This is a genomic window from Streptomyces sp. NPDC030021, from assembly GCF_055574035.1.
The window spans coordinates 1-56,181 of record NZ_JBVIAH010000022.1 but is presented as its reverse complement, the minus strand read 5'-3'; the positions used below and the strand labels follow the sequence as shown (position 1 = coordinate 56,181).

General features: G+C 69.5%; 49 protein-coding genes and 4 pseudogenes. 27 read left to right on the top strand and 26 right to left on the bottom strand.

The annotated features are described in order from the left end of the window. Nucleotides 1-33 precede the first annotated feature (33 nt). Nucleotides 34-1,464, top strand: coding sequence for a DUF2252 domain-containing protein (locus ACZ4YL_RS33340; protein WP_468121538.1), 1,431 nt, complete (start codon nt 34-36; stop codon nt 1,462-1,464). Nucleotides 1,465-1,605: 141 nt separating this feature from the next. On the opposite strand, the gene ACZ4YL_RS33335 is transcribed toward ACZ4YL_RS33340, so the two are convergent. Both ACZ4YL_RS33335 and ACZ4YL_RS33330 read right to left on the bottom strand, forming a co-directional pair. Beyond that, nucleotides 1,606-2,889 (bottom strand): cation:proton antiporter, encoded by a 1,284-nt coding sequence (locus tag ACZ4YL_RS33335; protein ID WP_468121537.1) that lies wholly within the window; start codon nt 2,887-2,889, stop codon nt 1,606-1,608. Between the two features lie 117 nt (nt 2,890-3,006). Beyond that, on the bottom strand, nt 3,007-3,282 hold the full coding sequence (locus ACZ4YL_RS33330; RefSeq protein ID WP_468121536.1) for an isoamylase early set domain-containing protein: 276 nt from the start codon (nt 3,280-3,282) through the stop codon (nt 3,007-3,009). Between the two features lie 278 nt (nt 3,283-3,560). Here ACZ4YL_RS33330 and ACZ4YL_RS33325 point away from each other — a divergent pair, with 278 nt between their 5' ends. Together ACZ4YL_RS33325 and ACZ4YL_RS33320 are read left to right on the top strand one after the other, a co-directional pair. After that, nucleotides 3,561-4,655, top strand: coding sequence for a carboxylate-amine ligase (locus ACZ4YL_RS33325; RefSeq protein WP_468121535.1), 1,095 nt, complete (start codon nt 3,561-3,563; stop codon nt 4,653-4,655). 358 nt (nt 4,656-5,013) lie between these two features. Further along, nucleotides 5,014-5,850 (top strand): class II glutamine amidotransferase, encoded by an 837-nt coding sequence (locus ACZ4YL_RS33320; RefSeq protein ID WP_468121534.1) that lies wholly within the window; start codon nt 5,014-5,016, stop codon nt 5,848-5,850. 66 nt (nt 5,851-5,916) lie between these two features. Here ACZ4YL_RS33320 and ACZ4YL_RS33315 read toward each other — a convergent pair whose 3' ends face one another. Beyond that, the gene (locus ACZ4YL_RS33315; protein ID WP_468121533.1) at nt 5,917-6,810 is read right to left on the bottom strand and encodes a hypothetical protein; all 894 of its coding nucleotides are present in this window, start codon (nt 6,808-6,810) and stop codon (nt 5,917-5,919) included. A 519-nt stretch (nt 6,811-7,329) separates the two neighbouring features. Here ACZ4YL_RS33315 and ACZ4YL_RS33310 point away from each other — a divergent pair. Next, complete coding sequence (locus tag ACZ4YL_RS33310) at nt 7,330-7,809, top strand: ricin-type beta-trefoil lectin domain protein (RefSeq protein ID WP_468121532.1); 480 nt, start codon at nt 7,330-7,332, stop codon at nt 7,807-7,809. A gap of 127 nt (nt 7,810-7,936) precedes the next feature. Here ACZ4YL_RS33310 and ACZ4YL_RS33305 read toward each other — a convergent pair whose 3' ends face one another. The 3 genes from ACZ4YL_RS33305 to ACZ4YL_RS33295 form a co-directional block, all read right to left on the bottom strand. Then, nucleotides 7,937-10,303 (bottom strand): bifunctional polysaccharide deacetylase/glycosyltransferase family 2 protein, encoded by a 2,367-nt coding sequence (locus tag ACZ4YL_RS33305; RefSeq protein WP_468121531.1) that lies wholly within the window; start codon nt 10,301-10,303, stop codon nt 7,937-7,939. Between the two features lie 39 nt (nt 10,304-10,342). Continuing rightward, nucleotides 10,343-10,879: a hypothetical protein gene (locus ACZ4YL_RS33300; RefSeq protein WP_468121530.1), complete on the bottom strand. Its 537-nt coding sequence runs from the start codon at nt 10,877-10,879 to the stop codon at nt 10,343-10,345. A gap of 462 nt (nt 10,880-11,341) precedes the next feature. Continuing rightward, nucleotides 11,342-12,835, bottom strand: coding sequence for a long-chain-fatty-acid--CoA ligase (locus ACZ4YL_RS33295; RefSeq protein ID WP_468121529.1), 1,494 nt, complete (start codon nt 12,833-12,835; stop codon nt 11,342-11,344). A 429-nt stretch (nt 12,836-13,264) separates the two neighbouring features. Here ACZ4YL_RS33295 and ACZ4YL_RS33290 point away from each other — a divergent pair, with 429 nt between their 5' ends. The 6 genes from ACZ4YL_RS33290 (at nt 13,265) to ACZ4YL_RS33265 (ending at nt 19,707) form a co-directional block, all read left to right on the top strand. Beyond that, nucleotides 13,265-14,287 carry an AraC family transcriptional regulator gene (locus tag ACZ4YL_RS33290; protein ID WP_468121528.1) on the top strand — a complete coding sequence of 341 codons (1,023 nt, stop codon included), beginning with the start codon at nt 13,265-13,267 and terminating at the stop codon, nt 14,285-14,287. Between the two features lie 333 nt (nt 14,288-14,620). Then, nucleotides 14,621-15,673 carry a beta-keto acid cleavage family enzyme gene (locus ACZ4YL_RS33285; RefSeq protein ID WP_468121527.1) on the top strand — a complete coding sequence of 351 codons (1,053 nt, stop codon included), beginning with the start codon at nt 14,621-14,623 and terminating at the stop codon, nt 15,671-15,673. 126 nt (nt 15,674-15,799) lie between these two features. After that, on the top strand, nt 15,800-16,774 hold the full coding sequence (locus ACZ4YL_RS33280) for a quinone oxidoreductase family protein (protein WP_468121526.1): 975 nt from the start codon (nt 15,800-15,802) through the stop codon (nt 16,772-16,774). Between the two features lie 48 nt (nt 16,775-16,822). Further along, complete coding sequence (locus ACZ4YL_RS33275; RefSeq protein ID WP_468121525.1) at nt 16,823-17,737, top strand: TauD/TfdA dioxygenase family protein; 915 nt, start codon at nt 16,823-16,825, stop codon at nt 17,735-17,737. Nucleotides 17,738-17,842: 105 nt separating this feature from the next. Next, the gene (locus ACZ4YL_RS33270) at nt 17,843-19,126 is read left to right on the top strand and encodes an MFS transporter (protein WP_468121524.1); all 1,284 of its coding nucleotides are present in this window, start codon (nt 17,843-17,845) and stop codon (nt 19,124-19,126) included. Beyond that, nucleotides 19,123-19,707: an RBBP9/YdeN family alpha/beta hydrolase gene (locus tag ACZ4YL_RS33265; protein WP_468121523.1), complete on the top strand. Its 585-nt coding sequence runs from the start codon at nt 19,123-19,125 to the stop codon at nt 19,705-19,707. The genes ACZ4YL_RS33270 and ACZ4YL_RS33265 overlap by 4 nt, the downstream gene beginning before the upstream one ends. 38 nt (nt 19,708-19,745) lie before the next feature. Here ACZ4YL_RS33265 and ACZ4YL_RS33260 read toward each other — a convergent pair whose 3' ends face one another. Then, nucleotides 19,746-22,589, bottom strand: a complete 2,844-nt coding sequence (locus ACZ4YL_RS33260) for an ATP-binding protein (protein ID WP_468121522.1) — start codon at nt 22,587-22,589, stop codon at nt 19,746-19,748. Between the two features lie 598 nt (nt 22,590-23,187). Here ACZ4YL_RS33260 and ACZ4YL_RS33255 point away from each other — a divergent pair. Together ACZ4YL_RS33255 and ACZ4YL_RS33250 are read left to right on the top strand one after the other, a co-directional pair. Further along, nucleotides 23,188-25,038: a ricin-type beta-trefoil lectin domain protein gene (locus ACZ4YL_RS33255; protein WP_468121521.1), complete on the top strand. Its 1,851-nt coding sequence runs from the start codon at nt 23,188-23,190 to the stop codon at nt 25,036-25,038. A 199-nt stretch (nt 25,039-25,237) separates the two neighbouring features. Continuing rightward, nucleotides 25,238-26,557, top strand: a complete 1,320-nt coding sequence (locus ACZ4YL_RS33250) for a polysaccharide deacetylase family protein (protein WP_468121520.1) — start codon at nt 25,238-25,240, stop codon at nt 26,555-26,557. Nucleotides 26,558-26,627: 70 nt separating this feature from the next. Here ACZ4YL_RS33250 and ACZ4YL_RS33245 read toward each other — a convergent pair whose 3' ends face one another. Both ACZ4YL_RS33245 and ACZ4YL_RS33240 read right to left on the bottom strand, forming a co-directional pair. Next, complete coding sequence (locus ACZ4YL_RS33245; RefSeq protein WP_468121519.1) at nt 26,628-28,472, bottom strand: transglycosylase domain-containing protein; 1,845 nt, start codon at nt 28,470-28,472, stop codon at nt 26,628-26,630. A 394-nt stretch (nt 28,473-28,866) separates the two neighbouring features. After that, complete coding sequence (locus tag ACZ4YL_RS33240) at nt 28,867-29,184, bottom strand: immunity 53 family protein (RefSeq protein ID WP_362814654.1); 318 nt, start codon at nt 29,182-29,184, stop codon at nt 28,867-28,869. Between the two features lie 72 nt (nt 29,185-29,256). Here ACZ4YL_RS33240 and ACZ4YL_RS33235 point away from each other — a divergent pair, with 72 nt between their 5' ends. Together ACZ4YL_RS33235 and ACZ4YL_RS33230 are read left to right on the top strand one after the other, a co-directional pair. Beyond that, a complete protein-coding gene (locus ACZ4YL_RS33235; RefSeq protein WP_468121518.1) occupies nt 29,257-30,378 on the top strand; it encodes an IS630 family transposase in 1,122 nt (373 codons plus the stop codon). A 316-nt stretch (nt 30,379-30,694) separates the two neighbouring features. After that, nucleotides 30,695-31,768: an amidase domain-containing protein gene (locus ACZ4YL_RS33230; protein WP_468121517.1), complete on the top strand. Its 1,074-nt coding sequence runs from the start codon at nt 30,695-30,697 to the stop codon at nt 31,766-31,768. Here the strand turns inward: ACZ4YL_RS33230 and ACZ4YL_RS33225 are convergent. The 5 genes and pseudogenes from ACZ4YL_RS33225 to ACZ4YL_RS33205 all read right to left on the bottom strand — a co-directional run bounded on the left by ACZ4YL_RS33225 (nt 31,750) and on the right by ACZ4YL_RS33205 (nt 36,102). Then, the gene (locus ACZ4YL_RS33225) at nt 31,750-32,475 is read right to left on the bottom strand and encodes a molybdopterin cofactor-binding domain-containing protein (RefSeq protein WP_468121516.1); all 726 of its coding nucleotides are present in this window, start codon (nt 32,473-32,475) and stop codon (nt 31,750-31,752) included. The genes ACZ4YL_RS33230 and ACZ4YL_RS33225 overlap by 19 nt on opposite strands. A gap of 94 nt (nt 32,476-32,569) precedes the next feature. After that, a pseudogene (locus ACZ4YL_RS33220) lies at nt 32,570-32,878 on the bottom strand (nitroreductase family deazaflavin-dependent oxidoreductase); the annotation flags it as partial. A gap of 493 nt (nt 32,879-33,371) precedes the next feature. Beyond that, nucleotides 33,372-35,204 carry a glycoside hydrolase family 15 protein gene (locus ACZ4YL_RS33215; RefSeq protein ID WP_468121515.1) on the bottom strand — a complete coding sequence of 611 codons (1,833 nt, stop codon included), beginning with the start codon at nt 35,202-35,204 and terminating at the stop codon, nt 33,372-33,374. Between the two features lie 188 nt (nt 35,205-35,392). After that, nucleotides 35,393-35,575, bottom strand: coding sequence for a hypothetical protein (locus ACZ4YL_RS33210; protein ID WP_468121514.1), 183 nt, complete (start codon nt 35,573-35,575; stop codon nt 35,393-35,395). Between the two features lie 101 nt (nt 35,576-35,676). After that, on the bottom strand, nt 35,677-36,102 hold the full coding sequence (locus ACZ4YL_RS33205; protein ID WP_468121513.1) for an ester cyclase: 426 nt from the start codon (nt 36,100-36,102) through the stop codon (nt 35,677-35,679). A gap of 405 nt (nt 36,103-36,507) precedes the next feature. Between ACZ4YL_RS33205 and ACZ4YL_RS33200 the strand changes: the two genes are divergently transcribed. The 4 genes from ACZ4YL_RS33200 to ACZ4YL_RS33185 all read left to right on the top strand — a co-directional run bounded on the left by ACZ4YL_RS33200 (nt 36,508) and on the right by ACZ4YL_RS33185 (nt 38,811). After that, nucleotides 36,508-37,131, top strand: coding sequence for a TetR/AcrR family transcriptional regulator (locus ACZ4YL_RS33200; protein ID WP_468121512.1), 624 nt, complete (start codon nt 36,508-36,510; stop codon nt 37,129-37,131). A gap of 135 nt (nt 37,132-37,266) precedes the next feature. After that, complete coding sequence (locus tag ACZ4YL_RS33195) at nt 37,267-37,734, top strand: ester cyclase (protein ID WP_468121511.1); 468 nt, start codon at nt 37,267-37,269, stop codon at nt 37,732-37,734. A 57-nt stretch (nt 37,735-37,791) separates the two neighbouring features. Next, nucleotides 37,792-38,367, top strand: a complete 576-nt coding sequence (locus tag ACZ4YL_RS33190) for an NADPH-dependent FMN reductase (protein ID WP_468121510.1) — start codon at nt 37,792-37,794, stop codon at nt 38,365-38,367. 69 nt (nt 38,368-38,436) lie between these two features. Continuing rightward, nucleotides 38,437-38,811 (top strand): nuclear transport factor 2 family protein, encoded by a 375-nt coding sequence (locus tag ACZ4YL_RS33185; RefSeq protein ID WP_468121509.1) that lies wholly within the window; start codon nt 38,437-38,439, stop codon nt 38,809-38,811. Between the two features lie 353 nt (nt 38,812-39,164). Here the strand turns inward: ACZ4YL_RS33185 and ACZ4YL_RS33180 are convergent, their stop codons facing one another. After that, nucleotides 39,165-39,710 (bottom strand): LysR family transcriptional regulator substrate-binding protein, encoded by a 546-nt coding sequence (locus tag ACZ4YL_RS33180; protein ID WP_468121508.1) that lies wholly within the window; start codon nt 39,708-39,710, stop codon nt 39,165-39,167. Here ACZ4YL_RS33180 and ACZ4YL_RS33175 point away from each other — a divergent pair. Beyond that, nucleotides 39,709-39,909, top strand: a pseudogene (locus ACZ4YL_RS33175) (helix-turn-helix domain-containing protein); the annotation flags it as partial. The gene ACZ4YL_RS33180 and the pseudogene ACZ4YL_RS33175 sit on opposite strands and share 2 nt — an antisense overlap. Nucleotides 39,910-40,185: 276 nt before the next feature. On the opposite strand, the pseudogene ACZ4YL_RS33170 reads toward ACZ4YL_RS33175, so the two are convergent. Then, nucleotides 40,186-40,467: pseudogene (locus ACZ4YL_RS33170) on the bottom strand (RidA family protein); the annotation flags it as partial. A 124-nt stretch (nt 40,468-40,591) separates the two neighbouring features. Between ACZ4YL_RS33170 and ACZ4YL_RS33165 the strand changes: the two are divergent. Both ACZ4YL_RS33165 and ACZ4YL_RS33160 read left to right on the top strand, forming a co-directional pair. Beyond that, nucleotides 40,592-40,972 (top strand): winged helix-turn-helix transcriptional regulator, encoded by a 381-nt coding sequence (locus ACZ4YL_RS33165; protein ID WP_468121507.1) that lies wholly within the window; start codon nt 40,592-40,594, stop codon nt 40,970-40,972. Nucleotides 40,973-41,096: 124 nt separating this feature from the next. Then, nucleotides 41,097-41,312 carry a three-helix bundle dimerization domain-containing protein gene (locus ACZ4YL_RS33160; RefSeq protein ID WP_468121606.1) on the top strand — a complete coding sequence of 72 codons (216 nt, stop codon included), beginning with the start codon at nt 41,097-41,099 and terminating at the stop codon, nt 41,310-41,312. Between the two features lie 236 nt (nt 41,313-41,548). Here ACZ4YL_RS33160 and ACZ4YL_RS33155 read toward each other — a convergent pair whose 3' ends face one another. Both ACZ4YL_RS33155 and ACZ4YL_RS33150 read right to left on the bottom strand, forming a co-directional pair. After that, nucleotides 41,549-41,791: a LysR family transcriptional regulator gene (locus ACZ4YL_RS33155; RefSeq protein WP_468121506.1), complete on the bottom strand. Its 243-nt coding sequence runs from the start codon at nt 41,789-41,791 to the stop codon at nt 41,549-41,551. A gap of 53 nt (nt 41,792-41,844) precedes the next feature. Then, on the bottom strand, nt 41,845-42,792 hold the full coding sequence (locus ACZ4YL_RS33150) for a helix-turn-helix transcriptional regulator (RefSeq protein ID WP_468121505.1): 948 nt from the start codon (nt 42,790-42,792) through the stop codon (nt 41,845-41,847). A gap of 139 nt (nt 42,793-42,931) precedes the next feature. Here ACZ4YL_RS33150 and ACZ4YL_RS33145 point away from each other — a divergent pair, with 139 nt between their 5' ends. Next, entirely contained in the window at nt 42,932-43,531 is a 600-nt protein-coding gene (locus tag ACZ4YL_RS33145) for a YbhB/YbcL family Raf kinase inhibitor-like protein (RefSeq protein ID WP_468121504.1), read from the top strand. 463 nt (nt 43,532-43,994) lie between these two features. Continuing rightward, complete coding sequence (locus tag ACZ4YL_RS33140; RefSeq protein WP_468121503.1) at nt 43,995-45,473, top strand: sialidase family protein; 1,479 nt, start codon at nt 43,995-43,997, stop codon at nt 45,471-45,473. A gap of 57 nt (nt 45,474-45,530) precedes the next feature. Here the strand turns inward: ACZ4YL_RS33140 and ACZ4YL_RS33135 are convergent, their stop codons facing one another. Beyond that, entirely contained in the window at nt 45,531-47,039 is a 1,509-nt protein-coding gene (locus tag ACZ4YL_RS33135) for a DUF4246 domain-containing protein (protein ID WP_468121502.1), read from the bottom strand. Nucleotides 47,040-47,129: 90 nt separating this feature from the next. After that, nucleotides 47,130-47,582 (bottom strand): MerR family transcriptional regulator, encoded by a 453-nt coding sequence (locus ACZ4YL_RS33130; protein WP_468121501.1) that lies wholly within the window; start codon nt 47,580-47,582, stop codon nt 47,130-47,132. Between the two features lie 90 nt (nt 47,583-47,672). On the opposite strand from ACZ4YL_RS33130, the gene ACZ4YL_RS33125 reads away from it, so the two are divergent. Then, complete coding sequence (locus ACZ4YL_RS33125) at nt 47,673-48,500, top strand: oxidoreductase (protein WP_468121500.1); 828 nt, start codon at nt 47,673-47,675, stop codon at nt 48,498-48,500. Between the two features lie 670 nt (nt 48,501-49,170). Here the strand turns inward: ACZ4YL_RS33125 and ACZ4YL_RS33120 are convergent. From ACZ4YL_RS33120 to ACZ4YL_RS33110, 3 genes are all read right to left on the bottom strand, one after another. Further along, entirely contained in the window at nt 49,171-49,443 is a 273-nt protein-coding gene (locus ACZ4YL_RS33120) for a hypothetical protein (protein WP_468121499.1), read from the bottom strand. Continuing rightward, nucleotides 49,440-49,796 carry an alpha/beta fold hydrolase gene (locus ACZ4YL_RS33115; RefSeq protein ID WP_468121498.1) on the bottom strand — a complete coding sequence of 119 codons (357 nt, stop codon included), beginning with the start codon at nt 49,794-49,796 and terminating at the stop codon, nt 49,440-49,442. Before ACZ4YL_RS33115 ends, ACZ4YL_RS33120 begins: the two co-directional genes overlap by 4 nt. Before the next feature lie 245 nt (nt 49,797-50,041). After that, nucleotides 50,042-50,692 (bottom strand): HD domain-containing protein, encoded by a 651-nt coding sequence (locus ACZ4YL_RS33110; protein ID WP_468121497.1) that lies wholly within the window; start codon nt 50,690-50,692, stop codon nt 50,042-50,044. 71 nt (nt 50,693-50,763) lie between these two features. Between ACZ4YL_RS33110 and ACZ4YL_RS33105 the strand changes: the two genes are divergently transcribed. From ACZ4YL_RS33105 to ACZ4YL_RS33095, 3 genes are all read left to right on the top strand, one after another. Further along, a complete protein-coding gene (locus ACZ4YL_RS33105; protein ID WP_468121496.1) occupies nt 50,764-51,729 on the top strand; it encodes a GlxA family transcriptional regulator in 966 nt (321 codons plus the stop codon). Nucleotides 51,730-51,939: 210 nt separating this feature from the next. Continuing rightward, the gene (locus tag ACZ4YL_RS33100; protein ID WP_468121495.1) at nt 51,940-52,515 is read left to right on the top strand and encodes a hypothetical protein; all 576 of its coding nucleotides are present in this window, start codon (nt 51,940-51,942) and stop codon (nt 52,513-52,515) included. 249 nt (nt 52,516-52,764) lie between these two features. Beyond that, on the top strand, nt 52,765-53,580 hold the full coding sequence (locus ACZ4YL_RS33095; protein WP_468121494.1) for a hypothetical protein: 816 nt from the start codon (nt 52,765-52,767) through the stop codon (nt 53,578-53,580). 42 nt (nt 53,581-53,622) lie between these two features. Here ACZ4YL_RS33095 and ACZ4YL_RS33090 read toward each other — a convergent pair. From ACZ4YL_RS33090 to ACZ4YL_RS33080, 3 genes and pseudogenes are all read right to left on the bottom strand, one after another. Beyond that, nucleotides 53,623-54,186 (bottom strand): annotated as a pseudogene (locus tag ACZ4YL_RS33090) (NF041680 family putative transposase); the annotation flags it as partial. 237 nt (nt 54,187-54,423) lie between these two features. Further along, nucleotides 54,424-55,260, bottom strand: a complete 837-nt coding sequence (locus tag ACZ4YL_RS33085) for an alpha/beta fold hydrolase (protein WP_468121493.1) — start codon at nt 55,258-55,260, stop codon at nt 54,424-54,426. Further along, a complete protein-coding gene (locus ACZ4YL_RS33080) occupies nt 55,257-55,850 on the bottom strand; it encodes a TetR/AcrR family transcriptional regulator (protein WP_468121492.1) in 594 nt (197 codons plus the stop codon). The genes ACZ4YL_RS33085 and ACZ4YL_RS33080 overlap by 4 nt, the downstream gene beginning before the upstream one ends. Between the last annotated feature and the right edge of the window lie 331 nt (nt 55,851-56,181).

Below are 56,181 nucleotides of genomic sequence, written 5' to 3'. Positions count from 1 at the left end.
CCACGGACAGAGGACCAGACAGGAGGGCCTCGGATGCCCCAGCACTCGACCACGACGATGCGCGCGTCAGTTCACGCCACGCCCGAGGAGCGCGCGGCACTCGGCAAGGAGGCCCGGAGCCGTTCACCGCGGTCGGGACACGCGGTGTACGAGCCTTCTCCGGACCGGCGGGACCCGCTGAAAATCCTGAAGGCCCAGTCCGAGACCAGGGTGCCGGAACTGGTGCCGATCCGATACGGCCGGATGACCGAGTCCCCTTTCCGGTTCTACCGGGGCGCCGCTGCGATCATGGCCTCCGACCTGGCGGGCAGTCCCGACTCGGGGATCTCCGCCCAGCTGTGCGGGGATGCGCACCTGCTGAACTTCCGGCTGCTGGCCTCGCCGGAGCGGGAGCTGATGTTCGACATCAACGACTTCGACGAGACCTTGCCGGGCCCCTGGGAATGGGACGTCAAACGCCTGTCGGCGAGTTTCGTCATCGCAGCCCGGGCGAACGGCTTCGACGATGCCGAGCGCGCCCGCATCGTGGGCAGCACGGTGCGTTCGTACCGCGAGGCGATGATCAACTTCGCGGGCATGGGCAACCTCGACGTCTGGTACGCGAAGATCGACGCCGACCGCCTCACGGCCCTGACCGCGGACCAGCTCCACAAGAAGGGCCGCAAGAAGCTGGACCGCGCCCTGACCAAGGCCCGCTCCCGGGACGCCCTGCAGGTGTTCGGCAAGCTCACGCAGGTGGTGGACGACCGGCCGATGATCGCGGCGGATCCCCCGTTGCTGGTACCGATCGCCGACCTGCTGCCGGACGCCGAGCGCACCGCGCTGGAGCGCCAGTTCAAGGCACTCATCGAGCGGTACGGAGTCACGCTGCCGTCCGACCGGCGCGCCCTCCTGGAGGACTACCAGCTGGTCGACGTCGCCCGCAAGGTCGTCGGGGTCGGCAGCGTCGGCACCCGGTGCTGGATCTTCCTGCTCCTCGGTCGGGACGGCGGGGACCCGTTGTTCCTGCAGGCCAAGGAGGCCGACACGTCCGTGCTCGCCGACCACGTCGGGGCGAGCCGGTACCGGAACCAGGGCGAGCGTGTGGTCGCGGGGCAGCGGTTGATGCAGGCGGCGAGCGACATGTTCCTCGGCTGGGAGCGGGTGGACGGGTTCGACGGCAAGCGCCGTGACTTCTACATCCGCCAGCTGCGCGACTGGAAGGGCATCGCGATGCCGGAGACGATGTCGCCCAGGCAGCTGGAGACGTTCGGTGGCGTCTGCGGCATCACCCTCGCCCGCGCGCACGCGCGGTCCGGCGACCGGATCGCCATCGCCTCCTATCTGGGCAGCGGCGACTCCTTCGACCGGGCCCTCGTGACCTTCGCGGAGGCGTACGCCGACCAGAACGAGCGCGACCACCAGGCACTGGTCGACGCGGTGCGGGAGGGACGGCTGCCTGCGGAGGAACTCCCGGCCGGCTGACGGACCACGGACGACTCGGCGCCCCGCGTCGGGTGGCTGATCAGTCCCCGCTCCGTAGCCGACGGGAGGTCCACGGCGTGCGGCCGGCTCCATCAAGTGATCCCGGAGCAACCACGTGTCGCCCAGGCCGCGGCCTGGGCCTCAGGGTGACACTTCGTCGTCGGCGAGTGCGTTCTCCCGCAGGTTCGGCTTGACGCGGAGTGTTCTGGTGAACCATTCGGCGTAGCGGTTGCCCAGGAAGGGAGCCGAGGCTCCGTGGAGCAGGATGCTCATGCCCACGGTCACGGCGATGACCTCGCCCAGCAACGTCCCCCCGGGCAGATGCTCTTCGAACGCGATCAGGCCGAACACGAGAGACGCCAGCCCGCGCGGACCGAACCAGCCGATGTAGGCCACGGAGGCAGGGCGCAGGCCGGTGCCGATCAGTGAGAGAGCGACCGGCAGCATCCGGATGACGGTAAGGCTGAGCAGCGCGTAGACCACGGACCGCCACGTCAGGTGGTGGAGCACCGGTCCCAGGATGACGGCGCCGAAAACGAGGAAGCTCAGCGAGGCCAGCAGCAGCCCGAGGCGTTCGGTGAACCTCGTGCTCTGCGTGGGATCCTCTTCCTGGACGCGGACGCCCGGGTCGCTCGGCGCACGACGCAGATGAACTCCGAAGGCCAGACCGGCGACCCAGGCGCCGATGAAACCGCTGCCCTCGCCCATGGCGCACAGCAGGTATGTGATGACCGGAACGACCAGCGCCATGAACTGCCGCCAGTCGGAGCTGCTCCACCCTCGGGAAAGCGACCAGCGCAACAGGCTCGCCCCTGCCCAGCCGGCCGCGATGCCGATCGCGCCGCTCAGCAGCAGAGCACGCAGGAACGTCTCGGCCACACCGGGATGACCGTGGCCCTCACCCGCCGCTGCCAGAGCCACCACGAAGAACGGAAGCGCCAGGCCGTCGTTCAGACCGGATTCCACGGACAGGCCGCCGCGGACCAGCGCCGGCACCCGCTTGTTGGAGACGGCCTGTTGACCGAGCGCGGCGTCCGTCGGCGCCAGGATGATGCCGGCCAAGGCCAGCTCCCACACGCTCAGGCCCGGAAGCAGGGGCCATGCCGCCAGCCATCCCAGAGCCATCGTGACCGGCAGGCCCACCGCCAGCAGCCGCAGTGGCAAGAACTCCTCCCGGCGCAGGTCCCGGGCCCGGATCCCCGACGCGTCCGCGAAGAGCAGCAGAACCAGCGCGCTCTCCAGCAGAGCCTGAATGACCTCCGTATCCCGTGCCCGGTCCAGCAGGCCCAGGCCCACCGGTCCGATCACCAGGCCGACGAGCATGAACACCAACGGCCCCGACACCACCGTGGTCGACAGGCGCCGCGACAGGGCTCCGTAGGCGACGACCACGCCCCCGGCAACAACGACGGCCCATTCGCTCATCCGCTCTCCTCACACCGGGCATCCGCCGTCGCCCGGACAGCCGTGCCACGCCGGGCGCGCCGAGCCGGACGGAGCAGGCGCCCCCACGGCCGGACACCCACCGCGACTTCCCGCGGGTCAGGTGTACAGGCGGCTGTTGGATCCGTGCTGGTCGCCGGCGCTCTCGTCGTTGAACCAGTAGTCCCCCGCCGCCAGGTACCGGAAGGAGTGCGTGTTCTCGGGCGGCAGCTCGACCGTGACGGCCCGCTTGCCGTCCTCACGCGGGCGCAGGGTGTGAACACCGGGCTGCCAGTCATTGAAGTCGCCCACTACGCTGACCGGCCCCGGCGGGGTGTCGGCGGGAAGAATGAAGGTGACCTCGGTGCGGTCCTTGCGCAGCGTGCGCTCCAGCATGGGCTCTGCTCCTGACAGTCTGAAGGATCAGGCTCATCTTCGGTACCGGGGGCCCGGGCCGCACTCCGGCGCATCCATTGGCGGTCGGCATCGACGTCCGGTGGCGGGGACGGTCGGTCGTTTCTGGCTCGCGGAAAAGGCCCTGCTCCGGACCGGCGAGCCGGCACGGTACGAGAATTCCTGCACGAAACGCGCGCGAGGAGCACCGGATTGCGCCTCATTGTGTGGCAATCGCCCTGGACCTGGGTGATCACATCTGGTTCGGGGTACCACCCAGCATGATCACTGTTGGGGTCGAAGAGGAGTATTTGCTGGTCGACCCGGAGACGCTCCTGCCTACCCCGCTCGTGCAGCAGGTGCGTGCCACGGCCCGCCTGGCACCCATCGCGGAAGAGCGAGAAGTCCAGGACGAACTGCTGCAGGCGCAGATCGAAGTCGCCACCCCTGTGTGCACGGACCTCGTGGAGGTGGGCGGCCACCTTCTGCGGTTGCGCCAGGCAGTCGCCGCCGCCGCACAGGCGAACGGCTGCCGCATCGCCGTCTCTGCCACCGCGCCGGTCAGGACCGCCTCGCCCGTACCCATCACCCGCACGGCGAGGTACGTGAAGATGCGGCAAGAGGCCCGATTGCTGGTCGATGAGCAGCTGATCTGCGGGATGCACGTCCATGTGGGCATGCCCGACCGCGAGACCGGGGTGGCCGTTCTGAACCGGCTGCGTGTCTGGCTTCCCACGTTGTTGGCGATGTCCGCGAACGGGCCCCTGTGGGACGGGCGGGACACCGGGTTCGCCAGCTGGCGCACGATCGTCTTCGGCCGCTGGCCGGTCAGCGGCCCGCCCCCGCACTTCGCTGGGCTCGCGGACTACGAGGCGCGGGCCGATGCGCTGGTGGAACCCGGGGTGGTCCCGGACCGGGGGCAGCTGTACTGGCACGCCCGGCTCTCCGAGCGCTACCCGACGGTTGAGGTGCGCTGCTGTGACGTGCAGCTGGAGGCGGACGACGCGGTGATACTCGCCGGCGTCGTCCGCGGGCTCGCCGCCACCGCGGTCGCCGAGGAGAAGGCCGGAGTCGCTCTCGTGCCGTGCCGACCGGAGCTCCTGCAGGCGGCGACGTGGCATGCGGCCAGACACGGACTGGGCAGCACGCTGGTGGACCCGGCGGGCCGGCTACGGAGCAGCGGGGACGTGCTGTGCGCGCTCCTTCGGTACATCGGCCCCGCCCTCGAAGAGAACGGTGATCACCGCGAGGTGACCTCGCTTGTCCACCGGCTGCGCCGGCGGGGAACGGCGGCCGACCGCCAGCGCCGCGCCCTGGCCGAAGCCGGCCTGCCGGCGGTCCGGGCCCTGATCACCGCAGGAGCCACTACCGCGTGAGCCTGCCGGGATCGAGGATCAAGGCGCGCTGGACCGGCTCGGGGCATTTCGGGGCCGGACGGATCCGCTGGTTCCATCGCCCCGGCGCGGAGCGATCGCCCTCCGATCCGCTCCGCATGGCGATGCGCGGCGAAGGAGGCGAAAATAGGCTTGGGCGGAGTAAGAGCCACCCGATCGGCGAACACGGCCTCGCCCACAGCACGGGAACAGCGCCACTCCACTCGCAGCGCGCTCGAAGACGGGGCAGTGGAGTGCGGTGGCGAGATGACCGGCGGACTCATTGCAGACTCCGGCAGGCCGGGGGCGAGCGCGACGAGGTCTTCCCGCAGGTTCAGGTGAGGAAAACAGGTGATCGCACATGTGCCGATGGCTCGCATACTCGGGAACCCCCCAGCTGCTCGACACCATCCTCTACAAACCGGCCCACTCGCTGATCGATCAAAGCCTGCACTCCAAACTGGGTGTCGAGACGACGAACGGTGACGGTTTCGGCGTCGGGTGGTACCCCGAGGGCAGCGACGGCACCCCCGCCCTCATGCGGGACGTCGGCCCCGCCTGGAACAACCGCAACCTGCGGGAGCTCGCGGACCACGTCCGCTCGCCGTTGTTCTTCGCCCACATCCGGGCGTCGACGGGCACGGCGGTGCAGCAGACGAACTGTCACCCCTTCCGGCACGGCCGCTGGATGTGGATGCACAACGGCTCCGTCGCCGGCTTCCACGCCATGCGGCGGGACCTCACCCTGCTCGTCGACCCCGCGCTGTACTCCGAGATCGAGGGGACGACGGACTCGGAGACCATGTTCTTCCTGGCGCTCACCTTCGGCCTGGAGGAGGACCCGCCGGGCGCCGTCGCCAAGATGGTGGGGCTGGTGGAACGCGTCGGCCGCGAACACGGCGTGGAGTACCCGATGCAGATGACGGTCGCCGTCAGTGACGGGACGACCCTGTGGGCCTTCCGCTACTCCAGCCAGGGCTCCTCACGGTCGCTCTTCTACAGCACCCGGGTGGACTCGCTGCGCAAGCTGCACCCCGAAGTCACCTTCCTTCAGGAAGTGTCCGACGAAACCCGCCTGGTGGTGTCCGAACCCCTCGGCGATCTGCCCGGTGCCTGGAACGCGGTACCCGAGAGCAGCTACGGCGTCGTACGCGCCGGGGCCGACGAGTTGTGCAGCTTCACCCCGGAACCGGTATGACACGGCGCCGTATGGCCAGGCGCCCCCGTCACAGCCGGCCCCCGTCACAGCCGACGGCGGCCCCTGTCAGGGACAGGCGCCGGCCGGGTCATCGTGGACGAGGGCGCAGACCATCTGGGCGCCGCGTCGGTGATCGGGGTACTTCGCGATCAGCTCGGCCTTGAAGTCGTTCCATTGGCGCGTGGTCTCGGCGGTGGCGCCGGCCGTCGCGTGCCGGAAGTTGTCGCCCGTCCTGGAGCGGGCCGACGCGGCGGTGTCCTTGTTCAGGGCGCTGTTGTGGGCGACCCGGCCGTCGCAGTCGGCGGGCTTGACACCGGTGGATTCAATGTCGGTGTAACAGCCGGTGGCGAGGTCTGCAGGGATGCGCTCTCGCGCGTCCCGGGTCCAATCGGCGTCCTTCATGGCGCTGTAGCGGCGGATGTCGAGGAAGGGCGCCACGTCCGTACGTTCCAGGCCGGGCGGGTTGTCGAGGCCGATCGGGCCGGTCGCGGGCCGGTCGCTCCAGTTGGAGTGCGCGTAGAAGTCCTCGATCTGGTGCCAGCCGCGGCCGAGCTGTTCGAGGACGGTGCACTTGGCCCGCCCGGGCTTCTCTTCCCACGCGCAGTGCGAGGACAGGTCGCTCTGGTCGGCACGTACCTTGCCGTCAGCGTCGACGAGGCCGTCGGCGGCCTCGACCGCGTTGCGGAAGCGGGTGACGGAGGTACGGATGCACGCGAGGAGCTCGGTGGTGGCCTCGTCCCGGGTCCGCGGGTAGTCGGGGGCGTAGCGGGGGGCGAGGTGGTCGGCGTTGTCGCAGTGCAGGGGGCCGACAGCGAAGTACGGCGGCCGGTCGTTGGCGTTGATCGCTCCATCGTGGGCATCGGCCATCTCGGTCAGTGTGACGGGCTCCCAGGGCAGTGCGGCCCGGGTGATGTCCTCGTGATTGTCACCGGTGAAGGCGTGGGCGGGGCCGATCGGCACGGTGGTCAGAAGGGCCGCAAGAAGGGCCGCGAGAGCTGTGCAGGACGCTCGGGGCAGGCCGGGCGGCATACGGCGGGGCCCCCGGTCCAGGCGTCGGCGGATTCCAGAGCTCTCCTGGTCTGCACCCGGAAGGGAGCCGCTCGACGGAGATCCCGGTGGATGGCTGGGCGCGGAGGCCTTTAGACGGTGACCCGGCCGCGAGAGTACAACCATGCCTCCATGCTGCGCGTCCGTCCCCAGTGCCGCATTCGTTGTCTCTTTCGTGACCCTGAATCGACGGACCGGTCGCCGTTGGGGTTCACGGCGGGACATTCCCGCATGTCGTCGAGCCCGTTCCGCCACTCTCGGATATCCGTCGGATCATCGCACATACGGACTCCATGGAATGAACGTGCCGCGCAGAAACCGTTGGCCCACCAACGAGTGCTGCTACCAATTGCCATGCGTTCGGGTCCGAGTTGGGAAATCACCTCGTGGTCGTGCGCGAATCCCACGCCTACAGCAAGAACGGACTCCCCCATGGCAATCGCACTCCGCAAGACGCTCGCCGTCGCGATGCTGTCCCTGAACGTCTCCCTCCTGCCGGCCGTCGCGGCACAGGCCGTAGACACCGCCGCCCCGTCCCTGCGCGCTCCCGGCCTCTACTGCCTCGCCAACGCCTGGGAAACCCCGAACGTCTCCACGAAGCCGTGCGATGCCGCCGACCGCGGCCAGCACTGGACCGTCTCGGGCCAGCAGATCTCCCTCAGCAACGCGCGGGGCTACTGTCTCGCCAACACGTGGAACGCTCAGGACGTCTCGGTGAAGCCTTGCAACCCCAAGGACCAGGGGCAGTACTGGACCGTCTCGGGCCAGCAGATCTCCCTCACCTACGCTCCGGCCTACTGCCTGGCCAACGCCTGGCAGACCCCGAACATTTCGACCAAGCCGTGCGACTCCGCCGACCGCGGCCAGCACTGGGTGATCTTCAACGACCAGATCAGCCTCGCCGCAGCCTGACCCCCGCCCCACCGCCGCACCCGGCCTCTGCCTGGACGGCCCCGGGTGCGGCGGCGGCCCCCGGCAACGCGAGAGTCGGCGACACCCTGGGCTCGGTCCTCCACGCGGAACACCTCGGAACCGGCGCCTACAGGTCGCGGGGCCCCTGCGAAGGCCAGATGTGGTCCTGCGAGCTGTACGGGACCGGGGCAGAAGGTTGGGACGTCCAGGCGGGGTCCGCGTCGTAGCCGCCGTACGGCGCGGCCGCGGGAACGGCCCAGGGCTCGGGGGCCGGCGGGGCCTCGGGCACGGGCAAACGGTCCGGCAGCAGGGGCTCGGACGGGGTGACGGGCACCTGGAGGCTGCCGTAGCGATCCATTCGCTGCCAGCGCAGGCGGGACCCGGCGACAGCGGTGAAGACGGACTGGATCACGACCAGGTACATGAGCTGGCGGTAGACGAACTGCTGCAGGGGCAGGCTCCACAACGGTCCCGGCCGCTCCCCGTCCAGGCGGAACGCGTACAGCCCCATCAGGACCTGGAGGAGCAGGAACGCCGTCCACAGGCCGAGGATGCGCAGGGGGTCGAGGAAGATCAGGCCGTAGACCGCGAAGACGTCCACGACGGGCGCGAGCAGGGGCAGCAGGACCTGGAACATCAGCAGGTAGCCCAGACCGCGTCGGCCGAGCTTTCCGGCCTGCCCACGCTGGGTGAGGGCGCCCCGGTGCTTCCACATCGCCTGGAGGGTGCCGTAGCACCACCGGTAGCGCTGCTTCCACAGGGCACCGAGCGATGCGGGGGCTTCCGTCCAGGCCTTGGCGCGCTCCTCGTAGACCACGCGCCAGCCGTCCCGGCACAGGGCCATGGTGAGATCCGTGTCCTCGGCGAGGGTGGTGTCGCTGACGCCGCCGACCCGCAGCAGCGCCTCGCGGCGGAAGGCTCCGACGGCACCGGGGACGGTGGGCATGCACTCGGCGAGGTCGAACAGCCGACGGTCGAGGTTGAAGCCGACGACGTACTCGATGTGCTGCCAGCGTCCGAGCAGCCCGCCCCGGTTGACCACCTTGGCGTTGCCGGATACCGCCCCCACGCGGCGCTGGGCGAAGGGCTGGACGATCATGCGGACGGCGTCCGGTTCGAAGACGGTGTCGCCGTCGACCATGACGAGCAGATTGCAGTAGGCCGCGGCGATGCCCGTGTTGAGGGCGGCTGGCTTTCCGGCGTTCTGCTGCCGGATGACCCGCACGCCGGGCAGCCGGAGGCCCTCGACGATGTCGGCCGTGCCGTCCGTGGAGCCATCATCGACGACGATGACCTCGACCTGGTGGTCGGAGGCCACCAGGGAACGGACGGCGGCCTCGATGCCGGCGCTCTCGTTGTAGGCGGGGACGATGACGCTCACGGGTTCGGTGACCGGAGCGCCCCAGGGCCTGCGGCGCATCCGCACGTGCCGCCTGGCGGCGACGAAGACGGCGACCGCACGCAGCAGGCTGATCGCGCCCGCCGCCCACAGCAGCCACGAAAGGGCTTCGATGATCCAGTCGCTGGTGCGGATCGCGGTGATGAGGGCGAGGCCGTGCCACCTGTCCGTGGTCCCGGCCGGCTGCACGGCTTCGGGGAGGGCGACCGCGTCGCCCACGGTGACGAACGTCCAGCCGGACGCCTTCAGCCGCGGCACGAGCTGTTCGAGCGCGGCGACCGTCTGCCTACGGTCCCCGCCCGCGTCGTGCAGCAGCACGATCTGCCCGGCGGCGTCCTTCGGGGTGGCGCCGGCGATGATCTGCTCTACGCCCGGGCGCCGCCAGTCCTGGCTGTCCAGGGTCGTCAGGACGGTCAGGTACCCCTCCTGCCCAGCCTGGACGACGGCGTTCCAGTCGGCGTCGCCGAGCGCCTTGTTGGTGGAGGAGTAAGGCGGGCGCAGCAGCGGCGTGGTGACGCCGGTGGCACCGGCGATGACGAGCTGAGTCTCGCGCAGTTCCAGGGAACGCCGCCAGGCGGACGCGGTTCCGAGATCGGTGTGGGTGAAGCTGTGCAGGCCGATCTGGTGGCCCTCGTCAACGATCCGGCGGGCGAGTCCGGGGTTCTCGGCAACCCGGGTGCCGACGGTGAAGAAGGTGGCGGGCACGTCGTTGCGGCGCAGCACGTCGAGGATCTTCGGCGTCCAGACGGGGTCGGGGCCGTCGTCGAAGGTCAGCGCGAGGGTGCGGGCCGCCGGGGCGGCGGTGCGGCCGGCCGCCCCCTCGATCACCGGCCCGCCGGAGCTGATGGCCGCCGGGACGGAGGTGGCCCGACCCCGCTCACGGGGAGCCCCGTCGGGAGTGGAGTCGAACAGGTGCTGGGTGTAGCCCTGGAGGAGCAGCGCCGTCGAGAGGGTGAGCACGAGTGTGGTCAGCAGCAGCCAGTGGGTGCGCAGGGGGACGTTGCGTACGGAGCTGTGCCTGCCGTGGGGGCGGCGGCGACGGTTCTTCGACAAGGGACGGGGCTTCCTGCCTGCTGCGGTGCGGTGTGGGGCCATGCGGTGTCGGCGGTGTGGACCGCGCCCGGCGTGCCGGGATCAGGGGTGGCCGGTGGGCTTGCCTCCGCCTTGGCCGGGCGGCGCGGTGCCGCGGCCGCGCCCCCCGCCGGGAGGCGACGGAACGGGGTCTGCCGGTCCGGTGCCGGCCTTCGTCGGAGCCGGTCCGATGCCGGGTGTCGCCTGGCCGGTCCTGGTCGCGGCGGCCGGGGAGGGTGCAGCGCTGCGCGAGGCCGCCGGGGTGGGTCGCGGGCTCCCGCTCACCGCACCGCGGGGGGACGGGCTCGCAGTCCGGTCCCCGGCCGCTCCCTCGGGCGCGGGAGTGTGCGGAGCCTGGGCGGAGGGGAGGAACGGCGACTGGAGGGTGGGGCCGCCCAGCAGGGTGCTGATGAGCAGGACCAGGTAGGCGGCGGCCGGTACCACCAGCAGGTAACCCCAGCGGCGCACCCGGCGCTGTCTGCGCCCCGACGTGTCCACGAACACCGGGGCCGGCGGCTCCAGCGCCGCACCGGGTGCACCCGCATCACCGAGGAAGAGCTCCATCGTGTCGTGATCCGGGTTGCCGATTGGTGGGTGCATGCGCGGTGGCCTCTGGGGATCGGGGACGGGACGTCGGTGGCAGGATCGTGGGCGCGGCCGGTATGGCGACCCATGCCCTTCAGCGTTGGAGCCGCCACTGGTGTCACTCCCGGTGCCGAACCGGTCCCATTCCGTACGATCTCGACCGGGATACCCGGTCTCCGACGACAGCAATCGAACGAGAACCCTGCTGCGGAGTCAGGGTCGATGGGGGTTCTGATCGGTCCCCTCGGCCACCGGGCCGCCCAGGTCGGTTCGGCGGATGCGGACGCCTCGGGCCGCATGGTGCCCAGCTCACCGCGGGCCTGCGCCTTGTCGGTGCCCTGCGCCGTGCCGCCGCCGATCAGCCGGCCACGCAGGGCTCGGTCTCCCCGTTCGGGCAGGGCTCCCCGCCGTCCAGGGGAGGCGGGAGAGGAGGGCCGCCCTCAGGAGCCGGAGAAAGGCCGAGCCCGTCCGGAGGTTTCACCGACCGGTGACCACGATCTCGCGCTTGAGGATCTTGCCTGTGGGGCCCTTGGGGAGCTCGGCCGTGAAGGTGACGATCCGGGGGTACTTGTACGCCGCCACCCGGTCCTTGACGTACTCCCGGATCTCCTCGGCCGTGGCCTCGGCACCTGGCCGGAGCACGATCACCGCTGCGATCTCCTCGCCGTGGAACGAGTGCGGCACGCCGACGACGGCGGCTTCGGCGACGGACGGGTGCGCGTAGAGCACCTCCTCGACCTCACGCGGGTACACGTTGTAGCCACCGCGGATGATCAGGTCCTTCTTGCGGTCGACGATGAAGTAGAAGCCGTCCTCGTCGACACGCGCCAGGTCACCGCTGTGGAACCATCCGTCGTGGACCGCGTCCGCCGTGGCCTCGGGCCGGTTCCAGTAACCCCGCATGAGGTTCTCGCCGCGGATCGCGATCTCGCCGACCTCTCCCGAGGGCACCGCGCCGCCGCCCTCGGCGACGAGCTTTATCTCGACTCCGCGGACGGGCTGTCCGATCGAGCCCGCCTTGCGCGGGCGGTCCGGGTGGTTGAAGGCGGTGACCGGTGAGGTCTCGGACAGTCCGTATCCTTCGAGGACGGTGACACCGAAGCGCCGCTCGAAGCCGTGCAGCACCTCGACCGGAAGGGAAGCGCCGCCCGAGACGGCCAGGCGGAGCCCGTGGGCGCTGAAGCCTTCGGGGAGCTCGGCATGGAGCAGCGCCGCGTACATCGTCGGCACGCCGAGGAACACGGTGACCCCGTCGCGGGCCATGATCTCCAGGGCGCGCTGCGGCTCGAACCGCGGCAACAGGGTCAGTGTGGCGCCGGCGGCGACGGCCGTGTTCAGCGCGCAGGTCTGGCCGAAGGCGTGGAAGAGGGGCAGGCCACCGAAGAGCACATCGTCGGGTCCGACCTGCAGCAGCGTCTCGGCCGCGGTGGCGGCGTTGGTGGCCAGGTTCCGGTGGGACAGTTCGGCCCCCTTCGGCGTCCCGGTCGTGCCCGAGGTGTAGAGGATGAGGGCCGGGTCGTCATCGGTACGGTCGACGACGCCGGGCACCGGTTCGTGGGCCCGCAGCATGTCGTCGAAGTCCGCGGGCTCGGTCACCAGGCATTCGGTTCCGGTCTCGGCAGCGGCCTTCACGACCTCGTCCGCGAACAGCGGGAACACCAGCGCGATCCGCGCCCCGCAGTCACGCAGGGTGAAGGCCACCTCACGGGCTTTGAGGAGCGGATTCATCGGCACGACCACGCCGCCGGCCCGCAGGATGCCGTAGTGGACGACCGGGAACAGCGGCACGTTGGGCATGGTCAGCGCGACGCGGTCGCCGGGCTGGACGCCGCGGTCGCGCAGGAGGGCCGCGACTCTGGCGCTCGCGTCGTCCAACTGGGCGTAGGTGAGCGTACTGCCGTCATGGCGGACGGCGATGCGATCGCCCTGGGCCGCGGCGGAGTCCACGAGGAACGTGGCAAGGTTGGTCATGTCGGCGATCTCCTTGGTTCGTCTCGGCCTGCGGGGAGGCAGCCCGAGGGCGGATCACGTCGCGAGGGGGACCCGTCGCGAGCGCGGGCGGTACCGGTGCCGTGCGACCGGGGCCGACCGGGCCCGCAGCGATGGCGCCTGAGCCCGGGCCGGTCGTGGTCCTCGGAGTCAGCTCGCGCGTGCGTGATCGTGTGGGTGTTCCGCCCCGGTGCGGCGACGGGCCCCGAGCAGGGCGCGTGCAGCGGCTCGACCGCGCGCGTCACACCGTTCATGTCCGCCTCCGTGCCATCGTGCGTTCGCCGGCCCAGGGCGGTCGCCACGAGCGGACCGGGCCGGCGAACGGCGCCATGCTAGGTTGCCCACTCAGCGCTGTGCTTGTCCTGGCGTGACATGAGACTTTTCTTTTCGGGACAGTCTTGGAGCGTGCACATGAGGCCCCTGGTCCGCACCGCAGCCCTCAGCGGCTACGTCGAGCTGTGTCGATCGCTCGGTATCGACCCTCAGCCGCTGATGAAGCGCGTGGGCCTGGACACCGCCGCCCTGGCGGTCCAGGACCGGTGGATCTCCGGCTCCGCCGCGGTCCAGGTGCTGGAACTGTCGGCAGCCGCCACGGGTCACGAGGACTTCGGATTGCTCATGGCGGAGTTCCGGCGCTTCTCCAACCTCGGCCCCATCAGTCTGGTCGTCCGTGAGGAACCCGATGTGCGGAGCGCACTGGGGCTGTTGATCCGCCACCAGCACATGTACAACGAGGTCCTGGACACCCGGCTGTCCGAGGGGGACGGGCTGGCCACGTTGAAGGTCGACCTGCGTCTCGGCGAAGCGATGGACACCCGGCAGGCCACGGAGCTGGCCATCGCCGCCTACCACCGAATCCTGCGCGACTTCCTGCACACCCGGTGGCAGCCGCTCTCCGTATGGTTCAGGCACCCTGCACCGGCGGACGTCTCGACGCACCGGCGCGCCTTCGGCCCCATCGTGGAGTTCGACCGCGAGTTCGACGGCATCGTCTTCTACGCGGGCGATCTCGACGCGCCCAACGCGATGGCGGATCCACTGCTGCGCGAGTACGCCCACCAGTACTTCGAGGCGATCACCGTGCCCAGGGACACCACCGCCGCGGACCGGGTGCGCGAGCTGATCGAGGTCCTGTTGCCGACGGGGCGCTGCTCGATCGAGCAGGTCGCCCGCAGCCTGGGCGTCGACCGGCGGACGGTTCACCGGCACCTGGCCGCCTCGGGCGAGACGTTCTCCTCGCTCCTGGGCGCCACCCGCCGGCACCTCGCGGAGCAGTTCGTCGCGAACCCACGGCGCTCACTCACGGAGATCTCCGACCTGCTGGGTTTCTCGTCGCTGAGCGGTTTCTCGCGCTGGTTCCACGAGCAGTTCGGGTGCAGCCCCCGGGTATGGCGCAGCGCCAGGAGCCGACACCGGCTCCCCGGCCAGGACTGACACCGCGGGCGGGACGGGCTCGGCCGAGCCGTGCCTGCCCACTCGGCACGGCTCCCGCGATGTCCCCAAATGACAAATTATCTGTCCCTGAGAGTCAAGCGATCGCCGTTGCCCGCCCCTACCTTGGCACCACCGCAGAGACGCGGTCGGCCGCCGGACGGAAGCGGGTTCCCCTATGCACGCTTCCTCCGGACCGGTCGATCGTACGAGGGCCGCCATGCGCCCCCTGTCCCCGGTGACCCGCATTCATCCTCGCCGGACATCCCAGCCCCTCGCATCGCACGCGGCGATGCTTCCGGCGAGTGATCACCGATCGCACGAAGGAGACGGACCGTGCATTTCCACGACGACTCACTCTTCCCGGAGAACCAGGAAAAGCTGGTGATCCAGGCCGCTCCCTACGGGCCGGAGTGGCTGCCCGGCGACGCCGACGACCTCCCCCTGACGATGGACGAGCACGTACAGGCGGCCGTGGACTGCTACAACGCCGGGGCCACCGTGCTCCACATCCACGTACGCGAGCTCGACGGCAAGGGCTCCAAGCGGATGTCCATGTTCAACGAGCTGCTGGGCCGGCTGCGCCAGGCCGTACCGGACATGGTCCTGCAGATCGGCGGCTCGATCTCGTTCGCTCCGGAGGACGAGGGCAGCGAGGCCAAGTGGCTGAGCTACGACACCCGCCACCTGCTGGCCGACCTCGACCCCGCGCCGGACCAGGTGACGATCGCGATCAACACCAGCCAGATGAACATCGTCGAGATCATGACCGACGACGACCTGGCAGGCACCTCGATCGCGAAGCCCGAGTACTACAAGGCCTACCGCGACATGGTCGTCGAGGCGGGCCCCGATTTCTACCTGGAACACCTGGAGCGCCTGCGCGAGAACGGCATCCAGCCGCACTTCCAGCTCGCCACGCTGGCTCAGCTCGAAACCGTGGAGCGGCTCATCCGGGCCGGCGTCCACACCGGCCCGCTGATCCTCAACTACGTGGCCATCGGCGGCGGTTTCGCGGGCCGGCACCCGGCAGATCTGATCGAGTTCGTCCGTCGCACCCCGGACGGCGCCGTCCTCACCATCGAGAGTTCCATGCGCGCGGTGGCGCCGATGAACGCGATCGGCATCGCGCTCGGTGTGCACGTGCGCGTGGGCAACGAGGACAACCTGTGGCGGCGCAAGGGCGAGCGCATGACCACCGTCGAGCAGATCGAGCAGATGGTGCAGATCTCCGAGGCGCTCGGCCGCGACATCGCGACGGGCGCCGAGGCCAAGAAGATCTACAAGCTCGGCGAGCACTACTCCGGGGCCGACGAGACGCTGGCCCGTCTCGGCATGGTGCCGAACCGCCGTCCCGGTCAGCGCGGCCCCATGCTGCGCGTCGTCTGATCGCGGCACGGGACCACCACGCCGCCGTGCAGCCGCGCGGCTGCGGACCCACGGGGCTGCCGGGGCCCGCGGCACCGGCGGCCCGTTCCTCTCTTCCCCACCTCCCACGAACAACGGAGCACGCCCATGGCTCACGCCATTCGCTTCAAGGAGACCGGCGGTCCCGACGTCCTGCGCTGGGAAGAGGTCGCCGTCGGCGACCCCGGTCCGGGCGAGGTACGGATCCGGCACGAGGCCGTCGGACTCAACTTCGCCGACACCTACTTCCGCAGCGGCCTGTATCCCGCACCGCTGCCCGCCGGACTGGGTGTCGAGGCCGCGGGGGTGGTCCAGGCGGTGGGCGAAGGCGTCACCCATGTCGCCGAGGGCGACCGGGTCACGTACACGGGAAGCCCGCTCGGCGCCTACAGCACGGAACGGGTCATGCCCGCCGGCTCCCTGATCCGGCTGCCGGACGGCATCGGCTTCGAGACGGCCGCCGCGATGACCATGCGCGGCCTCACTTCCGCCTACTTGTTGCGCAGGATCCACCCGCTGAAGGCCGGGGACACGATCCTGCTGACCGCGGCGGCGGGCGGTGTCGGCCTCATCGTCTGCCAGTGGGCCAGGCTGCTCGGGCTGACCGTCATCGGCACCGTCTCCACCGAGGAGAAGGCCGAGCTCGCCCGCGCCCACGGCTGCGACCACGTCATCCGCTACCAGCGCGAGAACGTGGCCGAGCGGGTGCGCGAACTGACGGACGGCGTCGGCGTCCCGGTCGCCTTCGACAGCATCGGCAGGTCCACCTACGCCGCCTCGCTGGCCTCGCTGCGGCGTCGCGGTCTGCTGGTCTGCTTCGGTACGGCGTCCGGGCCGGTCCCGCCCATCGACGCCATGCAACTGGCGGTCAGCGGCTCCCTGTTCGTGACCCGGCCGGCTCTCGCCGACTACATCGCCGACCCTGCGGAGCGAGCGGCGCTGGCGGGAGAGCTCTTCGACCACGTCGCCTCCGGACGCATCGCCATCGAGATCAACCAGCGCTACGCGCTCGACGACGCCGTACGGGCACACCGCGAGCTGGAGTCGGGGCGGACCACGGGATCGTCCGTCTTCGTCCTCTGAGCCGCTGCCGCATCACGCGCGTCTCCACCCTCTCCAGGAGGAAGCACCATGGAAAAGACCGTCTCTTCGCCGGGAGGCGCACCCTCGCCGGTGCGCGCCCACTCCCGCGGCTCGATCAAGGTCGAGCCGCTGACCTGCACCATCGGCGCCGAACTCTCCGGAGTGAACCTCGGCGACGCCGTCCGCGACGACGACCTGTTCGCCGAGATCAAGGCCCTGCTCCTGCAGTACAAGGTGCTGTTCCTGCGGGAACAGGACATCACGCGAGCCGAACACGTCGCCTTCGCCGAGCGCTTCGGCCTGCTGGAGGACCACCCGGTGGCCGGCAGCGACCCCGACAACCCCGGCCTCGTACGGATCTACAAAGACCTGGACAGCGCGCCGGAGCACTACGAGAACGCGCTGCACACCGACGCCACCTGGCGCGAGAACCCGCCCATGGGCGCCGTGCTGCGGTGCATCGAGTCGCCCCCGGTCGGCGGTGACACGATCTGGGTCAACATGGCCGAGGCCCACCGCCGGCTGCCGGAGCACATCAAGACACAGATCCGGGGACTGCGGGCCCGGCACAGCATCGAGGCCGCCTTCGGCGCCGCCATGCCGCAGGAGAAGCGTCACGCGCTGGCGGCGCGGTTCCCCGACGCGGAGCACCCGGTGGTGCGCACCCACCCCGAGACGGGCGAACAGATCCTCTTCGTCAACGCCTTCACCACGCACTTCGTCAACTACCACACCCCCGAGAACGTGCGCTTCGGGACGGACTACGCCCCCGGCGCGGGCCTCCTGCTGAACTACCTGATCAGCCAGGCCGCCGTCCCCGAGTACCAGGTGCGCTGGCGCTGGACGCCGAACAGCGTCGCCATCTGGGACAACCGCTCCACCCAGCACTACGCCGTCCAGGACTACTGGCCCGCCGTCCGCAAGATGGAGCGCGCCGGAATCGTCGGCGACAGACCGTTCTGACCCTTTCCCTTTCCGCCAAGAGCAGTTGAGGTGATGACAATGGGGTTTTTCACCACTGCGGAACCCGCCCCGGGCAGAACCGTTTCCGGTTCCTCGGAGTGGCCCGTGTCCCGGCGCTACGCCTGGGTGGTCTTTGCACTGAGTTTCGGACTTCTGCTCTCGGACTACATGTCCCGGCAGGTCCTCAACGCCGTCTTCCCGATGCTGAAGGCCGACTGGCTGCTCTCGGACGCCCAACTGGGCTCCCTCAGCGGCATCGTGGCGCTGGCGGTCGGTCTGCTCACCCTCCCGCTCTCGCTGCTGGCCGACCGATGGGGCAGGGTGAGATCCCTGGTCATCGCGGCCACGATGTGGAGCCTGGCAACCCTGGGCTGTGCGGTGGCGGCGAGCTACGACCAGATGTTCGCCGGCCGGCTCTTCGTCGGCATCGGCGAGGCCGCGTACGGCAGTGTCGGTATCGCCGTGGTCCTCAGCGTCTTCCCGCGCGCCCTACGGGCGACGCTCTCGGGGGCCTTCATCGCCGGCGGGGCCTTCGGCTCGGTCCTGGGCGTATCCATCGGCGGCGCCGTGGCCCAGGCGTACGGCTGGCGCTGGGCGTTCGGCGTGATGGGCGTCTTCGGCCTGGTGCTCGCGGGCATCTACGCCGTGGTGGTCACGGAGAAGCGCCTGGCCCCGCAGCAGGATCCCGCGGAGGGCGGGGCCCGCACGGATGAACGCGACCGCCTCCGCGTGCTCCTCCCGCGGCTGTTCTCCTCCGTCTCGGTCGTCAGTGCCTACATCGGCAGTGGTCTGCAACTGTTCATCGCAGGCGCCCTGATCGCCTGGCTGCCCAGCTACTTCAACCGCTACTACGACATGCCCACCGCGAAGGCCGGGGCGACCGCAGGGCTCTTCGCCCTGATGATCGGAATCGGCATGATCGCCGGAGGCATCGCCTCGGACCGGATCAGCCGTCGCGTCCCGATCCGCAAGTGGGCCGTCGCCATCAGCTGCAGCGTGGGCTCCCTCGTCCTGCTGATGACTGCGTTCCGCCTGCCGGCCGGCCCCGTGCAGCTGCTCACGCTGGGGCTGGGAACCCTGCTCTGCGCCGGAACGGCCGGGCCCGGGGCCGCCATGGTGGCGAACCTGACCCCCGCGGCCATCGCCGCGACGGCGTTCGCCACGCTCACGCTGGCCCAGAGCCTGCTCGGACTCGCCCCCGGCCCCGCGGTCACGGGGATGCTCGCGGACCGGCTCGGTCTGCTCGGCGCGTTCCAGCTCGTCCCGCTCGTGGCGATCGGGGCCACCGCGGCGTTCCTGATCGGCCGCCACTCCTACGAGCGTGACATGCACCGTCTGACCGGAGTCGCTCCGGTGGCGGAGCCGCAGAAGACGGAGGTGTCCTCATGAGCCGTACCACCGGGCCGGTGGTCGTGATCGTCCCCGGTCTGCGCGACCACGTCGAGGAGCACTGGCAGACCCTGCTGGCGGATCGGCTCACCGAGGCGGGGCGCAGCGTCCGCACCGTTCCCCCGCTGACGCAGGACCGGCTGAGCTGCGAGGCAGGCGTCGCCGCACTGGACAAGGTGATGGTGCAGATCGCGGGGCCCGTCGTACTGGTTGCCCACAGCGCCGGTGTGATCACCACCGTCCACTGGTCCCGGCGCCACCCGGCACAGGTGCAGGTCCAGGGGGCGCTGCTGGTGACGCCGCCGGACTTCGGGCAGCCCTTGCCGGAGGGCTACCCCACCACCGGCGTGCTCGACGAGAACGGCTGGAACCCGGTGCCCCGTTCGCCGCTGCCCTTCCCCAGCATCGTCGCGGCCAGCTCGAACGACCCGCTGGGCACCGTCGAGCGAGTGGCCGAGCTGGCCCGGCACTGGGGCGGCCGCCTCGTGGAACTCGGCGATGTCGGCCACCTCAACCCCGCCTCCGGCCATGGCCCGTGGCCGAGGGCGGAGGAACTCCTCCGCGAGCTCGAACACGGCTGATCCCCCGTACAGCCCCCGCGAAGGACGACATCGACGGTTCAAGGCTGCTGGTGTTCGGGCGGGCTCTTGCGGCGGATCACCTCGGTGGCCAGCTCCACTCGTGAGGTCAGTCCGAGCTTGCGCAGGATGTTGGAGACGTGGGTGCTGACGGTTCGGCGCGAGATGCACATGCGGGCGGCTGTTTCGGGGTTGGAGTGTCCGGCAGCGACGTGACCGGCGATGATGCGCTCGGTGGAGGTGAGTGCTTCCCATCCCAGGCGGGCGGTGTTGCGGGGGCCTCGGGTGCCGCGGCTCACGGAGACCGCGCGAAGGCGGGCGGTGGCACGTGCCGCGTCCCAGACTGCGCCCAGGCCGGCGTAGATCGCCAGGGCTCGGTCGAGGTGGGCGCGGCCGTCGGAGGGCCGGCCGCGTATCGCGTGCAGTTCGGCGGCGTCGGTGAGGGCGTGCGCCTGGTTCAGCGGCCGTGTGGCTTCACGGTAGTGACGGGCTGCCTCCAGCAGCAGCTCCGGATCCTGTGCGATGAGCCCTTCGCACCGGCAGGCGTCCCCCAGATGGTAGGGAGCGCTGCTGTGTGCGGCACGCGAGCGCGCCGCCTGCGCGTAACGCCGGGCTGCCGGCGAGTCGCCCTGGTCAAGCGCGAGTCGGACCAGATCCGGTGTCAGGAAGCTGAGGATCAGCTGACCGGGCAGATGCCCGATTCCGGCATCGAAGCTGTGCGCCAGGCGGCGGAAGGCGCGCTCGGGATGCCCTTGCGCCTCGTCCAGCAGGGCCTGGGTGCACAAGAGGACGTACTCGTAGAACCAGGAGACCGTTCCGCTGTCCTGTGCCGCTGCAGCCTGGCGCATGTGGGTCTCGGCGTCGTCCCGCCGGCCTTGATGGACGGCTATTGCCCCCGCCAGCGCTCTCAGCGCCCGGCTCATTGCGAAGTGGACGCCGGGGTCGAGGCCTGCGTCCACCTCTGCGATCGCGTCCTCCCACCGGCCGGCATGGAAGGCCAGCAGCGCACAGGACAGGTGGTACCACGGCAGGAACACACCCCCGAGGTCCTCGGCGCTCGGGCGGACGCTCGCCAAGGTGCGCTCCGCGTCCGGGGTCAGATCCAGCTCCATGTAGCAATTGGCCAGCGCGAGCTGCAGCCCGAGCCACTGCGCCGGATGGATCGTGTCGGGTGTCAGACGCGATGCCTGACGGGCGAGCTCCAGTGCTTCAAGGCCCGGGGCCTCCAGGAAATGCTTGGCGGCCAGCACTTGCAGGGCATAGGCCAAGGCCGTTGCGTCGCCCAGCTCGGCAGCCGCTCGCCGCGCAGCGGCAGCCACGGCTCCCGCTTCCGGCAGCCGCCCCAGGGCGAAGAGGCATACCGAGGCAAATGCCTGGAACCGGACCGCATCGACTGTGGCCGCCCCCGTTGTTCCGCACGCGAGACGGGTTTCTGCCAGAGCGACGTCGGGGCGGCCGCGCGCGAACGCGGCCTGCACGATGATCCAGCGGAACAGGTCTGCCAGACCGGAATCGGCAGGTCTGGCCAGAGCGATGCGGGCGCTCTCCTCTGCCTCGGCCAGAAGACCTGAGGACAGTTGCGCGACGACACGGTGCAGACGTAACTGCTCGTAGCGGGGGTCGGCGGGATCGGCGATCTCCAGCGCCGTGCCCAGCAGCCGCAGGGCCAGGCCGGGCGCACGCGCGGTGAGCTGCGCTGCGGACCCGGTGAGCCAGGGGACCAGGAACTCCCCGTCCGGGGGAGCGGCTTCCAGCAGATGTCCGGCGACTCGCTCGGGCGCCGCCCCGGCACGGGTCAGAGCCTGCGCGGCCCGGATGTGCAGCAGCGAGCGCACTGAACTCGGCACGGCGTCGTGCAGAGCTTGGCGTACCAGGTCATGGCGGAAGACGACACGTGGGCCGTCGGGGGTCAGGATTCCGGCCGCTTCGGCATCAGCGACGCCGGCGAGCAGGACATGGGCCGGCGCCTCCAGTACTGCTGCAAGGTCGTGCAGCGTGCAGCCGGCTCCCAGCACGGACGCCGCGCGCAACACCTGCAGGACCTCGTCACGCAGATACGCCAGCCGGTGAGTGATCAGCGTGTCGATCGCCGGAACGGGGCAATCGGCCGTGACCTCTGCGACGCCCCCGTGCATCGTGATCGCCTCTTCCCGTTGAAGGGCAGCGATCAGCTCCCCCAGGTACAGCGGGTTGCCCGCCGCACCCTCGCACAGCCGAAGCAATCGAGGGCCGGGTTCATGCCCGATCGTGTCGGCCAGCAACAAGGGCACGGCCGAGGAGGCCAGCGGACCGAGCTGCAGTACCGTGCGATTGCTGCCTCGCAGCCCGCGGGCGAGTACGTCGACCTCGACCACCCGGGGAACCGGGCGAAGCGCCCCGACGATCAGCAGCGGCAACTGAGCCACCGATTGCACGAGCCGCTGCAGTACCAGCACACTGGCCCGATCGGCCCACTGGAGGTCATCGAGGAAGAGCGCCACGGGCCCCTGCGCACAGATCTCCTCCACCAGAACGCACATGGCCTCCACGGTGGCGAAATCCGCGCCTCCCGGCGTGCCCGGCAGCCCGTACCGAGCCTGCCCCAGGAGGACTTCGGCGGCCCGCGCCCGCAGCGGGTCCACAGGGCCGTCATCGATGCCCAGGCAGGCCGACATCAACGCGAACGGGCGATGCGCCTCCAGCTCCTGCGCCGATCCCCACAACGCCTGGAGGCCGGCGCCTTCGGCGTCTGCCGCCGCGCACCGGAGCAGCGCCGTCTTGCCCGCCCCGGCCTCGCCGGCGATGAACGCGGCCTGCCCCGAGCCGCGCGCGGCACGTACCGCCAGAGTGGTGAGGACCGCCGTTTCGGCATCGCGTCCGACGAGGCGATGCCCCGAGAATTGCACGGCCGTCTCTCCCGTAGTGATGCCATCTGCCTGCTGAACCAGGCAGCCTTGCGCCGGACCCGACCGGCGGTACCGCGGTGTCGGATCCAGAAGAGTCGGCTGCCCCACGAGAGGTAGCGGCCTCTGACTGACTGCCCTTCCCCGGCAGCAGGTGGTGACGGTCGCATTCCCGCAATTCGGCCAAGGCCGCGCCTCTGCGAGTCACACGCGCCGGGCTGCGACCCGTCGAGCTGACTCCACGACAGCAGACAATAGACGCAGTCCCGTTGCGATACGTACCGGGTGGCGCACATTTGAGCTTCATAAGAGGCTTCGGAGGCCGGACGGTCAATCCGGGGCGCCTTTCTCCGGCGTCGGCCTGCCACACCCGATCGCCCTGGCCCGGACACACCCGCCGCTCCCCCAGGCATTCCTACGTCAGGTGACGGATGTATCGGCAGCTGCGCGTTCCTACTTTGGCGGTGCTACGACGGCTCCCTCCTCGCAGGACCGTCGGACCGGACGAAGGAGGAAGTGGCAGATGCACAGCAGCGATGCCGTTCGGGCTCACGTGCCCAGGAGGCGGCGACCCAGACCCCCGGTACCCATCGGGGTCCTGGTGTCGACGATTTTCGCACTGGTTGCCGCCCTACTGGGGGCGGGGGCCCAGCAGGCGCAGGCGGCCGGCGAGACGTCCCACCAGTGCCGCTACGCCGGTGACGGCAAGAGCGCCGAGGACTGTGTCTTCATGCTCGCCAAGGACCAGCGGGCGATGGATGTGCCCTGGAGTTCGTCCGATTCCGGGGCGTGGCTGCAGGCCTATGACCGCAACGACGGCTCCAACCAGGTGTTTTCGTTGCAACCGCAGGGTGACGGAAGTTTCCAGATCAAAACGAATTCCGGGTTGTGCCTGATGCCGGGATGGTGGGACTCCACGTGGCGGATCCGGCCTGTGGAGCAACAGCGGTGCGACGGCTCCCAGAAGTATCAGTACTGGTATTTCGAGCCGGGTCAGTCCAAAGACTCGGGAACGAAGTTCATGATCCGCAACGTGGTCGACGACCAATGCATGGACGTGGCGAGCAGCTGGCTCGCCGGCCACTCCGACTACCTGAACATGTGGCTGTGTCACGGCAAGGAGAACCAGTTGTGGGGCTCCCGCTTCGGCGGCGGGAAGGACTTCACCACTGACTGGGCCGCCAAATACGCGCTGACCAAATGTGATGCCGCCGTCCTTGCGCATTCGGCCTACCCGTACTGCAGCTACAGCCAGACGCAGGCGGCGGTGACCGGCAACGACGCAGGGGTGGCCCTGTGCCTGCAGGCACAGCACACCGACGCGGCGATCCCGTCGACCACCGTCGACTACAAGGTGACCAACAGCACCTCCACCATCACAACGGATTCCATCGCCAACGGCACGAAGGAAACCATCACCGTCAAGCTGGGTTCCTCCAGTGATTTCTGGCACGCCGACTTCGCGGTCGAGGCATCCCAGCTGATCACCCACTCGGTACAGACCGGCACGACCAACACGGAGGAGAAGACCTACCACGCCGTGGTCCCCGCGGCGCCTGCACACTCCACGACCTGGGTGAAGGCCTTCCCGGTCAGCAAGACCTACACCGGCCGGTTCGTTTTCGCCAAGGGCAGTTGGGACGAGTGGACCTACTCCACCGACGCCGAGATCACCGTCACCTACCCCGCCGGTTCGGGGGCCACCATGATGTACGACTCGGGTGTCGCTGAGGACAAGCTCGACGAGAACGGCCGATGGGTACGGCAGCCCGCCTGCATCAGTGACGGACCGACCCGGAGCATGACCACACCGGATCAGCCCGCGCCGGCTCCCGTCCAGCCGCCGCAAAAGCCGGCCACGGTCGGCAGCTTCCGCTCCGGCTTCGAGTCGGGCGACCCGGTACCGGCCTGGACCCACGCAGTCGACACGGCCGGTGGAGGCCTCCACAACGTCGACGGCCCTCAGGCAGGCATCCGCAGTGATGGAACCGCCCACACCGGCACCGGCGCACTGGCGTACTCCGGTTCCAGCCGGACCGGCACGGACCACGCCGACGCCTACATGAAGGTCTACGACCTGAGCAGCAGCCCGCTGGCCATCGGCACCGCGATGCCTGACAGAAAGGCCCTCAGCTACTGGATCTACCCGCAGAGCCACGCCACCGCCGCCGCGGTCGCCGACGGGTCGAGAAACAGCGCATGCGCCGCCGTGGACCTGGTGTTCACCGACGGCAGCACCCTGCGTGACAGCTGGTCCTGGGACCAAAGGGGCCACCGGGCAAGCCCCGCCGAACAGTGCACGGCCCTCACCCTCGACACCTGGAACTACGTCACGGTCAGCCTCGACGAGAAGGCGGGCAAGCAGATCAGCCGGATCTTGGTCGGCTACGACCAGAAGGATCCGGGCTCCGGCAGCTACCGCGGCTACATCGACGACATCGCGATCAGCTGAGACAACAGTTCACAGAGCCGCACCCGCCGGGTGCGGCTCTGTGGCGGAACGGGACGATCTCCTCGTCGGGAGCTGTGGTTTGGCTGTGAAGCGTCGTACGGGAGGGGCTCAGGGTGCGGGATGAGTGCCGACAAGTTCTATATTCGTACGAACCATCCACGCGCGGCCCTGCTGCGGTGAGCAGGGGGAGACGATTTCGATGGCCGACACCGAAGCCACTGCAGGTACCCGGGCGGAATCCCGGAGCAGCCGCAACGTCCGCAGGAAGGCACAGAACCGCAGGCGCATGGGCATAGGCGTGGCCGTGATCGCCCTGGGCGCGGCCGCCGCCACCGCGTACACCTTCATGGCGGGCCCCTCCGGGACCACCGAGCTCGACGCGAAGCTCGCGGCACCGGGTGCTGCGGCCGACGGGGCCGCCGCCGCCAAGGCAACGGAGGAGGCCTGGGACGGCAAGGTCAAGGTCCTGGGAGACGGCTCCACCTCTTATACCGGACCGCAGCCGGGGCAGCTCAAGCCCGAGCGGCTGAAGCCCGGTGAGAAGCCGCCGCAGTTCGTGGTGTTCTCCTGGGACGGCGCACTGGAAGGCGACGACCACCTCTTCTCCCACTTCCGCCAGGTGGCCCGGGAGAACAAGGCCCACATGACCTTCTTCCTCACGGGCATCTACCTGCTGCCGGAGAGCAAGAAGGCGCTCTACCACCCGCCGCAGCACAGCGAGGGGGCGGCCGCCATCTCGTACCCGACCGTCCCGCACATCAAGTCCACCCTCGGACAGCTGCGCGGCGCCTGGAGCGACGGCAACGAGATCGGTTCGCACTTCAACGGGCACTTCTGCGGGCCCAAGGGCGGCGGGGAGTGGAGCCCCACCGAATGGAAGAGCGAGACGGACCAGACGTACTCGTTCATCAAGAACTGGAAGACCAACACCGGCTTCACCAAGGAGGCGCCGCTGCCCTTCGACCCGGACCGGGAACTGGTCGGCGGCCGTGCCCCGTGCCTTGAGGGCCAGCAGAACCTCCTGACCGCGATCAAGCCGTACGGCTGGCGCTACGACGCGAGTTCCTCGGGAGACTTCCAGCTGTGGCCGTCCAAGCAGGACGGCATATGGAACTTTCCCCTCCAGCTCGTGCCGTTGCAGGGCAAAGACGTGCAGGTCCTCTCCATGGACTTCAACTTCCTCTACAACCAGTCGGGCGACAGCACCCAGGGCGACCCGGCGAAGTTCGCAGGGTGGCAGGCGCAGGTCCGGGGTTCGTACATGAACGGCTTCAACCGTGTCTACAACGGCAGTCGGGCGCCGATGTTCATCGGCAACCACTTCGAGGACTGGAACGGCGGCATCTACATGAAGGCCGTCGAGAACGTCATGAAGGACGTCTGCCCGCGCCAGGACGTGCGCTGCGTGTCGTTCCGGGAGCTGGCGGACTGGCTCGACGCCCAGGACCCGAAGGTTCTGGGCCAGCTGCGCATGCTCGACCCGGCGCAGGTGCCGGACTGGCCCGCGCTGATCAAGTAGCCGGCCCCGGCGGCTGCCGGGCTGCCGGGCCCCGCAGCCGCCGTCCGCCGGGCGGCGCGCGCCGCCCGGCCTACTTCACCGCCTTGACGTAGTTCGCCCACAGGCGCATCGCCCGGTCACTGCCGGGCGTGTTCGGGGCGTCGCCGCCCAGACCCGTCAGCGGCTGCGGAACCAGATCGGTCAACGACATCCGGTAGACCACCACGGCCGTGGACTCGTTCTCGGTGCTGGCCACGAACCAGCCCGCCGTGTTCGCTGCCGTTGTTCCCGTCTTGCCCGCCGTGCCGGAGTGCACCTTGGCCACCGCCTTCGCCGACCCCTCGGTGACGGCGGACCGCAGGGCGTCCGTCACCGCGCGGGCCGTCTCGGCTTTCACGGCCCGGGTCGGCTTCGGCGCATCGAGCGGCACCGCGGCGCCGTTGCGGGTGACCGAGCGCACCGAGTAGGGATCGGTGTGCATGCCGTCGGCGGCGAACGTCTCATAAGCGCCGGCCATGCGGATCGCGCTGGGGGTCGAGTTCTCCCCGAGTGCGAACGCGGGAATCCGCGGCCCGAGGCTCGATCCGAGCAAGCCCGAACGCTCGGCGAACGACTCCACCCGGTCGAGGCCGACATCGAGGCCGAGCTGCAGCATGGGGGTGTTGATGGAGTTGGCGACGGCCTGGCTCAGGGTCACCTGACCCCAGTTGCGGCCGCCGTCGTTGCGGCCCTTCACCACCTTGCCGCTGCGGTCCCAGTACGGGCCCTCGGGCGTCTGCACGGTCACCTGGTCGTTGCCGTCGGACATGGTGGAAGGGAAGACGGGCGTGCGGTCCTTGCCGCGCGTGCGCACCACCCCTTCGTCGAGCGCAGCGGCGTAGACGAACGGCGTGAGCGCCGTGCCGACCGGGATCGTCGTCGCGTTCGACTCGTTGAAGCCCTGCTTCAGGTAGTCGGGGCCGCCGTACACCGCGAGCAGCCGCCCGTCCTGGGCCACGCTCGCCGCGCCGATCCTGGCGTGTTTGTCGGTGTCGGGGCGCCGCTCGGCGTCGAAGTCCTTCTGCGCCTCCTGGACGGCACCGGTCAGGGCCGTCATGCGGGCCTTGTCGAAGGTCGTGTAGATCTGGTAGCCGCCGAGGTCGAACTCGGCGTCCGGGATGTGGCCGGTCTTGATCGCGTACGCCTTGGCCAGCTCGACCAGGTAGCCGGTCTGCGCGCCGGGAGCGCCGGGAAGGGACCCACCCGTGGGTTCGGGGAACTCCGTGTAGGTCGCTCGCTCGGCGCGCGTGAGCCGGCCGGTCTCGACCATGCGGTCCAGGATCCACGACCACCGCTCGACGGCCCGCTCGTGGTTCTCCGGGCTGAGGGCGGGGTCGAACAGTCCGGCGCCCTTGAGCAGGGAGGCCAGGAAGGCGCCCTCGCTGACGCTGAGTTGCGAGACGTCCTTGCCGTAGTACGTCTGGGACGCCCGCTGCATGCCGTAGGTGCCGCGCCCGAACCAGCTGGTGTTGAGGTAGTCCTGGAGGATCTGCTTCTTGTCCCTCTGGTTGTCCAGCTTCACCGCGAGCAGGATCTCGGTGAACTTCCGTGAGAGGGTGCGGTCCTGGTTCAGGTAGGCGTTCTTCACGTACTGCTGGGTGATGGTGGACCCGCCTTGGGTCTCGCCCCCGGTCACCGCGGCGCTCACAGCGCGCAGGAAGCCGGCCGGCGAGACTCCGGGATCCGAGTAGAAACTCGCGTTCTCGGCTGCCAGGACGGCCTCCTGGACCTTGGGAGGGACCTTGTCCAGCGGCATCTCCTGCCGGCTGACCCAGCCCGTCCGGGCCATCGTGGTGCCGTCGGCCCAGTAATAGACGTTGTCCTGCTGCGTGGCGAACGAGTTGATGTCGTCGGGTATCTCCGTGGTGGCGTAGGCGTAGGTGACGAAGCCCGTCATGGCTATGAACGCGTACAGGCAGGCACCCAGCCATTGGCGCCACGAGGGTATCCACCGGCGCCAGCCGGTGCGGCCCGGTCTCGGGAAGGCGGGCCGCAGGCGCCGTAGTTGCGTACGCGCCACATCGACGGCCGGTGCCAGGGCACCGAGCCGGCCGGCTCCCTCCCGGGGACGGCGGCGGGCCCCTGACCTGTCCCGGCGGCCCGACCGGACCCCGCCCGTGCCCTCCGGAGCCGCCCGCCCGCCCCGCGCTTGCCTTCTTGCAGCCGAATCCTGCCTATCCACTGCGAATGCCCCCTGTGCTGTGCTTTCCCGCACACACTAGTGCTCTGACCGCATAGGTTCACCGGCTTGGGGTGGTGTCCGGAGCTGGAGGTATCAGGTTGGGGCCGTCTTACCGTTCGCTGGGCGTGTTCTCCATCGCCCACCTGCGGAAGAGGACGAGTACCTCGGTGAGGTTGCCTGGTCCGCATGCGGCGTCGAAGGTCATGTCGGAGGTCCGGGCCATGACCCAGTCATTCTTGCTGCGTTTGAGGTCCTGGCGGGGGAAGTCGTGTCCCTCCAGGTCGGTGTCCTCCAGGTCGATGCGGACGGACCAGCCGGGGTTGTCGAGCGTCTCGATCTTGACGCCCCACTCGTGCTCCCAGTCCTCGTTGCACTGTGCGGAGTACCAGGCCTGCAGCCACTCCAAGACGTTCTCGGCTTTGTTCATGGCACGAGATGCTAGGCCAGCCGCGAGTCCAGGGCCGGACCGCGGATGGCACAACTTGCCCTGGGGGTCGCGATGGCCGAGCCAGTACGCGCGCGAAGACTGACCGATCAGGAGGGGCAGCGGCTGCAGCAGATCGTGCGGCGGGGCAGCACCAGTTCGGTGCGCTACCGGCGCGCGATGATGCTGCTGGCCTCCGCCGGCGGTAACCGCGTGCCGGTCATCGCCCAACTCGTGCAGGCGGACGAGGACACGGTGCGCGACGTCATTCACCGCTTCAACGAGATCGGCCTGGCCGCACTGGACCCTCAGTGGGCGGGAGGCCGTCCCCGCCTACTCAGCCCTGACGACGAGGACTTCGTCATCAAGACGGCCACCACCCGCCCCGCCAGGCTCGGCCAGCCCTTCACCCGCTGGTCACTGCGCAAACTCGTCGCCTACCTGCGGAAATGCCACGGCCACGTCATCCGCATCGGCCGCGAGGCCCTGCGCTGCCTGCTCGCCCGACGCAGCGTCACCTTCCAACGGACCAAGACGTGGAAGGAGTCCACCGACCCTCAACGCGAAGTCAAACTGGACCGCATCGAACACGTGCTGGAGCACTTCCCCGACCGGGTGTTCGCCTTCGATGAATTCGGCCCGCTGGGAATCCGCCCCACCGCGGGCTCCTGCTGGGCTGCCCAGACCAAGCCCGACCGCATCCCGGCGACCTACCACCGCACCCACGGCGTCACCTACTTCCACGGCTGCTACTCCATCGGCGACGACACCCTGTGGGGCGTCAACCGCCGTCACAAGGGCTCTGCCCAGTCCCTGGCCGCGCTGAGATCGATCCGTGCGGCCCGACCCGACGGCGCACCCATCTACGTGATCATGGACAACCTGTCCGCCCACAAGGGGGCGAAGATCCGCGCCTGGGCCAGGAAGAACCGGGTCGAACTGTGCTTCACCCCGACCAACGCCTCCTGGGCGAACCCGATCGAAGCACACTTCGGACCCCTGCGGCAGTTCACCCTGGCCAACTCGAACCACCCCAACCACACCGTCCAGACCCGTGAGCTGCACCGCTACCTGCGCTGGCGCAACGCCAACGCCCGTCACCGAGATGTCCTCGCCGCCGAACGCAAGGAACGCGCCCGCATCCGCAGCGCGAAAGCCATCCGCTGGGGCGGACGCCCCCTCACCGACGCAGCCTGACCCCAAACCGGTGAACCTATGCGGTCAGAGCACTAGATGTATTTTCTGTGAGGCCGGCGGGGTGGTGGCCTCATCCCGGCCACGGGCGGGCGGTTCGTCCGCAGTGGCGAAGCGGAGGCAGACCGGCACTACAGGCGGGGCCGCTGCGCCTGGCGGCCGTCGCCGAAACGGAACGCAACGAAAGTGTCGCCCAGTTGTGCGACGATGCCGTCCCCCGGTTCGTGTGTACCGGGTGACAAGGGGAACCACAGTGATACCTAAGAGGTTCAGGCCCGCCGCCATTGCGGCCCTGACCGTAGCCTTGGCGTCCGGCAGCATGTTGGCGTACTCGGCGAGTGCAGGCACCGGGCCCGAGGCGGCCGATCCCGCCACCTCCGAAGCCTTCGCCCGCATGGCCGACGACGTGCTCTCCGAGCGCACCCAGGCCCTGGTCGAGGAACAGCCAGGGCGCCGTAATTCCGGCCAGACCCCTGCGAAGACGCGGATGTCGGCCCAGCTGAAGAAGGACGAGGAGGCCGCGATCTCGTCGCTGCGGTCCCGCAGAACACGGCTCGCGGATCTCGGCGAGGCCTACACGGGCGCCGACACCCGCGTCGCCGTCGACCGTGCCACGGTCGCAGGCGGGAAGGCGACCGTCCAGGTCACCGAGCAGACCACGCTCACCTACAAGAAACTGCGCGGCGACGAGCCGGCCACCACCGACTTCCGGACGCGCTACGAACTGACGCTCACCAGCAAGCGGGGCGGTGGCTGGGAACTGACATCGATCAAGTCTCAGGACAGCGGCCCCGTCGCGATCAACGAGCCGGTGGCGACCAAGGTGAACGTCGTCAACGACGACGGCAACCAGTACCCGGACGGCACGCCCGCGTCCACCAAGTACCCCGCCCCGGCCAAGCCCAAGGCGAAGACCGGCGGTACCTACGACTACGCCGCCATGGCGAAGTACGCGGAGAAGTACTGGAGCAACTACAATCCGGCGTACCGCAAGTTCAACGGCGCCGGGGGCGACTGCACCAACTTCATCAGCCAGGCGCTGAAGGCGGGTGGCTGGAAGGCCGTTCCGGGCTCCACGTCGGACTACCGGAACTGGTGGTACGACGGAGCCCGCCAGTCCGATTCCTGGGTCGGCGCGAACGAGTGGGCATGGTTCACGCTGTCCAACCAGCGGGCCGCGAATCTGGCCAACGTGTACCAGACGGACGTCGGTGACATCGTGCAGGTGGACTTCAACAAGGACGGGTCCAAGGACCACTCCATGATGGTGACGTACCGCAGCAGCGCAGGAATGCCGTACCTCACCTACCACTCCACCAATACCTACCGTAAGTCCCTCGCGAGCATCATCGCGTCCTACCCGGACGCGGTCTACTACGCGTACCGCACCTGACGGTTGCCCTTCGGCTTCTCCTGTCGCGGAACTCCCGCGACAGGAGAAGCCGAGCCGACCGCCTGCCGGTCACGCTCGTCCGCCTTCGCAGGGACCCCGGACGGCTGCGAGGGCCGGCCGGGAGACCTCGAAGCCCAGGAGTGCCATGGCGGCGGCGTTGTCTCAGCCGAGTCGGAAGTGCTGGTTGGTTCCCTCGACGCAGTCGTACTGGAGCCGGTGCCGTAGTAGAACTGGCGCCGCGACAGCGCGATCTTGACGGGCCGTTTGGCCTGCCGCGCCGCGAACGCGGCCAGGACGACGTGGTCGTAGGCGCGGATGGCGCTGCCGAATCCGCCGCCTACGTACTCGCAGTGCACCCGGACGTCCTGTTCGGGGATGCCGAGCGCGCCGGCCACGGTGCGGGCCGCGCCCTGGACCCACTGGGACTTGTCCCAGAGCGTGAGCCTGCCACCGTCCCAGCGGGCGATGGTCGAGGGCAGCTCGATCGGGTTGTGGTTCTCCCGGCTGATGGTGAACTCGAGGTCCACCGTGGCGTCCGCCGATCCGAAGGCGCCGTCCGGGTCGCCGCGGCTGTAGTCCGGGTTCGACGGCGCCGTGACCGACGCCGCGCGGGGGTCCCCGAAGTCGGTGAGGGCCGGCTGACGGGCGTACGCCGCTTCGACGAGGGACGCGCCGTGGGCCGCAGCCTCCGCCGTCGTGGCCACCACGACGGCGATCGGCTGGCCGTAGACGCCAGCTCGGTCGAGCGAAGCCGGGGTAACGCCGCGCTTGTTCGGAGTAGATGCGGTCGCGTTCGGCGCCGGTCAGTTCGCGGACGGTCACCCGGTAGGTCGCGGTGCCGCGTTCGACGGTGCCCTCACCGGCGGCGGTCAGGTTGCGGTACCAATCCGGGTTGGTGGGTGCTCCGCCCTTGGTCGCGAAGACGTAGAGGATGTCCGGCGCGGTGTCGTGGGGGAGGTACATCATCGGGGTGACGTGCTCCTGCCCGCTCTTGCGGCCGCGGTGATGGACGAGGACCAGCGGAGCGCCCTCGAAGACCCCGCCGACCCTGCCCTCGTTCGCCCGGAACTCTGCGATGGTCTTCGCGTTCCGGTCGACTGTTTCGCTCATGTCGAACTCCTGTCGTTCACGATCCGGGTCATGCGCCGGGAGGATGGGCTGCAGGGACAGCGCGGGCTCTGCGTTGCGCTGGACGGTGACGCGAGCTGCCGCTTGCTTCGAGGCTCTCTCGCTGTTCGGCGCTCACGGAGGATCTCCCTTCGGCCGGCGACCTCCTGCCGGGAGGCGGGCCACTGTGATCCCTTCCACCAGGCAGGTGAGGAGGCATCACCGGACCAGGGTGATTCGCACGGCCGGGACACCCGCAGAACCGATCCTCTGCGGACAGGCGTGCCTTCTCGATGCCACGGGCCGTCTCGGCTGACAGTGCGACCTGCCGGCGCACGTCGCCCGCAGGGAGAGGCTCCGTGAGTGCCGAACAGTGCGAGAACCCCGACGCGATGCCGCGGCAGTCGGCGTTCCCCGCCGACATCGACCTCGATGAGGGCCGGTCGTCGACCCGCGGTGACGTGTCGGGCACCTCCGTCCCGACGGTGATGCTGCGTCAGCCCAGCGCGCGGTCGAGGTTGAAGGCGGCGCTGATCAGCGAGAGGTGGGTGAAGGCCTGGGGGAAGTTGCCCAGCTGTTCTCCGGTCGGGCCGATCTCCTCTGCGAACAGACCGAGGTGGTTGCCGTAGGTGAGCATCTTCTCGAAGGCGAGCCGTGCCTCCTCCAGCCGGCCTGCGCGGGCCAGTGCTTCGACGTACCAGAAGGAGCAGATCGAGAAGGTGCCCTCGGGGCCGTGCAGGCCGTCCGGGCTGGCAGTCGGGTCGTAGCGGTACACCAGCGAGTCGGAGACCAGGTCCGTGGTGAGGGCGTCCAGGGTGGAGAGCCACTTGGGGTCGGTGGGCGAGATGAACTTGGCCATCGGCATCATCAGCAGCGAGGCGTCCAGCACGTGGTCGTCCAGCCCCTGGACGAACGCCCCTCGCTCGGCCGACCAGCCTCGCCGCATGATCTGCCGGTAGATCGCGTCCCGGGACTCCCGCCAGCGGGGCAGGTCCGCCGGCAGACCGCGGCGGTTCGCCATGCGCATCGCCCGCTCCAGCGCCACCCAGCACATCAGCCGCGAGTACACGAAGTTCCGCCGGCCGGCCCTGGTCTCCCAGATTCCCTCGTCGGGCTGGTCCCAGTGCTCGCACAGCCAGTCCACCACGGCACCGACCTCGTCCCAGCGGTCACTGCTGATCGGCTGCCCCCACTTGTCGTAGAGGTAGATCGAGTCGATCAGCGCGCCGTAGATGTCCAGCTGGAGCTGTCCGGTGGCGGCGTTGCCCACCCGGACCGGTGCGGATCCGAGGTATCCCTCCAGGTGCGGAAGCTCGTACTCGGGCAGCTCGCTGCGCCCGTCGATGCCGTACATGATCTGCAACGGACCGTTCTCCCCCGTGCCCCGCAGGATGCCCCGCTCGGAGAGGAACCCCATGAACGCCTCGGCCTCCGAGGTGAACCCCAGGCGCAGCATCGCGTAGACGCAGAAGGCGGCGTCGCGGACCCAGACGTAGCGGTAGTCCCAGTTGCGCCCGCCGCCGATCTGCTCGGGCAGGCTGGTGGTCGGGGCGGCGACGATCGCACCGGTCGGCGCGTAGGTGAGCAGCTTGAGCACCAGAGCGGAGCGGTTCACCATCTCCCGCCAACGCCCGTGGTACTGCGAACCGGCCAGCCAATGGCGCCAGAACCGGACGGTCGCCTCGGCCTGCTCCTGCGCCTCGGCGCGTGGGCACGCCCGGGGCGGGACACCGTCGCCGATCTGGTCGAGGGCGAACACGTGGGACTCGCCCTCAAGGAGCTTGAAGTGCGACCACACGTCCAGGCCGTCGGTTTCCAGGGGTGTGGTGGTGGTCAGCGCGAGGGTCAGTTTCGGGGAGCGGAACACCGCCGTGTGGCCTTCGAGGTGCGTGGTGTGCGCTTCGGCGCCGTAGCCGAAGCGGGGGGCGATCCGTGCCCTGAAGGGGAGGGTTCCGCGGACGCAGATCACCCGCCGGATCAGCCGGTGCCGAGCCGCCTCCCGCGACTCGTCGACCACGGGCATGAAGTCCTGTATCTCGGCCACGCCGTCTGCGGCGAAGAACCGCGTGATCAGGACGTTCGTGTCGGGGAAGTAGAACTGCCGGGTGCGTGTCGGGACCTCGGCGGCCAGCTCGAACGAGCCGCCCCGGTCGGCGTCGAGGATGGACCCGAAGACGCTGGGCGCATCGAAGCGCGGGCAGCAGTACCAGTCGATGGTGCCGTTCGTGCCGACCAGGGCGGTCGTACGAAGATCGCCGATCAGTCCGTGCTCGGAGATCGGTATGTAGCGGCTGTCCGCCTGCTCGAAACCAGTCGTGTCGAACGCCATACCGGCCTCCCTGCCGCTGCGGCTCAGGCCTGGAGATGAAGGCTTGCTTTTCATGCTAGACCGCTACTCGGGGCGGGGGTCCGACGGAGCCGTGCGGGCACGACTCGACGGCCGGCTCGTTTCAGGCCACCCTGCTCCTCTTTCTGCTGGTGGTTTGCCCGCCACACGCAGACGGTGCTCCCAGTCGGTCAGCGGATCGTCGCGCGGACGGAGTCGACCAGGATGTCCAGCCGGCCGTCCTGCTCGGCAGCGATCCGGTCGACCAGGGCACGGACGTCCTCCGGCCGGCTGTGGTCGGTGCGGACGGGGACGCCGTGCCCGCCGACGCTGGTGATCTTCTCGGCGATCTCTTCGACCCGTATCTCGGTCACACCCCTACGGAGGGTCGGTTGGGCGGCGGAAGAGCCGGTGCCACACGAACAACTGATTCATCCGCCGGATCCCTGACGCGCAGCAGGCGGCCCGGCCTGGGTCAGTGATCGGCGGCGGGCGAGATCTGCTGCATGAGGCTGATCAGGTCCGGGGCGACCCACTCCTCGGCGATCTTGTCGCCCTCGATGCGGTAGACCTCGATACTTCCGAAGCTGATGTGCCGACCCGTCGCCTCGAAATGCTGGAACGCGCCCTGATGTGTTCCCTCGAAGTGGACCAGCACCGTCACCTTGTCGCCGACGCCGAAGATGTCGCGGACTTTGATCTTCAGGTCGGGGAAGGCGTCCTTCATCGCCTGCGTGCCCAGGCGCCAGACGTCGCGGCCGACCAGCGGCGCGGGGCTGCCCGGCACGTTGGCGATGAAGGCCTCCGCCAGCATCTGCTCGGCCGCGTCGAGGTCGCCGCTCTCCACCGCCTGGTACGCGGTGCGCAGCAGGGTCATGTGCTTCTCGGACGCAGTGGTCATCTCGATCTCCTCTCCGGGGGACCGTCCCGCGAGCTCGGTGATTGCTCCGGGCCGGGATGCCACTGGGCTCAGGCACGGGCTGCGACTCGAACAGGTACGGGGACGTCCTCGCTGACGACGCGGGCCGGGAGCGGATGGCCCGTGGCGCGGCGGAGCTGACGACCTGTCCGCCCGACGCACTGGCGGCGCGCTTCCCGCCCACGGCGCCGGCGTCCTGGGGGACGTCCTCTTCGTGGAGCCGGCACCGGCTGCACGCGGACGACCCGAAGGCCCTCCACGACGCCGTCACGCGGGCACGAACCACCTCTGCGCTCCTCCCAGGAGCACCGGCGTCGCGCCGAGAGCCGAAAGTCCGGTTCAGGCGACCGCTTGACAATGAAGTCAAGCAGTCGCTTGAGTTCTATCGTGAGGCCAGAGAAAACGGACCTTCGCCGCGAGGCCGGTCAGCGAACGCGGGACGATCTGCTGGCGGCTGCTCTCGAGCTGCTCGCACGGCGGGGGCAGGACGGGGTGACCCTCCGCGAGATCACCCAGAACGCCGGAGCCAACGTCGCCGCGGTGAGTTACCACTTCGGGTCACTGAAGGCGCTGTGCGATGTGGCGATCGAGCACGCGCTGGAGCGGTACCTGGACGCGCAGATCCGGGAGCTCGACGCTCTGGCGGGGGACGCGACGCTGAGCGGGCTGGCCGAGGCCTTCGCACGGCCGATGGTGAGCGCGCTCGTGAGCGGGGGGCGGGATCTGGCCGTGATACGGACCGTGGCGCGGGTGGGGATCGATCCGCCCGAGGGGTGGGAGAGGCTGGCCGGGAAGTTCGAGCAGGCCCGACGGCAGGCGGTGCGGGTACTGGCGGCGAACCTTCCCGAGGTCGACGAGCGGGAGCTCGCCTTCCGTGTCCGCTGCGCGGCCGGGATGCTGAACTGGCTCGCACTGGCGCCCATCGGTACCGAACTGGCCGCCGAGCCCGCCGAGCGGGTGGAGCGGATGCTCATCCCCGTGGTGGCTGGGGCGTTTCGGGGCACTCGATAAGCCGCTGACCTGGGCGAACGGGCCACAGCGACCCCACGACACGATGAATTCAATCGGTTGCTTGACAAGACAGCCATACCCTTCCACAATTTCAATCAAGGGTTTGAATGGATTCTCTCGACACGGGAGGGCACCATGAACACCGACGCGGAGACCGTGGTCCGGGCGGCGTACCGAGCCGCCGAGGGCAGCGTCCTGGACGTGCAGGGCTTCGTGGACCTGTTCGCCGAGGACGGCGTCTTCAACAACGTCGTCGCCGGCGAGAGCTACCGCGGTGAGCACCTTGGCGATCTGGTCGCCTTCATGGGAGCGCTCGCCCCCGACGTGCACCGCGAACTGCACCGATTCCATGTCATGGACAACGCCGTCGCCGTCGAGCTGACGATCCAGGGCACCTTCACCGGGCCGTTCGAGACACCCGCCGGCACCATCCGACCGACCGGCGCCGAGCTCAACATCCCCACGGCCGACTTCTGGTACGTCGAGAACGGCAGGATCAAGGAGTTCAACTGCTACGTCGGCCTCAGCGTCATGCTCGCCCAGCTCGGAGTGCAGCCCGACTTCACCTCCGCGGTCACAGCGTCAGCCGCCGTGCCGAGCTGACCGAACCGCTCCGGGCGGCCCCGCAAACGCACGGCACCACGAAGGGGCAGGCCAACCATGTCCGCCATCGGCATCATCCTCGGCAGCACCCGGCCCCACCGCGTCGGAGACCAAGTGGCGCACTGGGTCCTCGACCACGCCTCGCGCCGGACCGACGCCGGCTTCGAGCTGCTCGATCTGCGCGACCACCCCCTCCCCCACCTCGACGAGCCGCTGCCGCCCTCCCTCGGCCAGTACCAGAACGAGCACACCCGGCGCTGGGCCGAGACCATCGCCGCGTACGACGGATTCGTCATCGTCACCCCCGAGTACAACCACGGGCTCCCCGGCGTGCTGAAGAACGCCCTGGACTACCTCTACGCCGAATGGAACAACAAGGCCCTCGGCCTGGTCTCCTACGGCGCTGCGGGCGGCGCACGCTCCGCCGAACAACTGCGCCTGGTCGCCGCCGAACTCCAGATGGCCGACGTACGCCAGCAAGTCCTGCTCTCCCTGCACACCGACTTCAAGAACGTCAGCGTCTTCAAACCCGGCGACCACAACCTCCATGCGCTGGACACCATGCTCGACCAGGTCATCGCCTGGACGACGGCTCTCGCCCCGCTACGGACGGCCCCAGCCGTCGCAAAGTGACCGGCTCGGCCACCCCAGCCGGGGCTCCTGCGCCAGACCCGCCGACCCGCCCACAGGAACGGACTCACCATGACCAGATCCCCCGCCGATCTGATGCGAGTCAACCTGCTCGACGTGTTCAACGAGCCCGACCCGGACCGCCGGGCCGCGGTCATCGCCGAGAACTACGCCGAAGAAGTGGTGTGGCACGAACCGGACCGCATCAACCGTGGGCGCACGGACTTCGTGAGCCGCGCCACGGAGTTGCTTGCCGAGAACCCGGACTGGGTCTTCCGGCCCACAGGCACCGCTTCGGGGCTCGACGACATCGGTCACCTCGGTTTCCGGTACGGCCCGGCCGACGGTCAACCACCGGTGGTCAGCGGCATGGACATCGCCCGCACCGGCGGGGGCGTCATCATCGAGCTCTACACGATCGTCACGGAGATCCGTCAGCCGTTCTAGGCAGAAGCCGGGGCTGCCACCGCGCCGCCCAGCGCTTCCACGCCCCAGGGGGACCTGGGAGTCGGGCCATGAACTCGGCCTGGTCACGAAGCCGCCGTACGAGCCCGCGTCCCACACTCCCGGCGAAGCCGCGTCCCGTGTCGGCAACTCGGCCGGAGCCGAAGCCCTGAGCAGATGTCCCTCGGTCGGCAGGGCCGGTAGGACGAGATGGCCTGGTCGGCCTCACGGCCAGGATGAGCGCCGGAAGCTGGGCGAGCCGTGGAAGTTCCACGACAGGACCGCCCTCTGCCAGAACCATGAGGTGCGCGATCGCGGCGGTCGCGGTGCGCTGAGAGCCGCCGCACCCGCTCGCACTACTCGGACAGCTCCGTCCACAGGTCGAGGAACGCCCGCAGTGGCGCACTCGGCCGGGTACCTGCGCGCCATACGAACACCTTCCGCAATCGGATGGCGGGCTCCAGCGGCACGACGACGAACCGCGGGTCTGCGGCCAGGACCGGGCTCGCGTGGGAGGTGAGGGCGATGCCGATCCCCTCCGCGACCAGCGCAAGCTGGAGGGCGACGTCGTTCGTCGCGTAGGCGATGTCCAGCCGCAACTCCTTCGCGGCGAAGGCCTCACGGATGTACGCGTGCACCCCGCTGTCGGGGCCGTAGCTGATGACCGGGCCCCGGACCACCTCCTCCAGGGTCATCGGAAGGTCCGCGAGGCCCGCGAGCCGGCCCCCGGCGGGGAGGACCGCGACGATCCGGTCCTCCAGGAGCACCCGCGCGGCAACGGCGGCGGGCTCACCGTCCGGCGGTCCCGCGACGACGGCCGCGCCGATCTCCCCGTCGCGGACCTCAACAGCGGCACGTCCTGGACGGTCCGTGCCATCGCCGCTGATCGGGAGTGACTCCATGGGTGAGACGGGCCGACCTGGTTTCGGGGAGGCGCTGCGTGGTCACCGCCGCGCGGCGCGGCTGACGTTGGAGCGGCTGGCCGATGTCTCGGGCGTCAGCGCCCGGACCCTGTCGGACATGGAGCGCGGGCGGAGCAGGGGACCTCAGGCCCGGTCCGTGACCGCCCTGGCCGACGCGCTGAAGCTGGACGACGGCGCTCGCGAGCGGCTGATCGAGTTGGCGCGCGACGGCCGGCTGCGGGACCACTGGGCCCGGCGCACCACGCGGCGGGCGCTGGCAGGTCTGGAGGGGGTCCGCAGGCTCGCCCTGGGCCCCCTGCCGTTGCGGGAGTCCGCGGAACTGCTGACCGGGATCCTCGGCGAACGCTCCGCACGGGACGAGGGATCGACGCTCACCCGGCTCGCCGAGTTGTGCGGTGGGCTGCCCCTGGCGCTGCGGATCATCGGGAACCGGCTGCTCAGCCGGCCCGACTGGGACGCCGCCCACCTCGCCGCCCGGCGGTGCGGCACCCAGCTTCGCGGCCGCCCTGCTGATCCCCTCCATCAGCAGGGGCATCTTGTCGGGAGTCCAGTCGACGACGTAGACGGTCAGCTTCGCCACGCCGTCGAAGGAGGCACCGACCTCGGCCAGGGCGGTGCCGATGTTGAGGTAGCACTGCTCGACCTGAGCGGCGAGGTCGCCTTCGCCGACCGCGACGCCGTCGGCGTGCCAGGCGACCTGTCCGGCGAAGAAGACGAGCTTCGACCCGGTTGCGATCATGGGCGCCGCCGCCTCGATTCCATCGAGCCGCGACGCTCCCGCTCTCTTGTGGTTACTCAGGAACCGTAGGAGAGTGGCCTCTGACATGGAAGAACGCACTTTTCAGTGACTGGGGAACCTTATGGTGACCAAGCAGCTCACAGGCTCGCCCGACGATGCGGACCTCAGGCGGGCGGACTCGCTGGGGCGGGAGATCTTCTCGGACGTCGCCAACAAGTGGGCGCTCCTGATCATCGAGGCCCTGGGGGAGCGCACCCTGCGCTTCAGCACGTTGCGTGACGAGGTCGAGGGCATCAGTCACAAGATGCTGACCCAGAACCTGCGGATGCTGGAGCGGTACGGGCTGCTCGAGCGGACCGTGCACCCCGTCGTGCCGCCGCGGGTCGAGTACATGCTCACCGAGCCGGGCCAGGCCCTGCGGGCGACGATCGACGGACTGTGCGACTGGACCCACCGGTACTTCGGTCACATCGAATCCTCCCGGCGCCGCTTCGACGCCTGACGGAAATGAAGCAGTCTCGGGTAGCGGCGAAGGGGGCCAGCGCGGCGGAAGATCGCCTTCCGGGGCGGCGGCCGCTCCGCCAGACTGAGGAACGGCTGTCCCCGAAGGAAGGCTGAGGTGCGTGATGGCGGAGTCGGAGGATGCCCTCACCATCCGCCATGTCGCGGAACGACTGATGAAGGCCCACCCCGAATTGGACGCCGACCTGGTGGAAAGCTCGGTGCGGACGGCGTACGAAGAGCTCAGGTATGCGCGTGTGCGCACTTACCTCCCGGTCCTGATGGAGCGCAGGGCCAAGGACCTGCTGCCTTCCGACGAGCAGACGGATCGCCAGACCTGACGCTCGATGAGTGAGCGCGCCGGCCATGTCGGCGCCGGCCGGGGATCGCGAGCCGACTACGCCGGGCAGGTCTTCGATCCCTTGAGCAGCGAATGCGTCTGGCCACGTGGATCTTTCAGCGGCTCAGCGCCTCGCACAAGGCGGTACCCCTCAGCCTTCGGACGGCTGCGCGGTGGAGCGGATGTAGTGGTGGAACCGTGCCACGACCGCGGAGCACGGGCCGCCGGCCTACGTGATCACTCCGATGGTCCGGAAGGCCCCCGGGTCCGCCAGGGGGACGGAGACGGCACGTAGGGGGTGAGGGGACGCTTCACCGGTGGCTGGCGCCACGGCCACGCCGAGTCCGGATGACACCAGCGAGCGGAGCGTGCTGAGTTCGGTGCACTCGTGGGCTGAGCGATGTTGAGTCGTTCGGCCGCGGAGGTCACGTGCTCGCACTCGGCAAGAGCCACGAACCACTGCAACTCTCTGATCTCCATGGAATCACCCTACGTGTGGTGTGTGATCCCGCCACGGTGCCGCGGGGGCGCGGTCACCGTAGGCCGGGCCGGCGGCGGGGAGCCGGCCCGGGCTGTGCGCTGCCACCGGTCACCTCGGGGTGCCGGGCCTGGGCAGCAGGCAGAGCGTGCAGACCGGGGCCGCCGAGGGTGCCGGCGCGATCGACCATCAGCGCGCGCAGACACGCCTCGGCCGCCGTGTCCGCCGGTGTGAGGACGATCAGGGACTGTCCGGCCCCGTCCAGGGTGGCCAGTGTGTCGTAATGGACGGTCAGCTCGCCGACGGAGGGATGACTGATCCGCTTGGTGCCGTGAGCACGCTGCCTGACCGTGTGGTCGTCCCACCAGAGGGCGAACTCCGTTACGGTCGATCGCAGTTCCCCGATCACATCCAGCAGCCGTGGTTCGTCGGGGTGGCGTGCGAGCGTGGCGCGCAGGTTGCCCACCGTCTCGCGGGCCACCCGGGCCCAGTCCAACTGCATCTCCCGCATGCGGGGCGACAGGAACAGCATCCGGGCCATGTTGTCCGCGACGCCGGAGCCGAAGTCCTCGCCGAACAGCGCGGCCGCGGCGCTGTTGTGGGCCAGGACGTCGAACCTGAAGTCGACGAGGTAGGCAGGCAGGAGCGGCATTCCGTCCATCAGGACGCGCAGCGACTCGCTCACCGGCAGGCACTCGGGGCGGGGCACCGGCACCTCGCCCCGGGCGATCACGTGCAGGTGCCGGCGTTCGGCGGGCGACAGCCGCAGCGCCCGGGCGAGGCCGTCGAGCACCGCGGTGCCGGGCGCGCTCGCCCGCCCCTGCTCCAGCCGGACGTACCACTCGACGCTGACGGCGGCGAGCTGGGCGACCTCCTGCCGCCGCAGACCCGGTGTGCGGCGACGTCCCTGGTCCGCCAGTCCCACCTCGTCCGGCCGCAGCCGCTCCCGCATGGCCCGCAGGAACTGCGCCAGCTCCTCGTTGCGCCCTGTTCGTATATGCACCACGCCCCATCATCGCCCCGCACCGCGGCTCCTTGTCCACAGCGGACGGTGGTACGGCGGGTACCAGCATCCGGAGGGCCTTCCCGCCTGCCCGCGCGCTCGGGAACATCGGTTCACCACCGACCTTCAGGAGGATCCGATGAAGAAGTCCCCGCTCACCACCGGAGTGGCCGTGACCGTGCCCGAGACCGCCGCCGAGCCCGCCACTCCCCCGATCGACCCTTCGGAGTACGGATACGGCTCGGTCCGCAGGGGTGTGCCCGCCTCGGCCGAACGCTTCACTGTGACCAGCCCCGATGTGCGCGACGGCGAGGCGCTCCCGCCCGACACCTGGGCCGACGCCTTCGGCTGCACCGGCGACAACCGACAGCCCCGGCTGTCGTGGAGCGGCGCTCCGCAGGCCACCCGCAGCTACGCGATCACCATGTTCGACCCCGACGCGCCCACCGGAGCCGGATTCTGGCACTGGCTCGTCTGGGACATCCCCGCCGGTCACAACGGCCTGGACACCCGGCTGCCGGCCGGCGCGGTGACCGGAGCCAACGACTCCGGAATAGCCGGCTATCTGGGGCCCTGCCCGCCCAGCGGCGACCTCACCCACCACTACGAGATCACCGTGTACGCACTCGACGTACCCGCACTCGGCCTGCCCACGACCACGCCGCCGACCATTGCCGCGTTCATGATGTCCCGCCACATCATCGGGTACGCCCGGATCACGGGCACGGTCCGCCGCTGACCCCGTCCACGCCCACCCGGCGGCTCCTCCGAAGAGGCGGGCACGCAGTCGATCACGTGACGTGACAGGTCGTCACACGGCTGGGGAACCGGTCCGGCCGGTGCGCTCGGCGCGGTACCCGGCAACCGCCGGGTCATCGTCGGGTGACTCGCCCAGGCCCGTCTCGCCACAGCCGCGGGGCCCGGGCCCCGCGGGCCGCGCTGTCCGCGACGCGGCGTGGTAACAGCACGGCCGACGGGCCGACCGGCATCGTGCACCGCCGGTCGGCCCGTCGGCCGCGCCGTGCTCCTCGACGACTCCGGGAAGGGATCCGCCGTTCGGCCCATCAAGGGCACCGCCCACGAGGCCGAAAAGGATCAAGCGGAGTCGCCCCACCCCGACATTCCGGAACCCCTCCGCGCCCCGGGCCGCCCCGATGACGGCGGTCCCGCACCAGTCCGCCCAGGCTCGGAGGAGATCCCGTATGCGCGCCTTCCTGCCCGTGACCGCTGTCGCCACCGCCGCGCTCCTTCTGGTCACGATCACCGGCGCGACTCCCGCGGCGGCAGACCGGAACCCCGGCCCCGACGGCCCACCGCTGATCAGGGTGTCCCACGGCGACCCGTATGCGGACTGCACCATCGGCGCGAGGTCCCCCGACAGCGTCGTCTACCCGGGCACCGAGGTGGAGCCGTACCTGTCCGTCGATCCGCGGGACCCCAAGCGCGTGGTCACCGTGTTCCAGCAGGACCGCTGGAACGACGGCGCCGCCCGCGGCCTGGTGGCCGGCTGGACCACGGACGGCCGCACCTTCCACCGGAGCACGCTGCCGTTCAGCCTGTGCGCCCCGGGCGGCGCGGACTTCGAACGGGCCTCCGACCCCTGGGTGAGCACCGGACCGGACGGCACCGTCTACGCCGGCGGGGAGGGCGTCGACTTCACGCGGAGCACGCGCAGTGCCCTCCTGACCGCCACCTCCCGCGACGGCGGCCGCACCTGGAAAAACCTCACCACGACGCACGTCGACGAGGAACCGTTCTTCAACGACAAGCCCTCCCTCACCGCCGACCCGATCCGCAAGGGCACCGCCTACCAGGTCTGGAACCGCCTCGACAACGACCCGCCCGGCCCCAGTTCCCTCGACGGTCCGGGCTACATCTCCCTCACCCGCGACGGCGGCCGCACCTGGAGCAACGCCCGGCCGTTCGTCGACACCAGCACCGTGCCCAACACGCAGACCATCGGCCACGTGATCGTCGTCGACCGCCGCACCGGCACCCTGTACGACTTCTTCGACCGGATCACCTACTCCGACGACCTGAGCACCGTCACCGAAGCCCACTACGCGGTGGTCACCTCGACCGACGCCGGAGAGACCTGGAGCGCACCGACCACCGTGGCGCGGGACACCTCCGTACCGGAGGTCGACCCGAACGACCCCACCAAGCCGCTGCGCGCCGCGGCCACCCTGCCCAGCCCGGCCGTCGACCCGAAGACCGGCACGCTGTACATGGCCTACGAGGGCTCGGACTTCTCCGGCGGCAGCTTCGACTCCGTCCAGCTCGTACGCTCCACCGACGGCGGACGCACCTGGGGTGCCCCGGAGCTGATCAGCCCGCAGGGCGTGCCGGCCTTCTCCCCGTCGATCTCGGTCGACGAGCGCGGCACCGTCGCGCTCACCTACTACGACCTGCGCTTCCTCAAGCCGGGCGACACCAGCACCCTGCCCACCGCCTACCAGCTGGCCACGCTGCCGCACGGAGACCCGAGGCTCCGCTCCGAGCGACGGATCTCGCGGGTCTTCGACTGGCTGCAGGCGCCCTTCGCCGGGGGCTACTTCCTCGGCGACTACCAAGGCCTGGTGGCGGACGGCAAGGGAGTACGGGCGGTACTGACCGAGGCCCACTCCGACGCACCACAGAACCGTACGGACGTGTACACCATCCGCCTCCGTACCCCGTGACCGCGCCGGGCCCGCAAAGGCACCTCCTGAGCTGTATGCATTCATGCCAGGAGAGGTTCAGTGCTCGCAGAGGGAGAATTCTCGCTCGTAGAGCTGCTCGTTGTGTTCGTCGACGAAGAACTTGCGTTCCTGCATGAGTTGTTCCCGGTAGTTCTCGGCCTGCTCAAGCGTCATGGTCGAGGTGTCGGACCAGGGTTGTTGCGGCGGCACATCGGATGTCGAAACGATCTTTTCCGACGGGTCGACCAGGAAGAACGCCAGAATTTTGCGATGTCCCGGGCGTGTGGGGTCCGTCAGGCGGAATGAGCCGACGCGGTGTTGCAGGATGTTCGGGAACGCCAGGCAGCGGCCCGCTGGGGTCGATGTCGATCCCAGCATCTGGTTCAGTGCGTCTTCGTCCTCCAGGCCGTAGACCTCACGCAGGCCGTTGTCGTCGTTCTGTTCGTAGTCCGGGTCGTCGAGCGCCGCCCGGAAGCTCAGCCGGCTTTCGGTGATGTTCTCGCTGTCCCAGTAGTAGATGCCGGTCGAGACGATCCGCTCGTTCATCATCCCCTCGACGTGCCAGGAACCGCCGGGGTACTCGGGCTTGTCCGGGGTGAGATGAATGGTGGCGAGCTTGACGATGACCTGCAGGCGGCGGCCGCGCAGGTCGACTCGGGCAGATTCTTCGGGCAACTCGGGCGGGGTGAAGGCCGGGGCGTCCGGGATGGCCGGGCGACGGTTTTCCCACCAGTCGTCCTGGGCTTCTCCCCATGCATGGAGGGCTTCTGCGTAGGCCCCGTCGTCGTTGTAGGAGGTTTTGTTCGGATACTCCGGCTTCGAGTCGTACCAGCCGTAAGGATCGGCCTTGATTCTCAGGGGTCGCGGATGGCGCAGATCGGTGAGCACGTTCTCCAGCAGCGGGCGGAAGCACGCGAACAGGTCCGGCAGGACGGAGGCCAGTTCGCGATGAGCCTCGGGGTGGACGTTGTTGACGTACGAACGGAAGGCGACATCGCCATCGTCACTGACGTCGACGTCTGTGGGCAGCCACTGGAATTTCTCCGAGAATTCGTACTTCGAGTAGCGGTTCGTCGGGTTCTTCCAAGCCCTCTCGGGCGCCCCGCTCACCTCTCTCACCAGGCAGAACAGTGAGGGATGAACCAGATCCAATACCTGGCCGTCGGATCCGGGGTGCCAGTCCTGCTCCGTTTCGGGGGCCTGCTCCAGAACCCGAACCGCCTCGCGCAGCCGGAATCCGAGCTTGTCGTCGACCAGTGCGTCCGACTGCCACACCCCGTCGACGGCGGACACCTCGACGCCGGTTCGTCCGTCCCGCAGCGCTGCGTAGTGCAGGAGTTCGGCAAGCACGTAACGAACCTGGGCTTCGGTGAGGCCCTGGGCCACCGCTTCCTGCGTCCACCTGGCGACGATGTCGGCATCGTTCATCTTGTCGAACCACCCCGGCTTCGCCCGGATGAGCGCGCTGCACTGCATCATCTGAAGCTCCCGCAGCGTTCGGGGTGTCGCGAACGCTATGGAACGGGAAGCATGGAAGGGCAGCGGGAAAGCAGACAGGGCGGTCAATTCTCTGGGTCCTTGCAGTCGGTGTGCGGTGGCGGGAACGATAGTCCAGCGGACTGACACCGCCCGCCCGTGGTCCCTGTCACCGTACGATCACGTGCTCTCTGACGGATGGCACTCCTGACGAGTGCCGGCGTGTGCGGCGTCCGGGTGGGACGGATTCCAGAGCCCGTCGGCCTCGCCACGGACGAGATGATCCTCGTAGATCCGCACTTTGTGCCGCATCACGGCCAAGGCCTTCTGCAGCTCCCGGATCTGTTCCTCCACATGGTTCGCGTGCCGGCGCAGCAGCTCCAGCCGCTCGTGTTCGTTGCCCGGTCCTCGGCGGACCAGCTCGATGTACTGACGGATCGTCGCCAGTGACATTCCGGAGGAGCGCAGCTTCGTGCAGATCGCCAGCCACTCCAGATCTTCCTCGTGATAGATCCGGCGGCCGTTGGACAGGCGGCGCACCGGGTTGGCGAACAGGCCTTCGCGCTCGTAGAACCGCAGTGCGTGAACGCTCAGCCCACTGCGCTCCGCCACCTCACCGATGCTCAGGTCCATGAGCGACTCCTTTCGGACAGTTGATCTAGACCTGACTCTAGGTTCTAGCGTCGAGCCGTTGCCCAATCGGGCGATCAGGAAAGGGAGAAAATGAGCGTTTGGTTTGTCACCGGTGCATCGCGTGGGCTCGGCGCGGAGATCACCCGCGAGGCGCTGGATCGAGGTCACAGCGTCATAGCCGCGGCGAGGGATGCGTCGTCAGTACTCCGTGCGTATCCGAACAAGCCGGCCGGATTGCTGGCCGTGAGCGCGGACGTGACCGAAGTGGGCCAGCTGACCGCTGCGGTGCAGGCCGGCCTGGCGGAGTTCGGCCGGATCGACATCGTGGTCAACAACGCCGGCTACGGCCTCGTGGGCGCGGTCGAGGAGGTCTCCGAGAAGGCTGCCCGGGCTCTGTTCGACGTCAACGTGTTCGGCGTGCTGAACACGCTGCGGGCCACCCTGCCGACGCTGCGTGCCCGGCGATCCGGACATGTCTTGAACATCGGCTCTGTGGGCGGCTTCGCCACCGCTCCGGGCGTGGGCCTGTACGGTGCGTCGAAATTCGCCCTCGAGGGCATCTCCGAGGCGCTTCACGGTGAGCTGGCACCGCTCGGCGTCCGCGTCACGATCGTCGAGCCGGGCGGCTTTCGCACCGACTTCCTCAGCAGATCGAGCATGCAGGTCGAACCGGCCTCCATCGCCGACTACGCTGCCGGCGCGGGACCGGTGCGCGAGGCATTGGCCCAGAACGACGGCCACCAGCCGGGAGATCCGGTGAAGGCGGCGAAGGCCCTCGTCGACGTCACCGAGGTCGCCGAGCCTCCGCTGCGCCTGCAGTTGGGCGCGGATGCGATCGAGCGCGTCGAGGCGAAGCTGGACCTGGTGCGACGTGAACTTGACGGATGGCGCCACGTAGCACTTTCCACCGGCATCTGAGAGAGCCGCCCGCCTGCCGGCCACTCCATCGGGGATTCGAGGGGGCACACACCGGATCGTCACTAGCCTGAACAGGACGACTTGAGCGAGTGACGGGGTTCTGATGTCGGATCCGATGACTGTCCTGGCCATGACCGGGGCGACCACCCTTGTGGCGGCGATGGCCACCAACGACTGGGAAGGCACACGGGACCGGGTCGTGGAACTCGTCCCGGCGCCGGGACTCGGATCGAGCGGCGGCTCTGCGGGCCCAGTTGGCCGGCGACGCCGACCTCGTCGTCGAAGAGGGGGAGCACGCCGACCTCGTCCGTGACGACCTGGTACGTCCCTGGGCCCGACGGATCGCCGCGCTGCTGCGCGACCAGCCCGAGGCGGCCGACGACGTGCGGGCCATGGTCGAGGAGGCCGCCCTGCCCCACTCCGCGCAGAGCTGGTCGCAGCACATCACCGCACACACGGGCGCGGGGGCGCGGGGGCCGCCTGCCGGGGCGCCGGTCGCCCACGCGTCAGCCTGTCCGGTGTCGATCCGCCGCCCACCACCTGCACCTCGAAGGGCGGTCGGCGTCCGTCATGGACGCGCGGATCTTGTCTCCGGGGCAGGTGACTCGGCAGTGGGCCGCCACGCCGATCGGGTAGTCCGGGGTCACCGGCAGAGTGTGTTGCTGTCGAATCAGTTGCCTACGGCCGAGCGGACGTCGAGGTCGGCCACCGAGAGGTTCGGGCCGGTGTTCGTGAGGAACGCTGCGCCGGCGACGTAGAGCTTGCCGTGCCGCACGGCAACCGACGTCGACCCCTGGAGTCTGTCGCCCGAGTCCAGGACGACGCGGTACGGGCCCTCGGGGTTGATCAGCGCCACCTCGTTGTCGGAGGCGAACGCGGCCGCACCTGCCTGGAAACCCCGCTTGCCGTGCAGGCGGATTCCCCTTGCCTGTCGAGCCTTCATTCGTGTGCCACCCTGGCGTGCTCTCCGTTGAGCCACCGGGCGACGGTCGCGCCGTATGCGGCGGCGGCCTGCTCCCAAGGGAAGTGACCGGAGTCGAAGGAGACGAGGCGGCTGTTCGGGAGCCGGTCGTGCAGGTAGACGCCGTTGGACGGCGGTACCAGATCGTCGTGCTCGGCGTTCATCACCAGCACCGGTGTCGTGATCGACGGCAACAGGTCCCCCAGGAGTGGGAGTTCCGCGGGGTATGCGCGGACGTAGCGTGCCGACTCGGCGAAGCGTCCGTCCTCGTACGCGGACACGTAGTCCTCCCAGACTTCGGGCTCCTCGCCCTTGGGCGCCCCCGCTTCCACCACCGCGCCGACCGACGCTCGGGCGTCGAAGTCTTGGAGGAAGCCGAGGTCCGGCGGCTCCTCACCACTGACCTCCGTGTTCGTCCGTGGACGGCGTCGCCGGCCTGCTCCTGTGAGACCGTACCCAGGTCATCAGCCGGCCGGACGCCCCGACACCACGCGAGGATGTCCGCGCGCAGATCTGGTGCACGGCGGCCCATCGGGCAGTGCCCGGTGCAGACGCTCAGCCCTGCGGCGCGGTGTCGGCGTCAGGAGCCCCAGCGGGAGGCCCGCGATGCGAGTTCGAGGGCGGTGACGGCGCCGGGTTCGCCGCGCTCGCGGAGGAATTCGCCCGGGACGGTGTAGCGGGCGCCGGCCTGCGGGGAGCGGGCGGCCTGGCGCACGACGTCGTCGACCAGCACGGTGGCCATGTCCAGCCGCGGGTAACGGCCGTGGAGCGCTTCGCCCTGGGCGTCGGTGACGAACTCGGTTCCGAAGCCGATGTCGACCCCGATGCCCCGGCGGGTGAGGTAGGCCAGCACGCCACGGCGTTCGGCGATGCCGTCCGAGGTGTGCAGGGCGATCGCCTCCCACACCGGGTCGGTCTGGTCGGCGCCATAGCCGTGCTCGGTGAGGAACCGGGCGGCCATGTCGGCGCCTTCGACCTCGAAGCGCGCCTGGCCCGGGGCCGACGGTGAGGCACCGAGGTCGTGCAGGACGCAGGCGTGGAAGAGGAGTTCGGCGTCGAAGTCGGTGCCCGGCTTCAGCCCTTCGTGTTCGGCCAGCAGCGCGGCGAACACGTAGCTGCGGATGCTGTGGTTGGCGACGGGCTCGCTCTCGCACGACAGAACGAGCTCGACGGCGGCACGGGCGACGGGAGTGTCCGGGAGTGCCGGCAGGAGGCCGGCTTCAGTGTCCATGAGGCGACCGTAGGCGCGTACCGGACACCACCGTGAGTGGCACTCGTGCCATCGAGCGATAGAATCATGCCATGACGGGTCGGGCATCAGGCGGGGCACACCACGTGGTCGTGGTGGCCCTCGAAAACGTCCTCGCGCTGGACATCGGGATCCCCTGGCAGGTCTTCGGGAGCTGGCGGGACGGCCCGTACGCGCTCACGGTCTGCACCGAACGGCCCGGCCCCGTCGCGGTGCACGGCGGCCCTGCGCTGTCCGTCGCGCACGGTCTGGACGCCCTGGAAACCGCAGACACCGTGATCGTCCCGGGCTACCTGGAGCCCGACGGGCTGGAGCCGGACGTGCCCGGCGCCGAGGTGACCGCCGCACTGGCGGGGGCGGCAGCCCGCGGCACCCGCATGGCGTCCATCTGCACCGGCGCGTTCGCCCTCGCCGCCGCCGGACTGCTCGACGGCCGCCGGGCCACCACGCACTGGCTGTACGCGCAGGCGCTGGCCAGACGGTACCCCCGGGTGACGGTCGTACCCGAGGATCTGTACATCGACGAGGGCCAGGTGCTCACTTCAGGCGGCGTATCCTCCGGCCTGGACCTGTGCCTCCACCTCATCCGCCGCGACCACGGCCCCCGCCTGGCGAACCAGCAGGCCCGCCTGCTGGTGGCCGCCCCGCACCGCACCGGCGGCCAGGCCCCGTTCATCGACCTGCCGGTGCGACCCGGGCCGTCCGACAGCCCTGCACTCTACGACTGGGCGCTGCGCAACCTGCACCTGCCGCTCACCGTCGATCAGCTGGCGCACCAGGCCGGCATGTCCCGCCGAACCCTGATCCGCCGCTTCCACACCGACACCGGCCTCCCGCCCATGCGGTGGCTGCTCGACGCCCGGCTCGCACGCGCACGCGAACTCCTCGAAACCGGCGATCTCACAGTCGAAGCCGTCGCACGCCACTGCGGCCTGGGCACCCCGGCCAACTTCCGCACCCTGTTCAAGGCGCACGTCGGAGTGCCGCCCAGTGTCTACCGCGAGACATTCGACGGCTGACGGACGCCCGGACCGCGAGCCGGCGTCGACCTCGATGACCAAGTCCAGACCGGGGCGGATCGGCGAAGCGTGTCCGTGAGTCATGGCCGCGCAGTGCCGTGCCCACTGTGTGGACGGTCACCTTGACGACGGTCGAAGCTTAGGCCAGCCTTACCTTCGCTCGCTCCTTGCTGGTGTGAGCACACCCTGCAGAAGATCCCAGGAGCAGCATTGTCCGCCGCCGACGCCACCGCGATCCACCGAAGACCTGGACGGGAAGCAGAACTCCTCCAGCTCCCCGCCTGGTGCGGGACCGTAGCGGCGTCCCTCGCTGTATGCGCCGCGTGGGCAGCCACCACGTGGATTGCCCTGCACCTGCGCGCCGACACCACGCTGCACACCGTTGCACTGTTCGTGCACCTCGCCTCCCTGGTCCTGGGCTTCGGTGCGGTACTCGCCATCGACTACTACGGCGCCCTGTGGCTCATGGGCCGCAAGACCCTCCGTGAGGTTCTCGACTTCACCGCCCCCCTGCACATACCCGTGTGGACCGGCCTGGGCGGCCTGCTCTTCAGCGGGGCCTTCCTCCAACCCGATCCCGGTTCACCGCTGACGTGCGTCAAACTCGGCCTCGTCCTGGTGCTCTCACTCAACGGTGTCCAGGCGTCCGCCCTGCACCACCGGCTGGCCGCCGTCGACGGCCCCGTCAGCCGCTCGCTGATGATCCGTGGTGCCGTGACGGCATCGGTATCGCAAGCTGCCTGGTGGGGCGCGGTCGCAATCGGCTTCCTGAACAGCCAGCACTGATCAGCCCATCGAGGCAGCCGCACCAGTGGTGACATTCCTGCAGGCGGCACGGCGCGTGCGGCTTCGCCGTTCGCCCGGCGCCATACCCGGTCGGGACCGAGCGGGATGACATCGGACAGCACCTTCGTCAGCCTGGGCGGCGACTCGCACTCGCACGTCGGCATGTCACTTCACCTCGAAGAACGGCTCGGCAACCGCCCCGAGTAAATCCGATGGCACCGACAGCTTTCGGGCGACAAGACTGCACTGGTGAACACCCTGCCACCGCCGCCTGACCCGCTCCTCCTGCCGGTAAGGGACCCGCGCGCCCCCGACCTCGTTCTCGACTATGCGGACATGCACGCCCTGGTTGCCGACCTGGTTCTGCCCGGCGACGCGTCGATGTACGTCATGAGCGCGATGGAAACCTCCCGCGAGCTCATCCGACACTCCTACTACCGGTACGAGTTCGCCACCGTCGCCGTCACGCATTCCCTGTTCGCCCTGGAGCATGTCCTCGCCGAGCGTCTGGGCAGGAACGAACCGCTCCACGTCCTCATCGTGCGAGCCACCGACGCAGGGCTCATCACGGCCGGACTCGCTGCCGAACTCGACCGCAGCCGACTGCTGCGCGACAAGCTCACGCAGGGCGCCGAGTCAAGTGCCGCCCTCCGCCCGCTCCGGGCGGTCGCAATGGTGCGTGCCGTCTTCGATGCCGTCTCCTTGCTCCTTCGCCCAGCGTCCGCGCCAGAGGCGACAGCCGGCGACGTGGGCGGAGCACAGCCCGAAGGCGGACTCGCCGGGCTGTGGGAGGACCACCTGCGCGCGCTGTTCCCCGACGGCTTCCGCGGCGTGGACTTCGACGGCGTGGACCTGGTCCTCCTGGACGCCGACGTCGCCGGCCTCGTACAGAGGGAGCTGAAAGGCGGACTCGACGACAGCGGCATCGCCTACCTGTGGGGCTGCATCGCCGACCTCGACAAGATCGTGCCCCTGATCAACGAGGAGTACTGCGCCTCCTACTTTGCGAAACTTCGGACGATGGCCCAGGTCGCAGCAGCGCCCTACATCCCCACCGCGATCTGACCACCGGGGTTGAAACAGACTCGGGGTTTCCCACGACCCTTGTCAGGGTCTGGTTCGGTCCCGTTCGATCAGGCTCTCTAGGCGTTTGACGGTTTTGCCCACTTCGTAGCGGGTGGCGGGCTGCTTGTTCTTCGAGCCGAGTGGTCGGCCTGGTCCAGGCCGCGACGGTTTCGGCGCACGGGCCGGACAGGGCAAGTGAACCCGGAGGTTCCGAAACCCCCGCCGGACGCGAGCGGGGGTGAGTCGGCTGGGCTCTGCCGGTCGCTCCCAGGGCCGGCGAAGGTCCTGGGCCAGGGGACGGGCCAGACGGAGTTGGGTATGCGCGGTGACGACCAGCCACGTCCAGCGGTCCGCGGCCTCAGGAGTCCGGATCTTCGGCCGGGTCCAGCCGAGAGTCTGCTTCATCATCCGGAACGTGTGCTCCAGATCGAACCTGCGCAGGAACGCCTGCCGACGCAGGTCCACGTCGTCGGCGCCGCCCATTCCGGTCTTGGAGGACCACAGCCACAGGGGCAGTGGGTCGCCACCGCCAGGCAGGCGGCCGACCTCCAGGCGGATCAGGATGCCCTCGATCAGGGGGAGTTCGCCATGGTGGTCGATCCGGGCAACCGCGCCCTCCGACTCACGCATCCTCGCACGGAGCTGCACGGCCTATCAGCGTCTCATCCGCACACCACCAAAACGGATGAAGAGGAGACCGAAGCCCCGACTCTCCGCAACCCCAAGATCCGGGCGGGCGCCCTGTTGACAGCGGACAGGGTCTTCCCACGTACGGCCCGTTGCGAATGTGACGTTCAGTGACCACCCTCGGTGGGTGCCGCCCTGGGCGAGGCTGATTCGGGTTCAGGCCAGGAATGCCTTCCGGAGGAACTCAGCGAACTCGTCGGGGTGCGTGGTCAGGCCGGTGTGCCCGCCGGGGAAATGCAGGAGTTCCGTGCCGAGACGGTCGGCCAGGAAGGCGGCCGGACGGTAGGGCAGCTCACCGCGTGAGTCCTGGCCGCAGGCGAGCACGAGCCGGTTCGGCAGTGCCGCCAGTCGGTGGATGTCCGGGGCGTAGGACATGAAGCTCGGCACGATGCGCCCGACGAAGTACGGCAGGTTGGCCATCGTCTGCTCAACCCGCGCCGCTGCCTGCGGCGGAAGCTTGATCTCGGCCTTCGGCTCGATGGATTCCCCGTCCTCCTTGAGACCTGCGGAGAACACGGCCATCGCCGGCATGAGCCCCTCTGCATGGAACGTTGCCTGTACGCGTCCGAGGAACGCGCGGTGTTCGGGGGCGTCCGGCAGGACCTCCACTACCGGCGGCTCGTGTGCCACGACGCGTTCGACGCGTTCGGGATGGGCGGTGAGCAGGTGCAGCGCGGCGATCGCGCCCGAGCTGGAACCGAACACCCGGGCAGGCTCATCGGGCGACAGCAGTTCCAGTATCCGGAAGGCGTCGTCGGCGTGTTCGGCCACGCTCTGCTCGGCCTCGGGGTCGTCGAGCGTGCTTCGGGACATGCCGCGCGGGTCGTAGGTCGCGACGGTGTACTCGGCGGCCAAGCCGTCGGCGATGCCGTCGACGGAAGCAGCGCCCCCCGCCCCTCCGGGGATCAGCAGCAGGAGCGGGCCCTGGCCGCGCACTTCGTAGTGCAGGGTTGCGCCGTTCACGCGCAGGCTGCCGATGGTCGGGTCGTTCATGCGGCGTCTCCTTCTCGGGACGGGGGCCAGTGCTCCAGGAGGGCGTGGAGAGCGTCGAGGGCTCGGACCCAGGACTGCTGCGGCGAACGCTCGTGCGCGAACCCGCCCGCGGCCTCCAAGGCGACGAAGCCGTGGAACGTGCTGCGCAGCAACCGGACCGCGTCGGTCAGGTCAGGCTCGGTGAGTCCGTAGCCGCGCAACATGCCGTAGGTCAGCTCGACCGCGCGCCGCGGCCCGGCCGCTTTTGCGGCCAGCTCGGGGTCGATCCGGATCGGGGTCTGCGTCGCCATGTAGCGGCCTGGATGCGTGTGGGCGTACTCCCGCCAGGCGTCGGCGAACGCGACCAGTGCGTCCTTGCCCGCCCGTCCGGAGGTCGCCTCTGCGATGCGGATGGTCTTCTCGTCTGCCGCCAGCAGCGCGATCCGTCCGCGCAGATCCTCCAGGCTGCGGACATGCGTGTAGAGGCTCGCATCCTTCACGCCGAGTCGCCGTGCCACCTGCGACATGGTCACCTGGTCGAGCCCGACCTCGTCCGCCAGTTCGGCGCCCGCGATCGTCACCCGTTCCGCCGTCAGCCCTGCCCGTGCCATGCACCCTCCTCATCTACCTAGGGCTCCTAGTTTTAACCTAGAGCTCCTAGGAATGGCAAGGAGGAGGCATCACTCACGTGGGTACTGCTCTTGCGGATGGCTCACCACGTGCCCGTCCACCGTCGGATTCACATCTCCCCCTGCGGCGAGACGGCTCCCCACCAAGTGGTCGCCAGCGGGAAATCAGAACTGGCCGGTGAAGTCCTGTCATCAGCGGATCAGGAACAGACACTGACCTTGACTCTGTCGGGGATCTTGGAGTTGCCCGGTGCGCCGGCGTGATCGGTGGGCATGCTCGGGGTGTTCCGAGAGCCCACGCAGTTGTCGAGGT

Excerpts from the sequence above, each read along its gene's own strand:
- ACZ4YL_RS33340 (WP_468121538.1), top strand. The coding sequence starts at position 34 with ATGCCCCAGCACTCGACCACGACGATGCGCGCGTCAGTTCACGCCACG.
- ACZ4YL_RS33335 (WP_468121537.1), bottom strand. The coding sequence starts at position 2,889 with ATGAGCGAATGGGCCGTCGTTGTTGCCGGGGGCGTGGTCGTCGCCTAC.
- ACZ4YL_RS33330 (WP_468121536.1), bottom strand. The coding sequence starts at position 3,282 with ATGCTGGAGCGCACGCTGCGCAAGGACCGCACCGAGGTCACCTTCATT.
- ACZ4YL_RS33325 (WP_468121535.1), top strand. The coding sequence starts at position 3,561 with ATGATCACTGTTGGGGTCGAAGAGGAGTATTTGCTGGTCGACCCGGAG.
- ACZ4YL_RS33320 (WP_468121534.1), top strand. The coding sequence starts at position 5,014 with ATGTGCCGATGGCTCGCATACTCGGGAACCCCCCAGCTGCTCGACACC.
- ACZ4YL_RS33310 (WP_468121532.1), top strand. The coding sequence starts at position 7,330 with ATGGCAATCGCACTCCGCAAGACGCTCGCCGTCGCGATGCTGTCCCTG.
- ACZ4YL_RS33305 (WP_468121531.1), bottom strand. The coding sequence starts at position 10,303 with ATGGCCCCACACCGCACCGCAGCAGGCAGGAAGCCCCGTCCCTTGTCG.
- ACZ4YL_RS33300 (WP_468121530.1), bottom strand. The coding sequence starts at position 10,879 with ATGCACCCACCAATCGGCAACCCGGATCACGACACGATGGAGCTCTTC.
- ACZ4YL_RS33295 (WP_468121529.1), bottom strand. The coding sequence starts at position 12,835 with ATGACCAACCTTGCCACGTTCCTCGTGGACTCCGCCGCGGCCCAGGGC.
- ACZ4YL_RS33290 (WP_468121528.1), top strand. The coding sequence starts at position 13,265 with ATGAGGCCCCTGGTCCGCACCGCAGCCCTCAGCGGCTACGTCGAGCTG.
- ACZ4YL_RS33280 (WP_468121526.1), top strand. The coding sequence starts at position 15,800 with ATGGCTCACGCCATTCGCTTCAAGGAGACCGGCGGTCCCGACGTCCTG.
- ACZ4YL_RS33275 (WP_468121525.1), top strand. The coding sequence starts at position 16,823 with ATGGAAAAGACCGTCTCTTCGCCGGGAGGCGCACCCTCGCCGGTGCGC.
- ACZ4YL_RS33265 (WP_468121523.1), top strand. The coding sequence starts at position 19,123 with ATGAGCCGTACCACCGGGCCGGTGGTCGTGATCGTCCCCGGTCTGCGC.
- ACZ4YL_RS33250 (WP_468121520.1), top strand. The coding sequence starts at position 25,238 with ATGGCCGACACCGAAGCCACTGCAGGTACCCGGGCGGAATCCCGGAGC.
- ACZ4YL_RS33245 (WP_468121519.1), bottom strand. The coding sequence starts at position 28,472 with ATGACGGGCTTCGTCACCTACGCCTACGCCACCACGGAGATACCCGAC.
- ACZ4YL_RS33240 (WP_362814654.1), bottom strand. The coding sequence starts at position 29,184 with ATGAACAAAGCCGAGAACGTCTTGGAGTGGCTGCAGGCCTGGTACTCC.
- ACZ4YL_RS33235 (WP_468121518.1), top strand. The coding sequence starts at position 29,257 with ATGGCCGAGCCAGTACGCGCGCGAAGACTGACCGATCAGGAGGGGCAG.
- ACZ4YL_RS33230 (WP_468121517.1), top strand. The coding sequence starts at position 30,695 with ATGTTGGCGTACTCGGCGAGTGCAGGCACCGGGCCCGAGGCGGCCGAT.
- ACZ4YL_RS33215 (WP_468121515.1), bottom strand. The coding sequence starts at position 35,204 with ATGGCGTTCGACACGACTGGTTTCGAGCAGGCGGACAGCCGCTACATA.
- ACZ4YL_RS33205 (WP_468121513.1), bottom strand. The coding sequence starts at position 36,102 with ATGACCACTGCGTCCGAGAAGCACATGACCCTGCTGCGCACCGCGTAC.
- ACZ4YL_RS33195 (WP_468121511.1), top strand. The coding sequence starts at position 37,267 with ATGAACACCGACGCGGAGACCGTGGTCCGGGCGGCGTACCGAGCCGCC.
- ACZ4YL_RS33190 (WP_468121510.1), top strand. The coding sequence starts at position 37,792 with ATGTCCGCCATCGGCATCATCCTCGGCAGCACCCGGCCCCACCGCGTC.
- ACZ4YL_RS33185 (WP_468121509.1), top strand. The coding sequence starts at position 38,437 with ATGACCAGATCCCCCGCCGATCTGATGCGAGTCAACCTGCTCGACGTG.
- ACZ4YL_RS33180 (WP_468121508.1), bottom strand. The coding sequence starts at position 39,710 with ATGGAGTCACTCCCGATCAGCGGCGATGGCACGGACCGTCCAGGACGT.
- ACZ4YL_RS33165 (WP_468121507.1), top strand. The coding sequence starts at position 40,592 with ATGGTGACCAAGCAGCTCACAGGCTCGCCCGACGATGCGGACCTCAGG.
- ACZ4YL_RS33160 (WP_468121606.1), top strand. The coding sequence starts at position 41,097 with ATGGCGGAGTCGGAGGATGCCCTCACCATCCGCCATGTCGCGGAACGA.
- ACZ4YL_RS33155 (WP_468121506.1), bottom strand. The coding sequence starts at position 41,791 with ATGGAGATCAGAGAGTTGCAGTGGTTCGTGGCTCTTGCCGAGTGCGAG.
- ACZ4YL_RS33145 (WP_468121504.1), top strand. The coding sequence starts at position 42,932 with ATGAAGAAGTCCCCGCTCACCACCGGAGTGGCCGTGACCGTGCCCGAG.
- ACZ4YL_RS33140 (WP_468121503.1), top strand. The coding sequence starts at position 43,995 with ATGCGCGCCTTCCTGCCCGTGACCGCTGTCGCCACCGCCGCGCTCCTT.
- ACZ4YL_RS33130 (WP_468121501.1), bottom strand. The coding sequence starts at position 47,582 with ATGGACCTGAGCATCGGTGAGGTGGCGGAGCGCAGTGGGCTGAGCGTT.
- ACZ4YL_RS33125 (WP_468121500.1), top strand. The coding sequence starts at position 47,673 with ATGAGCGTTTGGTTTGTCACCGGTGCATCGCGTGGGCTCGGCGCGGAG.
- ACZ4YL_RS33120 (WP_468121499.1), bottom strand. The coding sequence starts at position 49,443 with ATGAAGGCTCGACAGGCAAGGGGAATCCGCCTGCACGGCAAGCGGGGT.
- ACZ4YL_RS33110 (WP_468121497.1), bottom strand. The coding sequence starts at position 50,692 with ATGGACACTGAAGCCGGCCTCCTGCCGGCACTCCCGGACACTCCCGTC.
- ACZ4YL_RS33105 (WP_468121496.1), top strand. The coding sequence starts at position 50,764 with ATGACGGGTCGGGCATCAGGCGGGGCACACCACGTGGTCGTGGTGGCC.
- ACZ4YL_RS33085 (WP_468121493.1), bottom strand. The coding sequence starts at position 55,260 with ATGAACGACCCGACCATCGGCAGCCTGCGCGTGAACGGCGCAACCCTG.
- ACZ4YL_RS33080 (WP_468121492.1), bottom strand. The coding sequence starts at position 55,850 with ATGGCACGGGCAGGGCTGACGGCGGAACGGGTGACGATCGCGGGCGCC.